The organism is Ruegeria sp. CDSA020, from assembly GCF_059612345.1.
The window spans coordinates 337411-395081 of sequence record NZ_JBXWQK010000005.1 but is presented as its reverse complement, the minus strand read 5'-3'; the positions used below and the strand labels follow the sequence as shown (position 1 = coordinate 395081).

General features: G+C 55.7%; 54 protein-coding genes, 1 tRNA gene and 2 pseudogenes (2 of these 57 only partly in view). 30 read left to right on the top strand and 27 right to left on the bottom strand.

Annotated elements, in window-relative coordinates; genetic code table 11:
- Window positions 1-1138 carry the 5' portion of an ABC transporter transmembrane domain-containing protein gene (locus AC2FJW_RS11435; RefSeq protein WP_496750116.1) on the bottom strand. 542 nt of this gene lie to the left of the window's left edge, so the window shows 1138 of its 1680 coding nt (coding positions 1-1138); it begins with the start codon at window positions 1136-1138; its stop codon lies off the left edge, out of view.
- 207 nt (window positions 1139-1345) lie between these two features.
- Here AC2FJW_RS11435 and AC2FJW_RS11430 point away from each other — a divergent pair, with 207 nt between their 5' ends.
- Both AC2FJW_RS11430 and AC2FJW_RS11425 read left to right on the top strand, forming a co-directional pair.
- On the top strand, window positions 1346-4348 hold the full coding sequence (locus AC2FJW_RS11430) for a PA14 domain-containing protein (RefSeq protein WP_496750115.1): 3003 nt from the start codon (window positions 1346-1348) through the stop codon (window positions 4346-4348).
- A 224-nt stretch (window positions 4349-4572) separates the two neighbouring features.
- The gene (locus AC2FJW_RS11425) at window positions 4573-4908 is read left to right on the top strand and encodes a hypothetical protein (RefSeq protein WP_142635900.1); all 336 of its coding nucleotides are present in this window, start codon (window positions 4573-4575) and stop codon (window positions 4906-4908) included.
- A gap of 175 nt (window positions 4909-5083) precedes the next feature.
- Here the strand turns inward: AC2FJW_RS11425 and AC2FJW_RS11420 are convergent, their stop codons facing one another.
- Window positions 5084-6823, bottom strand: a complete 1740-nt coding sequence (locus AC2FJW_RS11420; protein ID WP_496696146.1) for an arylsulfatase — start codon at window positions 6821-6823, stop codon at window positions 5084-5086.
- A 110-nt stretch (window positions 6824-6933) separates the two neighbouring features.
- Between AC2FJW_RS11420 and AC2FJW_RS11415 the strand changes: the two are divergent.
- A pseudogene (locus AC2FJW_RS11415) lies at window positions 6934-7806 on the top strand (LysR family transcriptional regulator); the annotation flags it as partial.
- 76 nt (window positions 7807-7882) lie between these two features.
- Here AC2FJW_RS11415 and AC2FJW_RS11410 read toward each other — a convergent pair.
- The 3 genes from AC2FJW_RS11410 to AC2FJW_RS11400 all read right to left on the bottom strand — a co-directional run bounded on the left by AC2FJW_RS11410 (window position 7883) and on the right by AC2FJW_RS11400 (window position 10928).
- Window positions 7883-8881, bottom strand: coding sequence for a formylglycine-generating enzyme family protein (locus AC2FJW_RS11410; protein ID WP_496750114.1), 999 nt, complete (start codon window positions 8879-8881; stop codon window positions 7883-7885).
- Window positions 8882-9061: 180 nt separating this feature from the next.
- Window positions 9062-9568, bottom strand: coding sequence for a hypothetical protein (locus AC2FJW_RS11405; protein WP_496750113.1), 507 nt, complete (start codon window positions 9566-9568; stop codon window positions 9062-9064).
- A gap of 409 nt (window positions 9569-9977) precedes the next feature.
- Window positions 9978-10928 (bottom strand): GlxA family transcriptional regulator, encoded by a 951-nt coding sequence (locus tag AC2FJW_RS11400; RefSeq protein ID WP_271948134.1) that lies wholly within the window; start codon window positions 10926-10928, stop codon window positions 9978-9980.
- 154 nt (window positions 10929-11082) lie between these two features.
- On the opposite strand from AC2FJW_RS11400, the gene AC2FJW_RS11395 reads away from it, so the two are divergent.
- Genes AC2FJW_RS11395 through AC2FJW_RS11380 form a run of 4 tightly spaced genes read left to right on the top strand, consistent with a single transcriptional unit; the run spans window position 11083 to window position 15555 of the window.
- The gene (locus AC2FJW_RS11395) at window positions 11083-11793 is read left to right on the top strand and encodes a GntR family transcriptional regulator (protein ID WP_271948135.1); all 711 of its coding nucleotides are present in this window, start codon (window positions 11083-11085) and stop codon (window positions 11791-11793) included.
- Window positions 11794-11800: 7 nt separating this feature from the next.
- Window positions 11801-12718, top strand: coding sequence for a dihydrodipicolinate synthase family protein (locus AC2FJW_RS11390; RefSeq protein WP_496750112.1), 918 nt, complete (start codon window positions 11801-11803; stop codon window positions 12716-12718).
- Window positions 12719-12721: 3 nt separating this feature from the next.
- Entirely contained in the window at window positions 12722-14218 is a 1497-nt protein-coding gene (locus AC2FJW_RS11385; protein WP_496750111.1) for an aldehyde dehydrogenase, read from the top strand.
- On the top strand, window positions 14215-15555 hold the full coding sequence (locus AC2FJW_RS11380) for an NAD(P)/FAD-dependent oxidoreductase (RefSeq protein WP_496750110.1): 1341 nt from the start codon (window positions 14215-14217) through the stop codon (window positions 15553-15555). Before AC2FJW_RS11385 ends, AC2FJW_RS11380 begins: the two co-directional genes overlap by 4 nt.
- Here AC2FJW_RS11380 and AC2FJW_RS11375 read toward each other — a convergent pair whose 3' ends face one another.
- The 4 genes and pseudogenes from AC2FJW_RS11375 to AC2FJW_RS11360 form a co-directional block, all read right to left on the bottom strand.
- A complete protein-coding gene (locus AC2FJW_RS11375) occupies window positions 15556-16290 on the bottom strand; it encodes an SDR family NAD(P)-dependent oxidoreductase (protein ID WP_496750109.1) in 735 nt (244 codons plus the stop codon).
- On the bottom strand, window positions 16287-17018 hold the full coding sequence (locus AC2FJW_RS11370; RefSeq protein WP_496750108.1) for an SDR family NAD(P)-dependent oxidoreductase: 732 nt from the start codon (window positions 17016-17018) through the stop codon (window positions 16287-16289). Before AC2FJW_RS11370 ends, AC2FJW_RS11375 begins: the two co-directional genes overlap by 4 nt.
- Before the next feature lie 67 nt (window positions 17019-17085).
- Window positions 17086-18627, bottom strand: a complete 1542-nt coding sequence (locus tag AC2FJW_RS11365) for a trimethylamine methyltransferase family protein (protein ID WP_142635980.1) — start codon at window positions 18625-18627, stop codon at window positions 17086-17088.
- 122 nt (window positions 18628-18749) lie between these two features.
- Window positions 18750-18899: pseudogene (locus tag AC2FJW_RS11360) on the bottom strand (BCCT family transporter); the annotation flags it as partial.
- Window positions 18900-19042: 143 nt separating this feature from the next.
- Between AC2FJW_RS11360 and AC2FJW_RS11355 the strand changes: the two are divergent.
- From AC2FJW_RS11355 to AC2FJW_RS11320, 8 genes are all read left to right on the top strand, one after another.
- Window positions 19043-19948 carry a LysR substrate-binding domain-containing protein gene (locus AC2FJW_RS11355; RefSeq protein WP_282021563.1) on the top strand — a complete coding sequence of 302 codons (906 nt, stop codon included), beginning with the start codon at window positions 19043-19045 and terminating at the stop codon, window positions 19946-19948.
- Between the two features lie 91 nt (window positions 19949-20039).
- Entirely contained in the window at window positions 20040-21194 is a 1155-nt protein-coding gene (locus AC2FJW_RS11350) for an aromatic ring-hydroxylating oxygenase subunit alpha (RefSeq protein ID WP_496691671.1), read from the top strand.
- Between the two features lie 47 nt (window positions 21195-21241).
- A complete protein-coding gene (locus tag AC2FJW_RS11345) occupies window positions 21242-21466 on the top strand; it encodes a hypothetical protein (protein ID WP_142635874.1) in 225 nt (74 codons plus the stop codon).
- Window positions 21467-21591: 125 nt separating this feature from the next.
- Window positions 21592-24012, top strand: coding sequence for a GcvT family protein (locus tag AC2FJW_RS11340; RefSeq protein WP_496750107.1), 2421 nt, complete (start codon window positions 21592-21594; stop codon window positions 24010-24012).
- Between the two features lie 102 nt (window positions 24013-24114).
- Complete coding sequence (locus tag AC2FJW_RS11335; protein WP_496750106.1) at window positions 24115-25089, top strand: alpha/beta fold hydrolase; 975 nt, start codon at window positions 24115-24117, stop codon at window positions 25087-25089.
- An 82-nt stretch (window positions 25090-25171) separates the two neighbouring features.
- Window positions 25172-25248, top strand: a tRNA-Met gene (locus AC2FJW_RS11330).
- A 398-nt stretch (window positions 25249-25646) separates the two neighbouring features.
- A complete protein-coding gene (locus tag AC2FJW_RS11325) occupies window positions 25647-26516 on the top strand; it encodes an MBL fold metallo-hydrolase (protein WP_496750105.1) in 870 nt (289 codons plus the stop codon).
- A complete protein-coding gene (locus AC2FJW_RS11320; RefSeq protein ID WP_496750104.1) occupies window positions 26513-27457 on the top strand; it encodes an MBL fold metallo-hydrolase in 945 nt (314 codons plus the stop codon). The genes AC2FJW_RS11325 and AC2FJW_RS11320 overlap by 4 nt, the downstream gene beginning before the upstream one ends.
- A 1-nt stretch (window position 27458) precedes the next feature.
- Here AC2FJW_RS11320 and AC2FJW_RS11315 read toward each other — a convergent pair whose 3' ends face one another.
- The 14 genes from AC2FJW_RS11315 to AC2FJW_RS11250 form a co-directional block, all read right to left on the bottom strand.
- Entirely contained in the window at window positions 27459-28517 is a 1059-nt protein-coding gene (locus AC2FJW_RS11315) for a YeeE/YedE family protein (RefSeq protein ID WP_496750103.1), read from the bottom strand.
- A gap of 52 nt (window positions 28518-28569) precedes the next feature.
- Window positions 28570-29793: a 5-aminolevulinate synthase gene (hemA, locus tag AC2FJW_RS11310; RefSeq protein WP_496750102.1), complete on the bottom strand. Its 1224-nt coding sequence runs from the start codon at window positions 29791-29793 to the stop codon at window positions 28570-28572.
- Window position 29794: 1 nt separating this feature from the next.
- On the bottom strand, window positions 29795-30229 hold the full coding sequence (locus AC2FJW_RS11305) for a DUF302 domain-containing protein (protein WP_496696169.1): 435 nt from the start codon (window positions 30227-30229) through the stop codon (window positions 29795-29797).
- 80 nt (window positions 30230-30309) lie between these two features.
- Window positions 30310-31572: an FCSD flavin-binding domain-containing protein gene (locus AC2FJW_RS11300; protein ID WP_496696171.1), complete on the bottom strand. Its 1263-nt coding sequence runs from the start codon at window positions 31570-31572 to the stop codon at window positions 30310-30312.
- A gap of 27 nt (window positions 31573-31599) precedes the next feature.
- Entirely contained in the window at window positions 31600-32304 is a 705-nt protein-coding gene (locus AC2FJW_RS11295; protein ID WP_142635858.1) for a c-type cytochrome, read from the bottom strand.
- A gap of 2 nt (window positions 32305-32306) precedes the next feature.
- A complete protein-coding gene (locus tag AC2FJW_RS11290; protein WP_496750101.1) occupies window positions 32307-33632 on the bottom strand; it encodes a c-type cytochrome in 1326 nt (441 codons plus the stop codon).
- On the bottom strand, window positions 33616-34878 hold the full coding sequence (soxC, locus tag AC2FJW_RS11285) for a sulfite dehydrogenase (protein WP_496676312.1): 1263 nt from the start codon (window positions 34876-34878) through the stop codon (window positions 33616-33618). Before soxC ends, AC2FJW_RS11290 begins: the two co-directional genes overlap by 17 nt.
- A 24-nt stretch (window positions 34879-34902) precedes the next feature.
- Window positions 34903-36600, bottom strand: coding sequence for a thiosulfohydrolase SoxB (gene soxB / locus AC2FJW_RS11280; RefSeq protein WP_496750100.1), 1698 nt, complete (start codon window positions 36598-36600; stop codon window positions 34903-34905).
- A gap of 87 nt (window positions 36601-36687) precedes the next feature.
- The gene (gene soxA / locus AC2FJW_RS11275) at window positions 36688-37533 is read right to left on the bottom strand and encodes a sulfur oxidation c-type cytochrome SoxA (RefSeq protein ID WP_142635850.1); all 846 of its coding nucleotides are present in this window, start codon (window positions 37531-37533) and stop codon (window positions 36688-36690) included.
- Window positions 37534-37603: 70 nt separating this feature from the next.
- Window positions 37604-37933 (bottom strand): thiosulfate oxidation carrier complex protein SoxZ, encoded by a 330-nt coding sequence (soxZ, locus tag AC2FJW_RS11270; protein ID WP_142635848.1) that lies wholly within the window; start codon window positions 37931-37933, stop codon window positions 37604-37606.
- Window positions 37934-37967: 34 nt separating this feature from the next.
- Entirely contained in the window at window positions 37968-38384 is a 417-nt protein-coding gene (gene soxY, locus AC2FJW_RS11265; RefSeq protein ID WP_496696181.1) for a thiosulfate oxidation carrier protein SoxY, read from the bottom strand.
- 46 nt (window positions 38385-38430) lie between these two features.
- On the bottom strand, window positions 38431-38907 hold the full coding sequence (gene soxX / locus AC2FJW_RS11260; protein ID WP_142635844.1) for a sulfur oxidation c-type cytochrome SoxX: 477 nt from the start codon (window positions 38905-38907) through the stop codon (window positions 38431-38433).
- A 131-nt stretch (window positions 38908-39038) separates the two neighbouring features.
- Window positions 39039-39617, bottom strand: a complete 579-nt coding sequence (locus AC2FJW_RS11255) for a thioredoxin family protein (RefSeq protein WP_496750099.1) — start codon at window positions 39615-39617, stop codon at window positions 39039-39041.
- Window positions 39618-39631: 14 nt separating this feature from the next.
- Complete coding sequence (locus tag AC2FJW_RS11250) at window positions 39632-40372, bottom strand: cytochrome c biogenesis CcdA family protein (protein ID WP_496709885.1); 741 nt, start codon at window positions 40370-40372, stop codon at window positions 39632-39634.
- An 80-nt stretch (window positions 40373-40452) separates the two neighbouring features.
- Here AC2FJW_RS11250 and AC2FJW_RS11245 point away from each other — a divergent pair, with 80 nt between their 5' ends.
- The 4 genes from AC2FJW_RS11245 to AC2FJW_RS11230 all read left to right on the top strand — a co-directional run bounded on the left by AC2FJW_RS11245 (window position 40453) and on the right by AC2FJW_RS11230 (window position 43161).
- Window positions 40453-40827, top strand: coding sequence for a hypothetical protein (locus AC2FJW_RS11245; RefSeq protein ID WP_496696187.1), 375 nt, complete (start codon window positions 40453-40455; stop codon window positions 40825-40827).
- A gap of 100 nt (window positions 40828-40927) precedes the next feature.
- The gene (locus AC2FJW_RS11240) at window positions 40928-41236 is read left to right on the top strand and encodes an ArsR/SmtB family transcription factor (RefSeq protein WP_142635976.1); all 309 of its coding nucleotides are present in this window, start codon (window positions 40928-40930) and stop codon (window positions 41234-41236) included.
- A gap of 41 nt (window positions 41237-41277) precedes the next feature.
- On the top strand, window positions 41278-42339 hold the full coding sequence (locus tag AC2FJW_RS11235; protein ID WP_496750098.1) for a YeeE/YedE family protein: 1062 nt from the start codon (window positions 41278-41280) through the stop codon (window positions 42337-42339).
- A gap of 285 nt (window positions 42340-42624) precedes the next feature.
- A complete protein-coding gene (locus tag AC2FJW_RS11230) occupies window positions 42625-43161 on the top strand; it encodes a bacteriocin fulvocin C-related protein (protein ID WP_496750097.1) in 537 nt (178 codons plus the stop codon).
- A gap of 57 nt (window positions 43162-43218) precedes the next feature.
- Here AC2FJW_RS11230 and AC2FJW_RS11225 read toward each other — a convergent pair whose 3' ends face one another.
- Window positions 43219-43752: a ZrgA family zinc uptake protein gene (locus tag AC2FJW_RS11225; RefSeq protein WP_496750096.1), complete on the bottom strand. Its 534-nt coding sequence runs from the start codon at window positions 43750-43752 to the stop codon at window positions 43219-43221.
- Window positions 43753-43989: 237 nt separating this feature from the next.
- On the opposite strand from AC2FJW_RS11225, the gene AC2FJW_RS11220 reads away from it, so the two are divergent.
- The 10 genes from AC2FJW_RS11220 to speB all read left to right on the top strand — a co-directional run bounded on the left by AC2FJW_RS11220 (window position 43990) and on the right by speB (window position 55041).
- Complete coding sequence (locus tag AC2FJW_RS11220; protein WP_496750095.1) at window positions 43990-45261, top strand: imelysin family protein; 1272 nt, start codon at window positions 43990-43992, stop codon at window positions 45259-45261.
- A gap of 128 nt (window positions 45262-45389) precedes the next feature.
- Window positions 45390-45683 carry a (2Fe-2S)-binding protein gene (locus tag AC2FJW_RS11215; RefSeq protein ID WP_142635828.1) on the top strand — a complete coding sequence of 98 codons (294 nt, stop codon included), beginning with the start codon at window positions 45390-45392 and terminating at the stop codon, window positions 45681-45683.
- Window positions 45631-46116, top strand: a complete 486-nt coding sequence (bfr, locus tag AC2FJW_RS11210) for a bacterioferritin (RefSeq protein ID WP_142635826.1) — start codon at window positions 45631-45633, stop codon at window positions 46114-46116. The genes AC2FJW_RS11215 and bfr overlap by 53 nt, the downstream gene beginning before the upstream one ends.
- Window positions 46076-47617: a di-heme oxidoreductase family protein gene (locus AC2FJW_RS11205; protein WP_496750094.1), complete on the top strand. Its 1542-nt coding sequence runs from the start codon at window positions 46076-46078 to the stop codon at window positions 47615-47617. Before bfr ends, AC2FJW_RS11205 begins: the two co-directional genes overlap by 41 nt.
- Window positions 47617-48627, top strand: a complete 1011-nt coding sequence (locus tag AC2FJW_RS11200; RefSeq protein ID WP_496750093.1) for an imelysin family protein — start codon at window positions 47617-47619, stop codon at window positions 48625-48627. The genes AC2FJW_RS11205 and AC2FJW_RS11200 overlap by 1 nt, the downstream gene beginning before the upstream one ends.
- Before the next feature lie 3 nt (window positions 48628-48630).
- Window positions 48631-49713: a DUF1513 domain-containing protein gene (locus AC2FJW_RS11195; RefSeq protein ID WP_496750092.1), complete on the top strand. Its 1083-nt coding sequence runs from the start codon at window positions 48631-48633 to the stop codon at window positions 49711-49713.
- Window positions 49714-49812: 99 nt separating this feature from the next.
- Window positions 49813-51702, top strand: coding sequence for a biosynthetic arginine decarboxylase (gene speA, locus AC2FJW_RS11190; RefSeq protein ID WP_496750091.1), 1890 nt, complete (start codon window positions 49813-49815; stop codon window positions 51700-51702).
- A 21-nt stretch (window positions 51703-51723) separates the two neighbouring features.
- Window positions 51724-52947: a saccharopine dehydrogenase family protein gene (locus tag AC2FJW_RS11185; RefSeq protein WP_496696201.1), complete on the top strand. Its 1224-nt coding sequence runs from the start codon at window positions 51724-51726 to the stop codon at window positions 52945-52947.
- An 85-nt stretch (window positions 52948-53032) separates the two neighbouring features.
- A complete protein-coding gene (nspC, locus tag AC2FJW_RS11180; RefSeq protein WP_496750090.1) occupies window positions 53033-54202 on the top strand; it encodes a carboxynorspermidine decarboxylase in 1170 nt (389 codons plus the stop codon).
- A complete protein-coding gene (speB, locus tag AC2FJW_RS11175; RefSeq protein WP_496691693.1) occupies window positions 54199-55041 on the top strand; it encodes an agmatinase in 843 nt (280 codons plus the stop codon). Before nspC ends, speB begins: the two co-directional genes overlap by 4 nt.
- Here speB and AC2FJW_RS11170 read toward each other — a convergent pair.
- The 3 genes from AC2FJW_RS11170 to AC2FJW_RS11160 all read right to left on the bottom strand — a co-directional run bounded on the left by AC2FJW_RS11170 (window position 55038) and on the right by AC2FJW_RS11160 (window position 57521).
- On the bottom strand, window positions 55038-55628 hold the full coding sequence (locus AC2FJW_RS11170; protein WP_496750129.1) for an HD domain-containing protein: 591 nt from the start codon (window positions 55626-55628) through the stop codon (window positions 55038-55040). The genes speB and AC2FJW_RS11170 overlap by 4 nt on opposite strands.
- A gap of 108 nt (window positions 55629-55736) precedes the next feature.
- The gene (lptF, locus tag AC2FJW_RS11165; RefSeq protein WP_496750089.1) at window positions 55737-56876 is read right to left on the bottom strand and encodes an LPS export ABC transporter permease LptF; all 1140 of its coding nucleotides are present in this window, start codon (window positions 56874-56876) and stop codon (window positions 55737-55739) included.
- 162 nt (window positions 56877-57038) lie between these two features.
- On the bottom strand, window positions 57039-57521 hold the full coding sequence (locus AC2FJW_RS11160; protein WP_496750088.1) for a MarR family winged helix-turn-helix transcriptional regulator: 483 nt from the start codon (window positions 57519-57521) through the stop codon (window positions 57039-57041).
- Between the two features lie 77 nt (window positions 57522-57598).
- On the opposite strand from AC2FJW_RS11160, the gene AC2FJW_RS11155 reads away from it, so the two are divergent.
- A protein-coding gene (locus tag AC2FJW_RS11155; protein ID WP_281972447.1) for an EamA family transporter crosses the window boundary here: on the top strand, window positions 57599-57671 show its start. 809 nt of this gene lie beyond the right edge of the window; the window shows 73 of its 882 coding nt (coding positions 1-73); it begins with the start codon at window positions 57599-57601; its stop codon lies beyond the right edge, outside the window.

Below are 57671 nucleotides of genomic sequence, written 5' to 3'. Positions count from 1 at the left end.
TCCAAACTTCTCCTTGATCGGGCATTCGTTGCCCGGACAGGGCGTCGAAAAGCTCGTCCACCATCCAGCTTTTCTCGGCTTCGATCAAAATCCCAGCAGAAGGCGCGCCGTGAAAGCTGATGGGGCCGAAACTGTGGCCACAGCCATTCAACCGTTTCATCAAGACTTCATTGACCTCGATTCTGCCGGTCAAGGCTGGCTGATCAGAGACCGCATTGGGAACCGTCTGCAGACTGTCCATTTCGCCAAGCCTGCTGCGCGAGATCGCCACATTCTCGGATTGCACCCAAAGCGCCATCAGTTTGGTCAACGGCTGCACAATTCGGCCGTTCAGCAACATGCAGGCGGCCATTTCGGCGATGCCAATCAGGTTGTTAATCACCAGATAGGCCCCAAGCAGACCCATCGCCGCCACGGTCATTTGCGAAAAGATAGCGCCGAAGTTCTGTGCGAACCCGGAAAACTGGATCAACTTCCGGCTCATATCCACCGTCTGGCTTTCGAGCATCTCGAACCGACGGGTCATTTGCGGCTCCATCCGGTTGACCTTGACCGTCTGCATGTTGGTCAAAATCTCGGACAAAAACGCATAGCGGCGCGTATCGACCGTTTTGCGGCGGCGGAACAAATGCCATTGCGCGCGCTTCATGATTGCCGCGAAAATGGTAACCGTGCAAAATGCCCCAATCGGGACCAGCACCAGCCACCCTCCGATCAACCCGATCAGCACCGCAAACAAAAGGGTGAATGGCAAATCAATCAACAGAGTTTGCCCCTGCCCGGCCTGATGATCCCTGAGATGGCCGATCGCCCCGTAACGCTCGGCATAGGTGCTTGGCGGAACCTTGGAAAAGCTCAGCGTATTCGCGGTGACGACCGTGGCCATAAACTTTTGAAAATTCGAGACTGCGGAATCTTCGGCAGCGGCGGACAGCAAAATCGCGCGGCATTGACGCAAAATCAGCTCAACAACCGCGCTGACCAAAAGCACAACTGTCAGAACACGCAGCGTGTCAATCGACTGAAACGGAATGATCCGATCAAAGATCAGCAGGATCGAAATCGGCATCAGCAGTGAGAGCACATTCAGCGAAATGGATGCGGCCCAAACTGGGATATTGCTTTGTCCTGCCGTCATTCGCCCGGCAAACCTACGCGGTTTCATCGTTCTCTTCACCCAGTTGGTTGGCCTTCAGATTTGGGGGCCTAAAATTGAAGAACGGTAAATCCGTGCACCTTGAGAATGAAAATTTTCGCTTAAAATTTAACGGTTTAATTGACCTTCGCTGAACACCTGCATGGTAAAAGATGACGTGAATCAACACGTTTCCTGAGGTGTCATGCGATGGGCGATATGAAAGACAATCCGGAGTTTCGGGCGAAAACACTGCAGGCCGAACACGATGAAACGCATGAAATCGCCGCTCATCTATCGCGCAACACCGTCAACACCTCTGACGACCCCAGCCGCAGCACATTGCATACTGGCGAACAACAATCCGGCACTCTGGAAGACCGCGCGCATTTTGAAGAGTCGATTGAAACGCTGAACGTCACCGCGCCAACCGCGGTTGAAAGTTTCGAGGCACCAACCGACCAGAGCCTATCCAATTTCAGCACAACTGGATTCTCAGGTGCCGCGCAGCCTTTGCAGTCTGAGGACACAGCGGACACACCCGCGGTGCATACCCCGCCTCTCGAAGGGAACATGCCCGCCCAAACTCCTTTCAAGCTGCAACAGGCCATTGAAATTGACCCACTGGCTCTGCAAACGGCGGAAGGAAGTAAGCCGATTTCATTCCAGAAAACTGCCGGACAGTCTCCAGATTTTTCGGAGCCGGACGTGAACGACGCCCCCGAAGAAATCTTGTTGGACGGCACGACTATAGCCGAAAATGCAGTGGGCGGCGTGGTCGGTACCCTTTCGGTTGTGGGCCCGGATGACGGGGACACACATACATTCGAAGTCTCGGATGCCCGCTTCGAAGTTGTCGACTGTCAGCTACAGCTAAAACCCGGCCTCTCGCTGGATCATGAGGAGGCGGCGCAGGTCGAGGTGGATGTCACAGTCACCGATGCCGGCGGGTTGAGCCTGACGGAAAGATTCACGGTTGATGTTCTCGACGTGAATGAAGGACCAGTAGGTATCGCGCTGGACGATACCACAATATCGGAAAACGTCGCCGGTGCGATTGTTGGCCGAATCGAGGCGATCGACCCGGACGCGGAAGATGCCCACGTATTCGAAGTGTCAGATGACCGGTTCGAGCTCTTCAATGGAGAGCTTCGCGTGAAACCCGGGATGCAGTTTGATCACGAAGAGACCGCTCAGATCGACCTGCAGGTCACCGCCACCGATTCTGAAGGGCTGAGCGTGACCGAGTCTTTTGTCATCAACATCAAAGACATCAACGAAGGACCCACAGATCTTAGCCTTGGCCATGACACTGAAAACCTGATCCGCAACGGTAGTTTCGAAGAGTTTGACCTTGATGAAGGTCGCTGGCGGGGATTTGACGGCGACGATAGCGGCGCCTGGACCGACGCAAATGGAATCGAAATCTGGGACCGTCTTGGCGGCACTCAGGCCTCTGAAGGGGACCAACTGATGGAAATGGACCATGCGCGCGGCGTAGACAGCATCTCTCAGGTCGTCGAAACCGAGGCAGGCCAGCTTTATGATCTTGGCATCGACCTGCGCGAACGCCTTGCAGGTGGAACGGACACGGTTGAGGTCTACTGGAATGGCAATTTGGTCGCGGAGCTTGATCCTCAATCCGCCGAATGGCAAACATTCGACCTTCAGGTGGTTGGAACCGGTCAGGACAACCTGGAGCTGAGGGAAGCTGAAAACCAAAATGACAGCTATGGCGCGCTTGTCGACAACATTACTCTGACTGCGGCCGAGCTAACGGTGGCCGAGAATGTTGAAGGTGCCGTTGTTGGAAAAATCTCTATTGACGACCCTGACCTTGGCGACTCGCATCGGTTTGAAGTCTCTGATGACCGGTTCGAGGTTGTCGACAACCAGTTGCGGCTAAAACCTGATGTGGCGCTTGATCACGAAGAGGCCTCATCTGTAACGGTGGATGTAACTGTCATTGACGAGGGCGGTCTTACTCTGACCGAAAGCTTTATCGTCAATGTCGCGGACATGGTCGATCCCCGCATTTCCGCCGGCACAGATGGGGACCAGCCCCAAGTCACCGAGAGCGAGCCTGACGAGCCTGAACCAGATGCAAAACTCTCTGATGGGAGTGATGCCCAAGACCCCATTTCGGAAAAGGCAGAGTTTCAGCCAGATGGTCTCGGTCCGGTTCGGCCTGAATCGCCTGCTGATCCAAACCAACCTTCGGCACCATATGAGAGCGGAGAACAGCCCCCTGCCCCAAGCGCCGAGATGCAAACTGGTTTTCATGCAAGTTACTACGATGTGGACCACAGACTGACCCGAATGGATCAAATCGACTGGAACTCAGCCCCGGCCCATCAGGAAGTTGTTTCCGAAATCGACTACGAACTTGGAAAAGACTCATTCTGGGAAGGCGGATCCTCGGACACATTCGGTGCCAGGCTGGAAGGGTCCTTCACTGTCGAGGAAGGGGGCAGCTATACTTTCTTTGCCGGAGCAGATGATGGGATTGCTGTTTTCATCGATGGAACAAAGATCATCGAGTACGATAAGCCAAATGGGTTTCGCACGTATTCAGAAGAGGTCAATCTTGAGCCTGGGACTTATGGCATCGAAGTCCGATATGTCGAGAACCACGGCCATGCGGGGCTGAAGCTGGAATGGGACGGTCCGGATACCGATGGCCGTGAGGTGATGCAGGCCGATCCCGGTTTGTCGGTTCCCAAGGACGACGCGATCCAAGTTGGCATCCAAGTGTCGCATGCGTCTGATCAGGCGAATGTTACACTGGAGGGGTTACCGGCAAATACCCTGATAATCAGTGGTGAGCATTCGGTGATCACCAATGGTGATCCGGTGGATTTGTCGGGTTGTAATCTCAACCACCTGGAGCTTTCCCCGCCAGTAGGTTTCGAGGGCGTAATTCATGGTCAGATCGTTGTGTCAGACATAGACAGCGCCGGCACTCTCATCACTTCGGAAAACCCATTTGCCCTGACCGTCGGTGACGACCCTGACAGCACAGGGAATTCTTTGGACGAAGAACTGGCTTGCGAAGCGCTGTACACGAGTACTCCTGGAACCCTGCCTTGGGATGCTATCCATTCGACCGACAATGCCCCAGAGGTGGATGTTCTGGACGAGCCGATCTCAACCTTCGGAGATGCAAATATTACTTGTATTGAAACAGATACTTATGAGAGATTTGATTGGTAGTGAATGCAATGCTCAGTGGAGCCGACCTGCATTCTGTTCTGGGATGCGATCTTTGCCACAGGCTTCTTGCCGAGACACTAGAATTTTGATTTTGCAGACGGTCCAACACCTATATTTTCTTTGGTTGTGCCCAAGGCACAGTCTGGCCAAAATTTCAGCAAATTTATGACAGAAATCACACCTAGCTGCGGCGTTCGAAACGAATCTGCTCTAGGTGAGATCAAATGAAAAAGTTGGCCATTCTTCTTATATTTATGCCCTTCACGGCGCTCGCAGAAGAGCGGGTGTTTGAATGTCAGTCGCCAGACGAACAGCATCCCGAAATGGCTGCGAAACTGATCAAATATGAAGATCAAAACAAAGGTCGTATCAAGATCGGTGACATCGACAAAGAGGTCGATGTTTTCCCGGGGCTCGATACCTTGACCTACCTGTATATCGGCGAGGATCACACGCTGAGTTATAACGTCCACCCCCAGAAAGGCACGTTCGATTTCTCTGCCTCTGGTAGTAGAACCGGTTGGGGCAAAGGAACTTGCACGGAAATCACAGGGCAATAACCCGCATCTCCTCCTAACAATGCACCGGCCTGTTCCATGGGCGTGTGCTTGCGGCAAACAGTTGCTGCACCCGCAGTAGCGCCACATATCTATCGGCGGACCAACCAGCACTGTGCCTTTTTCAAGTATACGCATCGCGCCGCTTCCGTCCCGAAACGGCGCGATGACATTTCAGTTAATGCGCGCCACTGCGCTTGGCGTTGACGACCGTCTGCTCCAGGGGGTTATAGCCTTCGGGAACAGGCACAAGATTTACCCTTTTTGCATAGTCCTCAAAATAGGCCTGCATCGCCGCGACACGCTCGGGCATCTGGTCCGCCAGATTGTGTAATTCCGACGGATCAGCTTCGATATCAAACAGCTCCCATTCGCCTGTGCCTTTAGGGGCCAGATTCTGCATCAGTTTAAATTTTCCCTGGAATACTGCCGAAGACCCTGCAAGCTCATATCCGACCGGGTTGTTATCGTCGCGCACGGTTTCCGTCTCACCCTTCAGGACCGGCATCATACTGATACCGTCTGGCGTATAAATTTCGCGACCGTCATAGACCGGTCCGGGAACGTCTACGCCGGCAACGTCAAGAAGTGTTGGAACGATATCGCGAACAAAGGCAAATTTATCGACTTGCGATCCGGGCTCAACAACGCCCGGGAATTTCACGATCAAAGGGACACGCAAACCACCCTCGGTCGAGAATGTCTTAAAGTAGCTGCCCGGAACCGCTGCGGCTGCCGCCCAGCCAGGGCCGTAATCAGCATAGACACCCTGCTGCCCCATATCCGAATAATCGCCGTCAAAATCCTCGATATAGACCTTGTCGTAATGGGCTTTGTACCAATCACGATAGGCTTCAGACAGCGGCAACTGGTTCGGATCCGGGCCGTTATCCGCAAGGAAAATGACGATGGTGTTGTCCGCAATACCTTTTTCATCCAGATAGCTCAGAATCCTGCCGATATTGACATCCATATTGTCCAGCATTCCGGCATAGGTCTGCATCCGTCGCGCGTTGAATGCTTTTTCTTCGTCGTTAAGCTTTTCCCAATCCGGCATCTGCCACGGTTCATAAGAGGTTTTCGCAAACTCCGGGTCCAATTCCACATCCGGAGAGATCAGCCCAAGTTCCTTCTGCTTTTCCAGACGCGAAACCCGCAGGGCCTCGAACCCTTCGTCATAAACGCCGTCATATTTGTCGATGAATTCTTTTGGCGCCTGATGAGGGTAATGGACGGCCTGATACCCGACCCAGGCCAAAAATGGTTTACCGTCATCCAGGTTGCTGTCGATGTAATCGATCATCGTTTGGGTATAAAAATCGGATGAGAAGTAGTCGTCCGTTGGCAGGCTGACAAGCTTGTCGTCCTCGTAATAGTGCACCCGCGTATAGAACGGGGCATAGGGCTGCTCGACCCAGTTATCCGCACCGCTTTCGCCCAGCATAAAGGATTTCTCAAATCCGCGGTCATAAGCGATCGTGCCAGGCTCATGACCCAGGTGCCATTTGCCGGTCATATAGGTGTGGTATCCTGCGTCGCGCAACAAACGCGGCAACGCAACAACCTTGTCGTTCAAATGACCTTCATAGCCAGGCTTGCCGAATTGGTTATCGGCCTGAATCTCTAACATATTGCCGAGGCCTGCGAGATGGTTGTCGACACCGCTGATCAGCATAGTCCGAGTGGGCGAGCAAGACGCTCCGACGTGGAAATTGGTGAACAGCATACCGTCATCTGCCAGCTGGTCGATCGAGGGCGTTTCGATTTCACTGCCAAATGCACCAACATCGGAAAACCCCATGTCATCTGCGATTAGAATAAGAACGTTTGGGCGTGTATCCTCAGAATCGGCAAGTGCTGCAGTCGTTGATAACGCCGAAGCGCCAAGCACAGCTAATATATTCCTTAAAGGAACCATTGAATCCTCCGTTATGTGGGAAGTCCGGGGCGTCGTGCCACGGTCGACAATAATGTCGCAGGAAACGACAATTCCGGCTACAGAAAGAGACGACCATTCCATCATTTGGTATGAGCGTTCTGAATATTGGAACGAGGGTGCAAATGATTGATTCCAAAGCCATAGATGCGGTGCGCTCATTGGCCAGACACGGCAACTTTCGCGTGGCAGCGGATGCAATCGGAACCTCTCCGGCAAGTTTCTCACGCTATATCGGCCAGGCAGAAACTTATGCCGGTCAGGCGCTATTCGAACGGACAGGCCGCGGCGCAACCATCAGACCGGCGGGGAAACGCTTTCTGCAACTTCTGGACGCGCTGCACAATGCGACCAGCCAATTTGAAGCAGGAGTCAAACGGCTGCGTTCGGTCGGTCCCGAGGTGCTGAATATCGGCTGCGGACCCCTGACGACCCGGACGATCATCACGCCGCTTCTGGCAGAGCTGCTTGATAACTGGCCAGATCTTCGCGTCCGCGTTGATGTGCGGGCCACCATGGAACCCCTCGAAGCATTGCGGATAGGGCGTCTGGACGTGGCGGTTTGCGATCTGACACACACGCCCAACCTAAGCGATCTGGACATTCAGGTCGTTCGAAAGGAACCCGTTTTCTTCTGCGCTCGCCCCGACCATCCCATTCATCAGGCTACTCCGGTCTTAATCGCTGAGGTGTTTCGGCATCCGTTTATAACCGCGCATATGCATCGCCACTGGCGCTCTGCCATTGCCGCCACTTTGGGGAATGACGAGAAAGCCTGGCATATTGTTGACCGATTGCCCCAGATCGAAAGTGACGATTTCTCTTTAGTTGCCGATATGGCCTGCAGAGCAGACCTGATTGCCGGAGGAATGAAGGAAGATTTTGATCAGCACCTGAAATTGGGGATGTTGAAAGAGATACGAACCACGCAACCTCTGACCTGGAACATATGCGTTGCCCGTCGCAAGGGCGTCAAATTTGCCGCGCTTGATATGTTCTGGAATCGATTGTGCCACCGGTACGGGGCGGAATACCCGGCGATTAGTCTACATCGCGGACAACGCGAAATCCGACATGATTGCTGCCCAACGACATCTCAACCGGCTGCCGCGCAGCAGGTCGGTAACGCAGACAGAAATTCGGCGCGCAAAGCCATGAGCCCCCTTTGACCAACCGCATTGCACCCATCGATGCGCTACCGAACTGGGCGGCAAAGGCCTTTTCCGGGCCGGTAGGATCAATTTGGTCGCCAGGAATGTGCCCCGGCACCCACCAGTCGGCCACGTGCTCCCAGACATTGCCCGCCATGTCATACAGGCCGTAGCCATTGGCCACATATGAAGCTACGGGTGCGGTTCCGACATGGCCATCGTCAGCGAGGTTTTTGCTTGGGAACTGTCCTTGCCAGGTGTTTGCCTTCCACCCATTGCGGGGATCATAGCTGTCACCCCAGGTGTAGTCGGCGCCTTCGATCCCGCCGCGAGCTGCAAATTCCCATTCGGCCTCGGTCGGCAGACGACCTCCGATCCACTCTGCAAATTCTGCGGCATCCTCGGGTGACACATGCACCACCGGATGGTCGCCCAGTTCCGCAATCGAACTGCCCGGTCCTGCCGGGTGTCGCCAGCTTGCACCTTTGACATAGCGCCACCATGCGTTGGGATTATTCAGCGACACCGCTTCCTTAGGCTGGGCGAAGACCATCGACCCAGGCTCAAGCAAATCTGCAGGCAGACCCGGGAAATCCTCCGCCGACAAGCCACGCTCTGCCGTTGTCTGATACCCGGTTTCTTCGACAAATTTCGCAAATTGGTCGTTGGTAATTTCTGTCCGCGTAATGTCGAAGGACCCGACATTCACTGGATGGACCGGAGTCTCTTCCGCTTGAAAGTTTTGCGAACCCATCAGGAATTCTCCACCATCCAGCCGGACAAACTCAGGACCTGGTTTGGAACTGATACTGGTATACCAAACGGCAAAGCATACAATCGCAACCACGGGAACCGAGCCATAGGCTAGCAATCTTCTTGAAAGGGGCATGTAGCATTAACCTGTTGGATCTATCAGGGGTGAATGTAGTGATTTGGTACGGTTTTCAATCCCCTACTGTGAATGAGCAGCATTTCCCCCTTCGACCTGAGCTTCAACGAAAGGCGCACCTGCCTGCTGCGAGGCAAATTCACCGACACTTGTAAATTCATGTCGAATTGGGACCGCTGTTCAATTCAAACGATCCACAGCCGCCAAAGCACCTGACAGAGCGACCTTGATCTCTGAGGGCATGCTTCTGCCCTGTTTATATTGATTGGCCGCGATCCAACCTGCCTTGTGCCCCCGTGCGCCGATCGCCTTCATCCGTGCATCAGCCGCAGAATCCGGCATTTTTTCAACCAGGTTTCTCGAATACTCGATCTCATCGCGGGACAAAATCATACCAACCGCACTGTAAACATCCATGCCTACTTGCATCGTCAAATGATCCAGCCGATGCGTTGCCCCAGACAACATGCGCGTGCAAAAGGCCGCCAGAAAATACCAGCGAAAGATCGCAAGTATGCGCTTCTGAGTATCAGGGACTGTATCCACCTCAAATAATGCCGTGGCGGATATCTTTTCAAATGCTGCACTGGCCGCCTGTGAGGCCTGAATAATCTGATCCTCGCGCACGTCTACGGGTATGACTGGCGGGACAGGTGTCACGACCGGCTGGTAAGTTTCGAAATTCATGCATGGCCTCCGGCTTTGGTTGCTGAAGGGAACATGGGGGTTCGAAAATGCATCCCGATGTGAATCTCTGCCATAGTTTGTAAGTATACCCGGTATTTTGGCTAAACTTAAAAGCCATTTTTCATATGTAACGCAAACTCAAGGACAAACTTGGCTATTTGAGCTATTAATTGTGTGGGATTTGGGCCGCATTTTTTGCAGAAATCTGGGCCTTTATATCGCCCTAAACCCCCTTACATCTGACACGATCTTGCAGAATTTGTGCCCTTTTTACCAAATACAAACAGTCAATCCTGCTGATCAGTTTACGAGTTTGAATTTAACGAGGGGGTACAAGCGGGACTAGGGGGTGAGCGCCTGCCGGGCCGGGCTCGCCCTAGGGCAGAGCAGCTCCCCCCGCCGCCTTCCGTCAGTCGATTTTGCTTTTTTGCGAATGCGGTGTGACACCAAAACTGGATCGATAAACCCGCGAGAAATGGCCGGGATTTTCAAAGCCACAAGCCAACGCGACCTCGGTGACGGATGCTTCGGTCTGAAGCAAAAGCTTTTGCGCGCGTTCCAGGCGCAATTCCATAAAGTATTTTTTGGGCGAAGTGTTGAGATACTTACCAAATAACCGCTCTAACTGGCGCGTGGATATGCCAAGATCATCCGCGATCTTTGACGGAGAAACCGGTGCTTCAAGGCATTCGCGCATGGTATGGATAGCCCGAGCCAGATGTGCGTTACGCATCCCGTTGCGCGATTGCAATGATACCCTTTGTTTGGCCGTTGCGTTGCGGGCAGCATTATACACCATCTGATCTGCAACCGCGATCGCCAGCTCCTCACCGTGGTCGCGTCCGATCAGATGCAGCATAAGATCGGCAGTTGCCGTCCCACCCGATGCCGTGATGTGTTTCGCGTCTGCCACGAAGACACTGCGCACAAGGTTCACCTCTGGGAACGCTTCCATAAACGCATCGTGATATTCCCAGTGGATCGCAGCCTGAGAGCCATCCAGAAATCCGGCCTCTGCTAGAAGCCAAGCACCAGAACACAATGCCCCGATTGGCGTGCCCCGCGCACGTTCGCGTCGCAACGTCGCCAGAAGGTCACGTGAGACATGGTTGCGCATGTGGATGCCCGACAAGACAAACAACTGATCAGTCTTTGGAATATCGCCCAACCCGCCATGCACAAGTGTCACCACCTTATTGGAACATACTGCACGCTCTGCGTCCTCCGATATCAGCGTCCAATCATATAGCGTTTCCTCACTGACCAGATTGGCGATCCGCAGTGGTTCGACGGCGCAGGAAAAGGCGAGATGCGAGAACTCCTCGATCAGAACAATGGTGATGTGCCGCATCTGAGGCATAGGGCTTTCCACTTTGTTCGGCCGGATTGGCTGAGTCTTTGTCGTTGGATTATGCTGCACGAAATTTCTATGTATACAATATGTATTTTATTCGGATACAAAAAGGAGGCAATCGAACCCAATCGATTCTTGCTGGCTGGGCTGGAGGATCCGGATGAAGGACGTCGCAAAAACCCGCAAAACGCAGCTGGCCGAGCACTTGAAGGTCTCGATCCTGACTTTGCGCCTGCAACCCGGCACCGATCTGGACGAGGTGCATCTGTCCGATGCGTTTGGCCTGTCGAGAACGCCTTTACGCGAAGTGTTCCGACAACTCGCCGGAGAAGGGTATCTGGACCTGCGCACAAACCGCAGCGCGCGCGTGTCCGAAATGTCGTATACCACCTTGCGCGATTTCTTTCTGGCCGCGCCGATGATCTATGGTGCAATCCTGCGACTGGCAGCGGCGAATGCAAAGCCTGTGCAGATTGAAGCCCTGAAAACCGCACAGCAGGCATTCAAGGCCGCGCTGCGGGATGGGGCAGCCGAAGAGCGCGCCCTGGCCAATAACCGCTTTCACGAAGTGACCGGCGAAATGTCGGGCAATGTCTATCTATTGCCCTCTTTCAACCGTTTGCTGATTGACCATGCCCGTATCGGCATGACCTTCTACCGGCCACAGTCGGGCAGGATGGTCGAAAACCTGTCCGAGGCAAGCCAGCAACACGACGCCATCATCGACGCCATCGAGGCACGCGATGAAACGGCTGCTGCGCAGCTGGCCGAAGATCACTGGAACCTGTCACGCGATCAGATCGAACTGTTCGTGATGCCCGATGCGCTGGATGTCCCAATGGGCCTCCCACCGCTTTCGAAACCAGCATGAGGACGGAATGAACCCAATTTTCCGATTTGAGGGGGTCTTTACCCCGGTGGTTACGCCCTATCAGGCCGATGACAGCGTGAACTGGGACGCGCTGGCGCAGGTGATCGAGCTTCTGATCAAGAATGGCGTGCATGGTCTGATCTCGGGCGGGTCGACCGGTGAGAATTATGCGCAGACCGTGGAGGAACGGCTGGAATTGGCGCGGTTCACCCATGTGCGTCTGAAAGGCCGTTTGCCTCTGGTTGTTGGCACGGGCGCGATGTTGACGTCGGACTCGGTTGCGCTGGCGTCGGGTGCAAAGGAAATCGGGGCGGATGCGATCCTTTTGGCCAGCCCGCCCTATTCGGTGCCCACCGACCGCGAAAATGCGCTGAATGCGCTGACCATCGACAAGGCCGCCGACCTGCCGGTAATGCTGTACAACTATCCTCACCGCACAGGCACGATGATGGGCGAGGAATTCCTGGACCGCGTCGGGCGCAGCAGGAATTTCTGCGGCATCAAGGAAAGCTCGGGCGATATCAACCGGGTGCATCTTCTGGCGCGGGACTATCCGCATATCCAACTGGGATGCGGTATGGACGATCAGGCGCTGGAATTCTTTGCCTGGGGCGCGCCGTTCTGGGTCTGTGGCGGCTCGAACTTTCTGCCTGCCGAGCATGTGGCGCTATACCAGGCCTGTGTAATCGAGGGCGATTTTGCCAAGGGCCGCCGGATCATGTCGGCGCTGATGCCCTTGATGCGGGTATTAGAACAGGGTGGCAAATTCATCCAGACCATCAAGCATGGTGTCACAATGAATGGGATTGACGCGGGCACCGTTCGACCGCCGCTGAAATCTTTGAACAAAGATGACAAACGCGCGCTAGAGCAAGTGACGCGCGTGCTGAAACAGAAAATCGCTGACATCATGGCAGAGGGGTAAGGTATGACATTGCTGACGCAGGACGAATACGACTCCATCGCCGCGGGTCTGACCTTGCCAACCGGCGCCTTTATTGATGGCGCGTACCGCCCGGCGATTTCCGGGCAGTCCTTCACAACGGTTAACCCGGCGACCAACAAGAAATTGGCCAACATTGCCGCCTGCGGTGTAGCGGACGTGGATTTTGCCGTCGAGAAGGCGCGCGAAGCGTTCGAAGATGGCCGCTGGTCGAGGCTGCACCCATCCGAGCGCAAAAATGTGCTGATCCGGTTGACCAAACTGATCACACGCAATGCACGTGAACTGGCGGTGATGGAAAGTCTCGACAGTGGCAAGACCATCTTTGACTGCGAGACCGTCGACCTGCCCGAGACCATTCATTGCCTGAAATGGCACGCCGAGGCGATCGACAAGATCTATGATCAGGTCTCGCCCGCCAGTGACGACCACATTGCTTTGGTCGTGCGCGAGCCGATTGGCGTTGTCGGGCTAGTCCTGCCCTGGAATTTCCCATTGCTGATGCTGGCATGGAAAATCGGGCCCGCTCTGGCTGCGGGCTGCTCGGTGGTGGTGAAGCCGGCCGAGGAGACTTCACTGACGGCATTGCGGCTGGCCGAACTGGCGATGGAGGCCGGTCTGCCACGCGGCGTCCTAAACATCGTCCCCGGCGCAGGTGCCGAGGTGGGCGAACCTATCGGACGGCACATGGATATCGATATGGTGTCCTTCACCGGTTCAACCGCGACTGGCAAACGGTTTCTGAGCTATTCGGCGGAAAGCAACGCCAAAGAGGTGGTGCTTGAAATGGGCGGCAAGAATCCGGCCATTGTGATGGAAGATGCAGAAAATCTGGACCGCGTGGCGGCACATATCGTCAACGGTGCGTTCTGGAATATGGGTGAGAACTGCTCGGCCACGTCCCGCCTGATTGTCCACAAGGACATAAAGGCCGAGTTGCTCGACCGCATCGCCCATCATGTAAAGCAATGGAATGTCGGCGAGCCTCTGAACCCGGAAACACGATTGGGCGCAATGGTCAGCGAAGCTCATTTCGATAAGGTCTGCGGATACCTGGATCAGGCCGAAAACGTGGTGATCGGAGGCAAAGCGGACAATGGCTTTGTCGAGGCCACCGTAGTCGAACTCCCTGGCAATGACGCCATCCTGGCACGTGACGAAATCTTTGGTCCCATTCTTTCGGTGATCACGGTTTCCAGCTTTGATGAGGCCATCAAGATCGCCAACGATACCGAGTATGGTTTGTGTGCGTCGATCTTCACAGCCAATGCGAAACGCGCCATTCGCGGGGCGCGGATGATCCGGGCGGGAACGGTGACTGTGAACAGTTTTGGTGAGGGCGATATCACCACGCCCTTTGGCGGCTATAAACAGTCTGGCTTTGGTGGGCGCGACAACTCGATCCATGCGCATGACCAGTATACCCAGCTAAAAACCATCTGGTTCGACCTGTCCGACGATGCGGATGAGGCCGTGGATTGAGCAGCTATGCCGCCCGAACCCTGCCAGTCCATCGCGGACCTGCGGCCTGGAGCGTCATATTAGGCGATCCACTCCCGGCCCAAGAACTGGATGGTGATCTGACGGCGGATGTCGTGATTGTTGGTGCCGGTTTCGCAGGGTTGTCAGCGGCACAGCGTTTGAGGCAGCTGCAAAGCGACGCAAAGATTGTCGTGCTTGAGGCTGGCCGCGTGGCCGAAGGGGCTGCGGGGCGCAATACGGGTTTTATGATCGATCTGCCACATGACCTGGCCTCGGACAATTATTCCGGGCCGGGGGATGATCGCACCATGATCACATTAAACCGACTTGCAATTGATTTTGCCCGATCGGCGGTCGAGCAATATCAGATCGACCCGAATTTCTTTGATCCGGCTGGCAAGGTTAACGGAGCGGTGAGCGCGGCGGGACATGCACATAATATCAGCTATGCGCATCATCTCAGCACTTTGGGTGAGACCAGTGAAATGCTCGACCAACAGCAGATGCACGCCCTGACAGGGTCGCGCCACTATCGGTCGGGGCTATACACACCCGGCACGGTTATGTTGCAACCAGCAGGCTATATTCGCGGTCTGGCTGCGGGACTGATCAAGGATGGCATTGCATTGTACGAGAGCTCTGGCGTGTCCGGATTTGAGAAGCAAGGCGGTGCGTGGCTGGTAAAAACCGCGCGCGGTACCGTCAGCTCTGGTGCAGTCATCCTGACGGTGAACGGGCATCTGGAAAGCTTTGGGATCGAGCGCGACCGACTGATGCAACTGTTCCTTTTTGCGGCAATGACCCCGGAGCTGGACGCCGAAGTGCTGTCGCGGCTTGGGGGGCAACCCCGCTGGAGTGTCACACCATCTGATCCGTTGGGTACAACGATGCGGCGCATTGATACGGCGCAGGGCGGCAATCGGATCATAACCCGTACCTGCGCGGCCCTGCGCCCGGGCATGACCTCAACTGCTGGTGATCTGGCGCGCGCCTCGCGGGTGATGCAGCGCAAATTCGACCAGCGATTTCCGCAGTTGGCGGGGCTGGACATGCAATATCACTGGGCCGGTCATCTCTGCCTCAGCCTGAACGGCGTTTCCGTCGCGCGAGAGGTCGAACAGGGCGTGATTTCCGGCTGCGTCCAGAATGGGCTAGGCACGGCGCGCGGCACCCTGACCGGTATCGCGGCAGCAGAACGCACCTGCGGCCACAGCTCGAATATCACCCGGTATTTCGACGCCCAGGATCAACCCAAACGCCTGCCCCCAAAGCCATTCCGAGAGATCGGTGCCAATGCAGTGCTGCGCTGGAAAGAATGGCGCGCGCGGGACGAGTGATCAGGGCAGGCTCAGCTTGGCCATGCGGCCTCCGTCGACTGTGTAGACCTGCCCGGTGATAAAGCTGGCATCATCCGACGCCAGGAAGGCGACCAGCGCCGCAACCTCTTGCGGGCTTCCGGTTCGGGCAACGGGGTGTATGCGCTTGATATCCTCGTGAAATGTCTCCGGGTCCGGCATTGAGGCGATGAAATCCAAGTTCAACTCGGTGTCGATCCAGCCAGGGGCCACGGCGTTGCAACGAATGCCCTCTGCCCCATGATCCACGGCCACCGCTCGTGTCAGGCCATGCAACCCGGCTTTGGATGCGCAATAGGCAGCATGGCCGGGATTGCTGCCCAGCCCCTCAATCGAGCCGATATTGACAATCGCCCCGCCCGCCCGCCGTAGATGGGGCAGCGCCGCCTTGATCAGCAGGAACGGGGCCGTGAGGTTGACTGTCAGCGTGCGCTGCCAGTCTGCAAGGCTCATCTGCTCGACGCCGGCTTCCTGCATCATGCCTGCATTATTGACCAGAATGTCCAATCGCCCGGACAGATCAACGACCTGATTGACCACCGTTTGCGGGCTGTGGGGATCTCTGAAATCGGCCTCGAACCCTTCGAATTCCGGATCGCTCCCACGTTGCACGGTAAAGACCCGTGCACCTTCGTGTTGCAAACGTTCCGCGATGGCGCATCCGATACCGCTGCGCCCGCCCGTAACCAGTGCGGTTTTGCCGGTAAATCGCGTCATGAAACCGGTTTTCCTCCGTTCACTTCCAGCAATGCCCCGCACACATAGCGCGCGGCGTCCGAGGCAAGAAACATCACCACATCAGCAATATCTTCGGGCTCGGCGATACGCCCCAAGGGCACCGTCCGGCCCAGCTCTGCCACGGCAGTATCCGGATCGAAGCCGCGTTTTTCAAACCCCGACCGCAGCATCGGCGTGTTTACTTCATTCGGGCAGACGGCGTTAATGCGGATGCCCTGATGCGCGTGGTCCATACCCATGCATTGTGTCAACGACGCAATAGCTGCCTTGGTCATGCAATAGACCGCGTGGTTCGGCCCAGGGCGCAGCCCCCAGCATGACGCGGTGTTCACGATCGCGCCACCACCACGCGCCGCCATGATCGGGATTGCGGCGCGACAGATGCGAAAGGGCGCCTCGACATTTACGCCCAGCGACAATGCCCAGTCGGTATCCAAAGTCTCGGTCACCGCTCCGCGGGTGATGACCCCCGCATTGTTGACGACGATATCCAGCCCGCCCAGCGCATCCGCCGCATGTTGCGGCAATGCATCTGCATAAGCGCTCTCGCGCAAATCGCCGGGCAAATGGGCGTCGGCCTCGATACCCTCAACCGAAATGTCCGCAACCGCAACCCGTGCCCCTGCCTGCCGCATCCGCTGTGCAATAGCAGATCCGATGCCGCCCGCAGCCCCTGTGATGAGCGCTGTTTTGCCCGTCAGCTCCATTTTCCCTCCGAGTGCTAAATGGAAACCCACCCGACAATGCAGTCGGGATAGGTCCAAGGCGAAATCTTTAATAGGTTTGGTTCAGCTCGTCAGCGGCGGGAATTTCCCGTTCTCGCCGGGCAATATAGTCCAGCAGGGCCTCGTTTTTGGCCACGTCCAGTGTCGGTTCCTGGTATTCGGCCAGCAGCTTGCGCGCGTGCTTCAACGCGCGCTCAGTGATCTCAACCCCGCCTTCTGCCACCCACTGCTCAATCGAGTTATTGTCGAACATCTCGGGCATGAAAAACGCCGTTTGAAAATTGTCCTGCGTGTGCGGATGACCCAGATAGTGCCCGCCTGGACCGACCTCTGGAATGGCGGCAAGAGCTTGGTCAAAATCATCCCATTGCGGGCCTTCTGCCATGCGATAAGCCATCGCACATTGCTCAGCATCGACAATGAACTTGGCGGTGGAACAATGCATCCCAGCCTCATTCCAGCCAGCCGAATGCCAAATATAGTTCGCACCGGAATGAAGAACCGCCTGCAGCGTCGTGGCGGATTCGTACCCGGCCTGCGCATCAAATGTCTTGGCCCCACCCAGCGTGTTCGAGGTGCGCCATGGAACGTCGTAGAACCGGGCCATCTGCCCGATCATAAAGTTCATCAGGCTGATCTCGGGCGTGCCGGCCATCGGGGCACCTGATTTCATCGACACCGTCGACAGGTAGTGCCCGTAAATCGCCGGAGCACCTTTGCGAATGACTTGGGTATAGGCCAGCGCGCTCAGTGCTTCGGCGTTCAATTGCGCCACGGTGGCGGGAACCGATGCGGGCGTATTGGCCCCGCCCAAAACAAAGGGCGAGCACAACACAGGCTGATTGCGGCGAGAAAAGGCCCGCATCGCGCCCAGCATCGTTTCGTCCCAGACCAGCGGAGAGTTTCCGTTGCAGTTGCCCGTGGTGACCGGATGATCTTCAATGAAATCTTCCCCGAACAGGATCGCACACATCTCAATGACGTCTTCGGCGTTTCTGGGCGAGGTGGTCATACCCATGAACGTCTTGTCCGAATGTTTCATCGACGAATAGGTAATCCGCAGATGTCGCTGACTGATCGGGTGGTCGTAAGGTTCGACAATGTGATGCGCCGAGGAATGCATCGCCGGCAGCATGTGGCTTAGTTTGTGGAACATTGCTAGATCATCGAGCGTCGGATTGCGCCTCACGTCATCGAGATCGCGCAGAAAGGGCGCGCCGGTCATCGGCACAAAGATCGAGTGCCGTCCGCCCAGTCGCACGTTCTTGTTCGGATCGCGAGCATGATAAGTGAAGGTGCTGGGAATGGTGGCGATCAGCTCTCGGACCAGGCCCCGGTCCAGATAGACCAGTTCGCCCTCGACCTTTGCACCAGCTTTTTTCCAATCCTCCAGTGCGATTGCATCGCGAAACTGAACACCGACATTCTCGAGAATATCCATTGAGGCGCTGTCGATCCGGTCGATCTGGCTGCCATCCATCACCTCGCATAGGGGGATGCCTCGGGTCAGGCCGGGCAACATCTCGAAATTCGGAGCAGAGCGCAGCGCGCGCCGGGCCGCGCGGCCACCGGTTCGGGTCATGGTACGCATATTCACAGGGCGATCCTCCAATCCTCCCCAAAAGATTGCGGTATTTGGTCAAAGCAAGCCTCACTAATTGCGATACATGTTTGCAGGAAGCGACCCACACCCGAAACCGCCGAAATGATCTACAGACCCATGATGACGACCAGACCTGGTATCAGTTCTACCATGCTTGGCGCGGGATCATCTCCGCCCATATCCATGATCCACTCCATGTCCGTGATGGCATAAGAACCGTCAATGAACTGGCTGACACCAAACCCGGTCGTCACAGAAACATTACCTGATTTTGACGGCACGCATCGGAAACCCGGCACTCGACATCATCGTTTTTGAAAATTTCTTCTGGTGCACAATCTTAAAAAGTCCAATATTTGAGTGAGAATAATTAACCTGAAGACCACCAACGGCTACACCTGTCATGTCCAGACGCCACTATAATCTGCCGCCGCTCACCACGCTGTCGGCCTTCGAAGCCGCTGCGCGCCATCTAAGCTTCAAGAATGCGGCTGAAGAACTGTCAGTGACGCCGGGCGCGGTCAGTCATCAGATCAAAGCGTTGGAAGGTGATCTTGGCACCGCCTTGTTCCAGCGCAAACACCGGGGGGTCGAACTGACGGAAGACGGCAAAGCGCTGTATGACGCGCTGGCTTCTTCGTTTACCCGCATCTCAAAAACACTGGCAACAATCCGCGACCGTGCCACCGTCGAAAAGGTAACCGTAGGATCAACCACTGCAGTGGCTGCTCTTTGGTTGTCGCCATCGGTAATCCGGTTCTGGCGCGAAATGCCTGAAGTAAATGTTGACCAGCTTTCACAGGATCGACCATTTCGGGATCGGCCGGATATCGATTTCTTTATTCGCTACGGCCGGGACGGCAACGGTGACCTTTCGCACACTCCTCTGTTTCGGGATTGTCTGGTCCCCGTCGCCTGCCCAGAGGTGGCGGATCGGTTGGCCGGTGCAAGCCTTGAAGATCTCGCCGCTGAACGACTGATACATCTAGACTCTGAAGACCGCAGCTGGACCACTTGGCCCGAATGGTTTCAACAACTCGGGTACACGGGAACCATTCCGATCGATTCTCGTGTGAACAGCTATTCGGTAGCCCTCCAGCGGGCGCGTAAGGGGGCCGGGTTGGTTCTTGGATGGCAACGATTGATCCAACCCATGCTGCAATCGGGAAAGCTGGTGGCAATCGGGCCCCACCTCCAGATCGCTCCAAACCAGTTTTATCTGGTTGGCCGCTCGGATGAAGACTTGTCCGAAAGTGCCCGGGCGCTGAAAGATTGGATCATTCAAGAGGTTCAGGACGGTTCGGTTTAGGTGAAATCACTCTGTGATGAGGTTTTCTGATATTGAGTGGATGCCAGCGTATCCGCCAATAGAGACCAAACAACACCTGCAGGAGAGCCCGATGAACAAGCATACTGCGCTGTCTTCCGTTCTGGTCGATGTGAATGTCGCAAACGGCCTGCCAAACGAACACTATATCGACCCGGCACTTTTCGCCGAAGAGCGTAGATCGGTTTTGTACGCCAACTGGTCCGGGATCGGCTTTGGCAAAGACGTGCCCGAGGAAGGCGATGCCATGCCGGTCGATTTCCTAGGCATGCCTTTACTAATCGTGCGGGATCGGGATGGTGAGGTTGGCGTATTTCAAAATACCTGCCGTCACCGCGGGATGATCCTTGTCGATACCCCTCGCAAGATAAGTGGCGCGATCCGTTGCCCCTATCACAGCTGGTGCTACAGCCTGAAGGGAGAGCTGCGTGCGACGCCACATGTTGGCGGCGCCGGTCACAACACCCATGAGGACGTGGATCGCAAATCTCTGGGCCTTATCCGTATTCGCTCTTATGTCTGGCGGGACGTGGTCTTTGTTAATGTGGACGGCAATGCACCCGAATTCGAAGAGGCGCACGCCGCCTTATTGGAACGCTGGAAAGAGTTTGATCAACCAGTACATCACGGCGGTGAGGCCTCTTCGTTCAAGTTGGAGGTCAAGACCAACTGGAAGCTGGCGGTTGAGAACTATTGCGAAAGCTATCACCTGCCCTGGGTGCATCCCGGCCTGAACAGTTATTCGCGACTTGAAGATCACTATAACATCGAAATGCGCGGGCATTATTCCGGTCAAGGCACGCTGGTCTATCGACAACTCACTGACCATGACGGCACCACATTCGCCGATTTCGACGGGCTAAGCGATCAATGGAATGAGGGCGCAGAGTATGTGGCCGTGTATCCAAATGTTCTTTTGGGTGTGCAGCGTGACCATGCCTTTGCCATTGTCCTGGAACCGGTTGATCACGAAAATACCGTTGAGCATATCGAGCTTTATTATGCCAAAAGCATCGAAGACACACCTGAACATGATGGCCTGAGGGCGGCAAACGCCCAGCAATGGAAAACTGTGTTTGAAGAGGATGTGTTCGTTGTTGAAGGGATGCAAAAGGGTCGGCACGGAATGTTGTTCGACGGCGGTCGGTTCTCTCCGGTGATGGATGGTCCGACCCATAATTTCCATCACTGGGTTGCGACGCAGATTGAAAGCGGTCGCGCCGACTGAACCAGCTGTCTGGCCACGCACGACTGGCCAGACGCGACGGAGACCCGATGGACAGAACAGAACTGGATCGCTTGCTACTTGAGGCGCATGATCATGATGATCCTGCCGCGTTGGTCCGCTATTACACTATTGCAGCAGATGAATGCGAAGCGGTGCAAGATATCGACGCGGCCTGTTTTTACCTGACCCACGCCTTTATATTCGCCCTGGAAGCCGGGGCCTCTGAAACAGATGAATTGAACCACAGACTGGTCGAGTATGGACGTGCATAGTGGTGGGCATCGGAGACTAACCTTGGTTTATATCTGTTCAATCCCACGTGAAATTTAAACCCGTTGTCTTGGGTTCAGTACTGGTAACACATGACGACAAGACCAAAATTTTGGATGACAGACTCATGAAGACAAATGCACAGGCAGTGGTAATCGGCGGTGGTGTGATTGGGTGCTCGATCCTGTATCACCTGACCAAATCGGGGTGGTCAGACGTGGTGCTGTTGGAACGGGATGAACTGACATCCGGCTCGACCTGGCACGCGGCGGCGAACATACACGGACTGCATGACAGCACCAATATCAGCCGCATCCAACACTATACGATGACGCTGTACAAAGAACTTGAGGCTGAAACCGGCCAAAGCTGCGGCGTGTTCCAGCCCGGCTCGTTATATCTGGCCCAAACCGAAGAGCGCGAACACCAGCTGAGGCTACAGGCCGCCAAGGCCAAGCTGTACGGGATGAATTTCTATGAGATCAGCATCGAAGAGGCCCAGCGTCTGAACCCGCTGGTCAATTACGATGGCATCCGATGTGTCATGTACGAACCTGATGGCGGTAATGTTGATCCCTCGGGGGTCACCAACGCCTACGCTGTCGGCGCGCGCCAGCGTGGGGCCGAAATCCACCGCTTTACGCCGGTCACTGCGACAGATCAGCAAGAAGACGGCACCTGGATCGTACGCACCCCTAAGGGGGACATCCAAACGCCGTGGGTTGTGAATGCCGCCGGTCTGTGGGGCCGCGAAGTTGCCATGTTGGCCGGGATCGAGCTACCCCTGCAACCGACCGAGCATCAGTATTTTGTCACCGAAACCATGGCTGACGTCGCGGCGCATGATACCCGCCTGCCCTCGGTCAGTGACCGCGATGGCGAGTACTATTTGCGACAGGAAGGTCAGGGCCTTTTGGTGGGGGCTTATGAAAAGGATATGAAATTCTGGGCCGAGGACGGCACCCCCCTGGACTTTGCACATGATCTGTTCCCCGACGATCTGGAGCGGATCGAAGAGAATATGATGAACGCCATCGAACGCGTACCTGCCGTGGGCGACGCCGGGATCAAACGGGTCATCAACGGACCGATGATATGGTCACCGGATGCCAACGTTCTGATGGGGCCAGTGCCCGAGGTCGACGGCTATTTCTGCTGCAACGGCATTATCCCGGGATTCTCGCAATCGGGTGGCATGGGCCTGATGGCGGCGCAGTGGATCATCGAAGGCGAAACCCAATACGACATGTTCGCCTGGGACATGGCGCGGTTCGACACATGGGCTACGAAAGATTTCACCAAGGCCCGCGTGCAGGATCAGTACGCACACCGCTTTGCCATCCACTTCCCAAATGAAGAACGCAGCGCAGGACGCCCTGCCCGGATCCGCCCGATTTATGACAGGCAAAAGGACATGGGTGCCGTCTTTGGCCTGAATGTCGGATGGGAACACCCGCTGTGGTTCGCAGAGGCGCCCGGCGCCACGGACACCAACGGATTCACCCGCCAGAACTGGTGGGAACCGGTGGGCGCGGAATGCCGGATGCTGCGCGATCGGGCCGGGATCATCGACATCTCAAACTTTGCCAAATATGTTTGCAAAGGTCCGGGAGCCGAGGGTTGGCTTAATGCCGTATTCGCAAATTCCATGCCGAGATTGGTTGGTCGATCCTGCCTGACCCCGCTGATCTCAAAACGGGGAGGTATTGCCGGCGATTTCACCGTGACCCGCGTGGCCGACGACGAATTCTGGATCATCGGCTCGGGCATGGCCGAGCGCTATCACAAACGGTTCTTCAAACAGGTTCCTCTGCCCGATGGCACCCGTTTCGAAAGCCGCACCGAAGAGACTTGCGGCTTTAACGTGGCCGGCCCGAAATCGCGCAAAATCCTGCAACGGCTTACGAATACCTCGCTCAGCCCCGAGGATTTCCCCTTTATGCGCTCGCAACAGATCGAAATCGCCGGAATTGCGGTCCTGGCGCTGCGTGTCTCCTTCACCGGCGATCTGGGCTGGGAGGTGCATTGCGCCACGAAAGATCAGCTCCGCCTGTATGAGGCGCTGATCGAGACCGGAAAAGAGTTCGGCGCAGGCCCAGTTGGCAGCCGCGCACTGATGTCGCTGAGGATCGAAAAGGGCTATGGGTCTTGGGGGCGCGAATACAGCCCCGAATACTGGCCACACGAGGTCGGGTTGGACCGGTTGTGCAAATTCGACAAATCGTTCCTGAACAAAGATGCCGCCAATACTGCCACGACCTCTCCAGCCAGAGAGCAGCTTGTCCTGCTGCATCTGGACGAAGCCGACACCGCAGCTTCGAACGCTGACGCGACCGGAGGCGAACCCATTTTCATGGACGGGCGCGGAATTGGTCGGGTGACATCGGGTGCTTATGGCTATTCCGTGGGTATGTCGCTGGCCTTGGGCTATGTTTCGGGTGCCGAGGCAGGCGATAGGGTCGAGGTCATGGTATTAGGGCGCCCGCATAGGGCAACGATCCTGAAAGAACCGCCCTTTGATCCAACTGGGACGATCTTGCGCGGCTAACCCAGTCCGCATTAGATCCTTAAAGCGAGCTGTGGACATTGCCTTCGGGTTGTGGCGCTATCCGGCCAGTAATCTGATCTGCTCCATCCAGAGGATAGGCTGATGACAATCTTACTGACTATTGCGCTGTTCATTGCACTGTTTCTTGTTGCGATGAACCTTTGGACACGCAAGCTGACCCGTGACGGCCGGATGCGTGTTCCGCAACCGGGGGAGATCATTCCCGTGCGTGGCGGCGATATTCACTATGTGGAAAAGGGCGACTCTTCCAATCAGACGGTTGTGCTCATTCATGGGCTGGCCGGGCAATTGCAACATTTCACCTACGCCTTGATGGATAAACTGGCCGAGGATTTTCACGTCATTGCCGTGGATCGCCCCGGTTGCGGATACTCAACTCGTGAGACGGCAGAGCTTGGGCGGTTGCCCGAACAGGGCCGCATGATACATGAATTTCTAGAGGCAAAGGGGGTCAGCAACCCAATTCTGGTCGGCCATTCGCTGGGTGGCGCGGTTTCTCTGGCGATGGCGCTGGATTACCCGGACAAGATCAAGGCCCTGGCCCTGCTGGCTCCGCTCACACAGGCGATGCCCGGGCCGCCCGCCGTGTTCAAACCGCTTGAAATCCGGACAGAATGGCTGCGCAGTCTGATCGGCAACACGATTGCCGTCCCGCTGGCTGCAAAAACCGCACCACACACCCTTAGCGCGGTTTTTGCGCCAGAACCCGCGCCCCAAGACTTTCTGGACCGCGCCGGCGGCGCTTTGGGGATGCGTCCATCCGCGTTTATCAGCGCCTCGCAGGATGTGATCGGGATTGAACAGAGCATGCCGACGCAGGTCGCCCGTTATGGCGACCTGAAAGTGCCTGGCGCCATATTGTTTGGAGCACAGGATGCGCTCCTGTCAGCCAAGCAACACGGTGAATCAATGCAGGCGTTTGGTCTGAGTTTTGAACAGATCGACGGGCAGGGCCATATGATCCCCCTGACAGTCCCGGACATCTGCAACAACTTCATTCGCGGCGTGGTACAAAATACAGAACTCAGGGCGACGGTTGTGCCAAATTCGGATTAGTCCCAGCTAAAATATTCCCAACAAAGGCGCCATTTCCCTCTTGACCCTCCCCAACCCCTCCCTTAAATCGCCATTCACTCATGGCGGAGTAGCTCAGTTGGTTAGAGCAGCGGAATCATAATCCGCGTGTCGGGGGTTCAAGTCCCTCCTCCGCTACCAAATTCCCATAACATATCAGTTAGAAACGTGAACTCAGCGTTGCTCTCTCGTACCGCAAACATGGTTTGGGTGGCATTTTGGGTAACAGCAGACGAATTTTGTGTTCAAAAAGAACTGGGAATCGTCACGAAAAAGCGGGAAACGCCACACGCCGAAACCAGTCCCATTTCGCTCCAAGAGTTGAGATGCAGGCTCTCAGGGGCACCGGTGTAATCGCTGACTTACCCGCCGGTACCGAAGAAGTTGAGTAGACTTCTTAGTGATCAAGACGAAAGCAACTTTGCACACACAGCCTTTCTTTCTCCATTTACAAATAATAACATTCATTTTATTGATTGTGTATGGATGGAAATGCATTTTCTCGCCGCACTTTCTTGTACAGCGCCGCTTGCCTTGGGATGCTTGGTACTCAATCCAGGATCGTGAGGGCCGAGTTGCAACTCGGCTCTTCAGCTCGGATTTCAACCGTATCAGACGGGTACCTGTCGTTGCCACCGGAAATGGTCTTTGGGTCCATGCCGAAAGAAGAACTCGAGCAGCTTCTGAATCGCAATCGAGTGGACGCGACCAAGTACGAGCCAGAGTGCAACGTGGCGCTCTATCGTGATGGTAAAAACACTGTGCTATTCGATGTCGGTGCTGGGCCGGATTTCATGCCCACGTCTGGCAAACTTATGGAAACTGTTGAAACAATCGGCCTGTCGCCCGAAGACGTTTCGCACGTGATTTTCACCCATGCGCACCCGGATCACATCTGGGGCATTTTGGATGACTTCGACGACCTGCTTTTCCCCAACGCGACGCATCACTTTGGCCGTAAAGAGTGGGATTATTGGTGGAACCCTTCAACGGTAGATTCAATAGGAGAAGATCGCGCTGCGTTCGCTGTAGGCGCGAAGCGCCGGATGGCAGAAATTGAGGATCAGGTGGCGTTCTTTGACGACGGACAAGAGATCCTTCCAGGCATTGCCGCCCGTGCAAGCTTTGGGCACACACCCGGCCACATGGCGTTTGAAATCCGCAGCGGCAGTGAATCCGTGATGATTGTCGGCGACGCGTTGGGAAATCCACACGTGGCTTTTGAACGGCCTGATTGGCACAGTGGCACGGATCAGGATCCACAGACAGCTGCAGCAACTCGTAGTTTGCTGCTAGATCAGATTTCTCGCGAGCAAATGAAGATAATTGGCTTCCACCTGCCGAATGGTGGAATCGGCCGGGTCGAAAAAACTGGCTCTGCGTATAAGTTCATCGGAGAACCAACATGATACGAACGCTTGCGATTGCCTTGGCCCTAGCCGCACCAGCTTGGGCAAGCGAGGAAATTGCAGACCAATATCCGCAAAGCGTGCTGTATTCCAAACCGGTCGAGTATTTCCCTGGCGTCTATTCCGCCATTGGCGCAACCGCCCCACCGACCTATGAAAACTCTGGTCACAACAACAATCTCAGTTTCATTGTAACCGGTGAAGGTGTGGTCGTCATAAACGGCGGTGCAGCCTATGTCCTTGCCGAAGCGCTTCACAAGGAAATTCAGGCCATCACGGATCAGCCGGTCAGACTTGTCTTCAACGAGAATGGCCAGGGGCACGCGATGCTCGGCAACGCTTACTGGTCAGAACTCGGCATTCCGATCATCGCACATTCAGAAGCAGCGGCTGAATTCGAGGAATATGGCCCGCAAATTCTGCAGGGAATGCAGCGATACAATCAGGACAAGGCAGACGGAACATTCCTGGCTGGCCCAACCGAGACTTTCGATGATGAGTACGTGGTTGAGATGGGTGAATTCCGGATTGAGGCAAAGTATCTCGGCCCTGCCCATAGTCCCGGCGATATCTCGATCTGGTTGCCGAACCAAAGCCTTGTCATTGCGGGCGACATGGCGTTTCACGAACGCATGCTGCCAATCTTTCAAGACACCTATACAGCGGATTGGCTTGAAACTTGGGACACCGAATTCGAGGCTTTAGATGCCACTTATGTTATACCGGGACACGGCCATCCTACGAACATGGGTCAGGTGCGCCGCTATACACGCGACTATCTGGTATATCTGCGTGGCAAAATTCAAGAGCATATGGATGCAGGAGGTGATCTGGCTGAGGCTTACTACGTCGATCAGTCACCTTATGCCAACCTGGACACGTTTGAAGAACTGGCCACGAAAAATGCAGGGCGCGTTTTCGAACAGATGGAATTCGAGTAGCTCAGGAATGTTGCGGAACAGGGATTAGCATCAATAGTCTATGCGTGCTGACCGCCCCGACCCACATGAAAAATACGGCAACCCATGCGGTCAATGACAGAGCGGACCCTCCTGAAAGCCCGGCACCCACCGCGCAACCTCCCGCCAGCATGGCCCCAAACCCCATGAGAACAGCCCCTACGAGGTAGCGTTCCATCGGAGTATCCGAGCCAAATCGTTCGATCCTCCACTCCCCTGCAGTCAAGGCTGAGCCTGCCGCGCCAATTACTACGCCTGGGACAAGGCCGATACCGAAGGACAACACAACGTTTCGACTTGCAACCAACGCCATTAGTGTGTCCGTGGCCGGTCCGGTAAACGTGACTGAAGACACAGGCACGACTTCAAAAGATGTTTGTGCGATGGCAAATGTTATCAACCAGCCGAGCGCCACAGCCAGACCAACTCCTGCGGCCGCTATGATCCTTATAGGCGCGACTTTCCGGTGGGACGCAAAGACAATGGCCGACACCAATCCCAATGCTGCAACGGCTGTATAAACCGTTGGCGAGAACCCAAGTATTTCTGAAAGATCACGCGGCGCGCCTCCTGGGACAGCCCAGATACCAGACAGCAACTCGCGGGCGGGACTAAGAACACCGGTATAGGCGGCTTGAGCCACTAAGGTCAAAACCAATCCCGTAACCAGGGCGCGCAGATTACCGCAGGAGGCTAATACCAAAAGGCGAGATGCACATCCACGCGCCAGAACCATGCCTGCGCCGAACATCGCTCCACCGATTACCGCGCCGCTCAGGCTACCTGTCGACGCGATTGCACGGGTCTCGGAAAGGTCTAGCCACTCAAACGCGATAAGCGCCTGTACCAGGGCTAGCGCAGCGGTGAAGGCGATCAGCCAAACCGCCAAGCGGGGACCTAGCTCGCCTTCGGCGACTTCGACTGCCGACGCTCTTAAACAAAAGTGAGACTTCTGAGCCGTCACGCCGAACAAGATACCGACGAGCACTCCGGCAAATGCCAAGGCACCAGAGTCTCCCAACAGATCGATGAGTCTCTCCATCAGCAGAAACTCTCACTTCGTAGCGTGTGCATCCTTGTCTTCGGTCAAGTTGTCATTGTGCGACCATTGGCCTGCGCGCCAACTGGCATTGCGTCCACAACTCACCCAATGCAGATACCAGTCGATCCACGTCTTCAGTAGAATGCACCGGCGACGGTGTAATCCGTAGACGCTCCGTTCCCTTGGGAACGGTTGGATAGTTGATCGGCTGGATGTAAATTCCATAGTCACGCATCAGTACATCAGAGATGAAGCGACACTTAACCGGATCGCCGACCATGACCGGAATGATGTGACTTGGGTTCGGAGTATGGGGAATACTCAGTTCGTCCAGCCTGTCTCGAACTTCGCGCACTCGCTGCTGGTGCAGATATCGTTCCGCATTGCTTTGCTTCAGGTGCCGAACCGAGGCTGCCGCACCTGCGGCTACGGCCGGAGGCAATGCAGTGGTAAAGATAAACCCGCTGGCAAAGGACCGGACGAAATCCACAAGCTCTTTCGACGCCGCGATGTATCCACCGACGACACCGAAGGCTTTGCCTAATGTCCCCTCGATAACGGTTAGGCGATCCATCAGGCCTTCACGTTCGGCGATGCCACCGCCGCGCGGTCCATAAAGCCCTACGGCGTGAACCTCATCCAAATAGGTCATCGCGCCATAGCGATCCGCCAGATCACAGATCTCGGCAACTGGCGCTATATCACCATCCATGGAATAGACGCTTTCGAACGCGATGAGCTTTGGTGCGTTGGCTGGTATGTCAGCAAGCTGCCTTTCAAGGTCTGCAATATCATTGTGCTTCCAGATCCGCTTTTGACAACGGCTGTGGCGAATTCCCTCAATCATCGAGGCATGGTTCAACTCGTCTGACAGTACGGTGATACCAGGAATGCGGGAGGCCAAAGTTCCCAAAGCCGCCCAGTTTGAAACGTAGCCGGACGTAAATAGCAATGCCGCCTCTTTGCAGTGCAAGTCGGCTAGTTCCTGTTCCAGCGAAACGTGCTCGTGAGTGGTTCCAGAGATATTCCGCGTACCACCCGCCCCGGCACCACACTCATCAATCGCTTGGTGCATTGCTGCAAGAATGCAGGGGTGTTGACCCATGCCAAGATAATCATTTGAGCACCAGACAGTGATTTTTTCGGGACCGTCTTCTGCGTAATTGCGCGCGGTCGGGAATGCACCGCACTGCCTTCCGAGATCCGCAAAGACCCTATAGTTCCCTTCCTCTCGAAGCTGGTCCAGTTGATCACGAAAAAACTGCTGATAGTTCATTTCAATTCCCTACGGCCTCTTCGACGATCTCGGATAACAGGGTCTGAACCTTTTGCATTGGCCCGTCAGGGTAGCCTCGATATCCCACCATCACGCCACTGTCGTCCTCGGCTACAAAAATCCCGTAGGGGCAGAATCCGATATTCATAGGGTCGGCTTCCATCACCTCGCGCGATATTTTTGCCGAGCAGAAAATGAAGATGTCTGCGGCCGCAAATATCTGCTTGTCACTGCCGACATCAGCTCCCGTGCGATTCAACATGTCGCCTACGTGGCTTACATGGTCGATGACCAGTCCCTGTCCGACAATCGCGGACTCGACGGCGAAGGTTGCATCATCAAAACTGCCGTCAAATGGCGCAGTGATGATCTCTTCCGCAAACGCATGGCTCGCCAGAACAGTGGAAAACGCGGCTACAGCGATAAAGTGTTTCATGATTTTAATCCTCCTCTTGAGCCGCATCTTCTCAGATTGCTCATCAAGGTCTTTGACACCAGTCAAAGCCCCTGAATGCCTTAACCGAACATGTCTGAAGTGATACCAGCGTACCAACCCAGCGACTCTTCATAAGTTGCTCTTCTCAAGTCCGCATCTTCGCCGGTCTGGCTGATAAAGCCGTCCACTTTGGCAATCTTTTCGGGAGTCGCTTCGTAAGTTGCGCCAACCTTGACACCATCATCGGTGTCGATGAGCGACCAGCACGTGTTGGAGAACTTGGCCGGAAAAACTTTGGACCCGGTCAACGCACCTCGCACGGCATTCGCACAGACTTTCGCCTGACTGTTGGCCGAGAAGCCGGATTTGGGCATGTCACCCTGTTGGCTGGCGTCACCAAGAACGTAGATATCCAGGTCGGCTTTGGAGGACATATCCGCGGCGTTCACGGGTGCCCAGTTGCCATCGGTCACCCCTGCCATTTCCGCAATGCGTCCGGCTTTCATCGCTGGGATCACGTTGCAGACATCGACCTTGGTTTCTTCGCCGTCGATAGTAACGGTCATTGCATCCGGGTTTACGGCGACATTGCCACCACCGAAATCTTCGCCGATCCAGTCAACCATTCCTTCGTAGTGGTTGGCCCAACCCTCTTGGAACAATGACATCTTGGAAAACTTCGGTTTCGGGTCGGCAACGATGATCTTTGCAGTCGGGTTGTTCGCCTTCAGAACATGCGCAACCATTGAAACCCGCTCATACGGTCCGGGTGGGCAACGGTACGGATTCGGTGGCGCGACCATTGCAAATGTACCGCCTTCGGGCATTGCCATGATCTGCGCCTTGAGAAGCTCAGTCTGAGATCCAGCCTTGTACGCATGCGGCATTTTATTTTGCGCCGAGACGTCCCAGCCCTCGACCGCACCATCAACAAAGTCGATACCCGGGCTCAGGATCAGCTTGTCATATGGAACAGACCCGCCACCTGCCAAGGACACCGTCTTGGCATCGCGATCCACCCCTGTGGCCCAATCATGCACCACGTTGATGCCGTAGTTCGCGGCAAGCGTGCCATAGCTGTGGGCAATGTCCGAAAGCTCCTGAAACCCTCCCAGATACAGGTTTGAGAAGAAACAGGTGTAATAGGTCCGCGACGGCTCGATCAACGTTACGTCGATATCACCCCTGCTGTCTTTTGCGATGTAGCGCGCAGCAGTTGCACCGCCCGCACCGCCGCCGACAATTACCACACGTGGTTTGCCTTGCGCCAACACCATCGGTGCCGATAAACCGGCTGCTACCACCCCGGCGGCTCCAAGAAATACTCGTCTATTTAGCGTCATCGCGTTTCCTCCTCTTGGACACAGTCACTATGGATTATTGAAGTAGGCAGCCAATGCCGCGATCTCGTCATTGCTCAGCCGTCCGGCAATCATTCGCATGACCGGGTGTGGCCGCTGTTTGTCTTTATATGCGTGCATGGCGACCACGAAGTCTTCGTCAGGCCAGTACACGATCGAGGGAATGCCCTCATCGCCTCCGTCGATCTGATGGCACGTTGTACATTCGCTGCTGAGATATGCGCCGTACTCCGGATCTCCTTGAATCGCCAAGATCGCGGGGTCGATAGAATGATCCGTGCCCTTCGCCGTCGGGTCCGCTTCTGGGATGTCCTGAGGATTGTCGGAAAAATCCCGCAAATAGGCGATCACGTTGGCGCGGTCTTCCGGGTCTTTCAGGCCACCAAAACTCATCCTGGTGCCTGACGCGAATGCACGTGGGTTTTCGATGTACGCAGACAGTGTGTCAGCGTGCCACTCCAGACCCGAGCTACCCGCGCGCGCAAGGCTTTTGGAATAGCTAAAGCCATCCAGACCAGCTGCCCTGCGCCCAAAAATCCCATTCAGATGCGGACCGATTTTGTTTTCGGCCCCCTTTCCAACCTGATGACAGCCTTTGCATTTGGCGAACACGGCTTTCCCTGCCTCAGCATCGCCAAGGTCTTCTGCAGCGTAGGTCGATGAAGCAGTAGCCCCAAAGAACGCGGCACAGACAAGCGCGTTCGACCAACGCATCGTCAACTTCCAAACGTCTTAAGATAGATGATCAAAGCTTCGATATCGTCCTGTTTTCTAAGACCTGCAAAAGACATCCTTGTGCCTTTCATGTATTCCTTGGGCTTCGTAAGAAAGGCAGTCATTTCTTCATCGGTCCAGACTAGTCCTGCCTCCGCAGACGCCTGCATCGCTTTGGAGTATTTGAAGCCCTCGACCGATCCAGCATTAGCTCCGATTACCCCGTTCAGAGCAGGCCCAGTGCTGTGCTTTGCACCTTCACCAATTTGATGGCAGGATTTACACTTCTTAAAGACTTTCTCTCCGGCAGCAGCCAGTTCTGTAACCTCGTCTGTCACTTCGGTTTCTTGAGTGGCCGGTATGGCTGCGGCCTCTTCATCAGGCTTTGGCGCTGCAGTTGGAATGAACGAGGGGCCTTCTGCCGAAAACGTCGGCAACTCATCCGGGCTGGCATTATTCATGACCGAGTTCGAACCACCCTCCGCGGGAGTCTCAACCAGAAAAACAGAACGCATCGTGACGGCGGTCTCTGCCTTGCAGTTCTCCATGCAAGGCTCTTTGCGCCATTCAGTGTATTCGGTCTCGGGTCGTACATCGACTACGAAACCGTCCATATTGTACATTTTGAACTCGGAGAAGTTTTCGTTGTTTAGCTCGAAATCGTCATCCACCAAATCATTGGAGTAGAGGATGTATGCGACAATTGCGTAGGTCTCATCCGCTGCCAGCGTGCCCGCTTCACCAAAGGGCATTGAGCGGGAAATGTAATCCCAGGCAGTCGACAAATGTGGCCAATATGACCCAACGGTTTTTACAGGATCTTCGTCTGCAAGCGTGTCAAACCCACCGGCCAGAACAGGCCAGTTATCGGCACCTTCGGCAAATTCACCGTGGCACGACGCACAGCGAGCCACAAACACCTCTTCTCCGGTCCAGACGTCGCCTGAACCTACGGGTAGGCCACGCCCATCAGGCAAGACGTCAACGTCCCAGGCCGCGATCTCTTCCTTCAGTGCCGACCGCCCAAGCCCAAGGCTACTCTCGCGGATGGGCGCGGATGCGGTCAAGTTCGCACCATTGGCGACCCGTTCTGCCGCCGCTGCCTGGATTTCTTCGACTTTGATCTCCAGTTCGGCTGCTCGTTTGGATTCTGCTTCCGCATTCTCCTGGGCAACTGCTGCATGCGCCTCAACCTGCCCTATCCGGGTCTCCAATGTCTCAATCTTCGAGTGGCCGTAGTTCCGGTTCGCGAAAGACACAGCTACCGCAAGCACCAACGCCGTACCGCCAAATACGGGCAGGAAAACATGACTAAGAGACTTCAACATTCTCGGCGATCCCTTCTGCGCTCACGTACCAAGTCTGGATACAGTTGTTGTGGTAGACCGAGTTTTCTCCGCGCTTTTCACGCAACTGGTCTTTGGTTGGTTGCACATAACCGGTCTCGTCTATTGCCCGGGCCTGCAAGAGCATTGGCGCCCCGTCCCAGTTCGTATCGAGATAGAAACGTGTAAGAGCCTTGGTGTCGCCCTGCTTACCAAGACGCGCTGTCTCCCATGTGATCCCACCGTCCTTTGACACATCGACCCGTGTAATTTGTCCGTGGCCTGACCAGGCAAGCCCGGAAATGACCAGCGGACCCGGTCCGTGTTTGATCGGCATTTGCGGGCTGGGTGAGGTGATGACAGACTTAGCATCCATCACCCAAGTCCATTTCTGGGCCGTGCCATCGACGTAAACATCGGTGTATTTTGATGTTTCTTCGCGGCTTTCGACCGCCATATCGACAACCTCGATCCGGCGCAGCCACTTGACCCACATGTTGCCTTCCCAACCCGGCACCACGAGACGCACAGGGTACCCATGCTCCATCCGCAGCGCTTCGCCATTCGCCTTGAATGCAACCAACACGTCATCCAGCGCTTTTTCCATCGGGATAGAGCGGCCATTGGACGACGCATCTGCGCCCTCAACATAGACCCATTTGTCAGGTGAGATGTCGGCACCTGCTTCCTGCAACAGCGTGCGCAGCGGAACACCGGTGTATTCCATGTTGTGAATCATGCCATGAGTAAATTGGACGCCGTTGAGTTGCGCACCAGCCCACTCCATACCCGTGTTCGCCGCACATTCGCAGAAATACACGTGGTTTTCGCGCGGGAACCGCTCAATGTCTTCGTATGTAAAGACAAGCGGGCGATCAACCAGCCCGTTGATCATCAGGCGGTAGTCCTCCTTGCGCAGCTCGATCGCGCCTGAATGGTGACGCTCAAAGGCGCATCCCTGCGGAGTGATCGTACCATCGAGCGCGTGGATCGGCGTGAAGTTGATCGACGAAATCGGAGAGGCGGTCAACCATTCCACATTGCGGCGCACGACATGGGATTCAAAGCTGATCGGCATGCCATAAGGCGTCTCATCAACACCTGCCCCCGTATAAGATGCCCAATCCTGAAGCTCTGTTATCAGTGGGTCGGGTGTTTCTGCCGCTGCCGCACCTGCAACGGATCCTGCGGCGACCGCGGCACTGCCTTTCAGGAAGGCCCGGCGGGACGGTTTGAACGCGTCATCCATATCTCTTAGGTCTCCATCGGTTTCTTAAGCGCCGATTACTTCGACACTGGTGTTCTCTTGCACCGTTACGGTGCCAAGGTTGCGAACATGGTTTTCGACGACATCCCAAATCGGCGGGCCCTCGGTGCCTTCGTTGACGCTGGCCCAACCGGCCACGACATAGGACTTGGCCGGGTCGATCGCCTCACCGGTTTTCAACAGCGTCATGTCGCTGATCCTCTGCCCCTGCGGCTTGGTTACGTCGATCCGATAACCCAGCCCGCCAACGCGGACCATGTCGCCACCCTGCTGGTAATAGGGGTCGGGATTGAACAGGTTGTCGCCGACATCTTCCAGGATGACATGGATGAACTCCCCGGTCATTTCTGTGCGATAGGCGTTCGGATAGGACATCGAGGTGACGTTCCAAATATCCTCGCGCGTTATTTCCTGCCCCGGCAGGATTGACGGCCCCCAACGGACGCCGGGCGACATTGCGATATCTGCCTCACGCTCATTGATCAGAGCATCGCAGATCAGGTCATCCCAAGTGCCGTTGAAGTTGCCGCGGCGGTACAGCAACGAGTCCGTTTTGCCGATCACCGCACTCAGCGCCGCCTCATAAGGCGCGCGCTGATCATTTATCAGAGCAGTGATCGCAGGATCTGGTGCAATAACATCAGAGAAAATCGGGATAAGCTTGTGCTTTAGCCCCATCATCTGCCCATCCCGCACGTCGAGGTCCACACGGCTGACGAATTTGCCGTTCGATCCAGAGGCGATGATATGCGTTTTACCCACCAGAACCGGCTCGGGCAGCGCGTCATGGGTGTGGCCACTGAGGATAACGTCTATCCCCTGAACGCGACCCGCCATCTTCTTGTCCACATCAAAGCCGTTATGGCTTAGGACGACAACGACATCGGCGCCGGCATCGCGAACTTCGTCCACCATTGCCTGCATGTTCTCATCCCGGATCCCAAACGAGTATTCGGGGAACATCCATCCCGGATTTGCAATAGGCATGTAAGGGAAGGCCTGTCCGATCACCGCAATCTTGGAACCGCCCCGGTCAAAGAACTTGTAGGGTTTGAACATCTCTGCGGGTTCATCCCATTCCGCATCAAAGATGTTCTGCCCCAAGGCTGCAAAAGGCAAACCTTCGACAATCTCATTGACCCGATCACTGCCCAACGTAAACTCCCAATGGAAAGTCATCGCATCGGGTTTCAGCGCATTCATGACGTTAACCATGTCCTGACCGGCCGTCTGATAGCAGGTGTAAGAACCGTGCCAAGTATCACCCCCGTCAAGAAGCAACGCATCAGGACGGTCCGCTCGAATGGCGTTGATGACAGTTGAGACCCGATCCAAGCCACCCACCCGACCGTAGGTCTTGGCCAGTGACGCAAAATCAGTATAGGTCAGCGCATAGGCCGACGGGCTTCCATCTTCTATCCCGTATGCCTTGCGGAACGCGGCGCCAGTAACATGCGGCATCTGTCCTCTTGCATTGCCAATACCAAGATTGACTTCGGGTTCACGGAAATAAATTGGTTTGAGTTGCGCGTGAATGTCGGTGACATGAATCAGGCTGATATTGCCAAAGGTCTCGAACTCTAGCAGTTGATCCTGCGTTAGACTTTGCTGCGCAGCAAGCCTGGCCCAGTTGCCAAACCCGGACGCCCCGAACAGAGCCGAGGCCGCCATTGAAACCTGCAAGAAGTCGCGTCGAGAAATCATCTATCAGCTTTCCTATTACACATATAAATGTGTGAATGTTATATAGGTGAAAAACCCGCTCCGGGCATTGCCCAGGCGGGTCATTCGTTATTGACGTACTGCAGGGGTTTCGACTGAAAGCCCGTTGCCACGCGAAGCGACATAGAGCTCCAGTGCCCGGAACTCGTCCGACCCTTCGGCAAAGGTTTCCGCACGCGTATCGCGAATACAACCGCGGAACCGATTGTGGCGCGAGATCAGTTTGGCCTGCTTCAAACGATAGGTAGGGAATCCATTTATCATACCCTGGCTCAGGTGATCCGCTCGGATCATATTGCCCCAGTTTTCTTCATGACAGTTGGCGCAGCTCAGTTCCAACTGACCGTAGCGGGTATAATAGATTTCCTTGCCCTGTTCCCAGAATGGCGCGGCATCACCATCAATAGCAACGTTCATGGGCATTCCGCGTGACTGCAGACCGATCAATGCGACCATACCCTGCATGTCACCACCTGACCATTTCCAGGCATCGGCCTCCATGCGATCGGTACGGCATTTGTTGATCAGATCTTCCATAACCACCAGCTCGCCGCTTTCAGCATCGACCTTGGGCATGGACGCCTGCAGTCCTTTGAAGCTTTCCACTCCATCATGGCACGAGGCACAACTTTCACCTGCAGCACCATCAACTGCCTCATAGAGGTCGGCTGCCTGATCGACGAAGATCATTGCCGGATTGTCAAAATCATCAATCTGCAGTGCCTGAGTTTCATCTGTGCGGAAATGCCAACCCGAATAGATCGTGTCCAAATTCTCCAGATGCGCCGAGGCCTCGGTGACCGAGGTCATATTCAGCTCGTCATTTATCACAAGATTATCTTCGTCCGGTCCAGCCATTGCTGCCACTGGGAAAGCCAGAACAGCCGCGATCGCCGTAAGTGCCTTGGTATTCATTACGTTCCTCCCTTGGTGGGCCAGCGCCAGAAATCACAACCAGCGCTAACCTTCCTTAGTGGTCGAGCCGTCAGGCGATCTCGATCGTTTTCTTCTCGTCGTAAACTGAGCCATCATCATCGTACCAGGTGAAGACAAACTCACCGGCCTCGGGCACGGTTGCTTCGAACTGGAAGTACGGATTTGTCGAAATCGCAGGCTCCATAGTCACATCAATCACCATTTCTCCGTTAAACTCGCAGGTGAAACGGTTGATGATCGAGCGCGGGATGACGTTGCCTTCTTTATCCTTGCGCTGGCCGCTTTCCATCTTGTGGCTGATCAGTGTCTTGATCGTAACAGCTTCGCCAGCAGCGGCTGTCTTTGGAACCTTGACGCGGGGCTTTACACCGGATGCCATTGGTTAATCTCCTGTTCTTCAGGGCGCGTGGCGATTAACCGCCGCAACCGCCGATTGTCACTTTTACGGTCGCGGACGCTTTGGCAAAACTGCCATCTGCCATCTTCGCCACGGCAATGACATCCTGCGTTCCGGCAAGACGGATGCGGGTTGAAGCGGCTTGTTCAGCAGCCAGTGGGCCGAAATTGAACGTTGCCACGCCCGGTTCGGGGTTGCCTGCGGCCACGATCAGAATTGCAGCTGCGCCCGGAGCACTGACTTCGATTGGTACGGTGTTTCCGTTTTCCGCGATTTCTGGTGCCGTCAGTGTAACACCGCCATTAGCCACATCTGCCCCGCCTGAAAATGCGGTGATCGCATCTTCAGCAGCTGCATTCGCTCGTAGCGGCATAATTGTCAGGAACGCGGCGCCCAGCCCAAGGGCCAGAGTCTCGCGGCGAGAGAGTTCCATTTTCAATCTCCTTTGAATCTTCGAAAAGTCACGCCAGAAGGCGAGATTATTCCTCTTTCAGTGTCGCTAGAAACGCGACCACGTCCTCGATTTCCTGTGCAGTCAGGATCGTCGTTAAAGGCGCCGTTGGCGCTTTGCCCGTATAGGCATCGCCTGGCCGGATATAACCGTCATCCTTGTAGAACGCCGGCATTACCGTGCCTTCGAACGTCATTTTTGCGTTTGCGACTAAACCGCGAAGCTCTGCTTCGGTCCAACGATCACCGGCGCCATCCAGCATCGGGCCAACCTCACCATGAAACGGAATGTCCGCCAAAGCTGAGACCGCGTGGCATGCCACGCAATTACCTTTGGACTTGTCGCCAACGATGAGTGCACCGTTTGCCGCGTCCCCATTTACATCGGTCAGAGAGACCTCGATTGCACCATAGTCGTCATAGGGTACGTCTTTCGGACTTGTCTCTTCGGCAAATGCGGCAACGCCCATCATAGCGGATGCCAGTGTTAAGAGTCTCAGCTTCATGATCCCTCCCATTTGCTACCGCGCCTGTGGCGCTTTGCGACCCAAAGACTTTGTGCACCGTAGTCGACGAACATGGTTTATCGCAACATCAAATTCATCATAATGAATTTTTTTATCTGTAACGCCCAATCTCACTCCTGCGAAATATTGTTTCGCTCCTGAATGCGCCGCGCGTGATACCTTTGGAAATCTTCGCCATTATCAAGTTCATATCGCTTCTGATCGACCCAGATGAAAAGGTCTAAGGTTGTTCCCTTGGAGAATGCTCCCGGCATTACAGCAACGGCAGCATCGATGGCTGAGGCATCCTCGGGCACCTCTTCCGGCAGAAAAAGAAGCGTTGGGGTAAACAGAATCCCCCATTTGCGCATCAGCGCTCTTTGCTCACTCTCTTCTCCGTCAAAATCAGTGGCAGTGGTGCTTCCATGCAAATCTAGCTGGACGACAAAAAAGTTCTCTTCGATAAACGCCGCCATGTCGGGCTGTGGGAAAACCTCTTCGTGCATCTTTTTACAGTAAATGCAGCCCCGTTGTTCAATGAACAAAACCAACCGCTTACCTTCACCTGACGCTTCTTCAAGATCCTCGCGAAGATCTTTGAACGTGTCACGCATCCACGGTGTTTTATGCAATCCATCGTCGCCCAAATCAGCAGCAGAGACTGCAGCCCCTATCATGCATGCGATCAAAACTGACAAAGTGCGTTTCATGTCTTCCTCCTGGATTAACCAATGGCCGCAAGCCAGGGCATATAGTCCAGCATCCATTGTGCGATGTGATTGATCGAGTTGGTTGCGATCAGGACCCCGAACAGGATCAATAGCCCCCCCATTGCCATTTCGATCTGCGGCAAGTGCTTCCTGAACCGCACCATCCATTGCATGAAGGGGCGAACCAAAAAGGCTGCCAGAACAAACGGTGCTGTCATTCCAACCCCGTAAACGAACAGAAGCCCCGCGCCCCGCCAAGCCGTTTCAGTTCCGGCCGCTGTAAACAGAATTGCAGCGAGCACTGGCCCAACACAGGGCGTCCAGCCGAAAGCAAATGCCAATCCAAGTACATATGCCCCAGTGAGGCTCACGTTTGATGTCTCGCCAATATCTGCACGAAACTGCCGATACAGGAACCCGATGCGAATTAACCCCAGGAAATGCAGGCCCATCGCTATGATGATGGCTGCAGCAATCCAACGCAGAATATCGAAGTATTCTCGTACCAGCTGACCAAATATCGAAGCCGTGGCCCCGAGAGCCATAAAGATGGTTATGATTCCAGCCGCAAATGCGATTGCAGCAAGCGTTGCCCGGCGGCGAACCTCGCCGGAAATGGCGGATGTCGCAGAAATCTGCTCCATCCCGACACCCGCCAGATAACTGAGGTAGAACGGCACAATTGGCAGGATGCAAGGCGACAGAAAGGACAAAAGTCCGGCGACCAAAGCTCCTGCAAATGTAATGTCGAGCATGGTCAAACCTGTCCTGGCGCGCTATCATTCACACATTCAAAATTATAAAGATATGTCACTGCGGTCAATCGGAGCTTTGGATGCGCCACCTAATCCTACGTTTGTTTGCGATCACGTTGCTTGTTTTTCCCGTGGCTTTACGGGCCGAAATGACGCTTCTGATGGCAGAAGAAGATGGGTGCATGTGGTGCGCCCGCTGGGACTCCGAAATTTCAGAAATCTACCCTAAGACACCTGAAGGAAATGCCGCACCGCTTCGGCGTGTCGATATCCGCGCAGCCATGCCTGACGACATCACATTGGAACGGCCTCTCTACTACACACCAACCTTTGTTCTGTTGGACAACGGCCGAGAGGTCGGACGAATCGAAGGCTATCCAGGAGAAGATTTTTTCTGGGGCGTGTTGGGCGTTTTACTGCGCGACGCTGGGATACTAATTGAGACCTCTGGATAAACTGCGGTATATTACATAAACTGTTTTGAATGCGTGAAGCCATGAAAGCGAGGCGATCTTGTTGGACAAATCTTCGAACCTGCCTGTGTTCTCCAAGGACATGTGCGCCGAAGACATGGACAGAATGATGGAGAATGCTCAGACCGCGTCAAATTTCCTCAAGGCAATCAGCCATGAGGGGCGCCTGATGATTTTGTGTTATCTGTCGTCAGGGGAAAAATCGGTCACGCAGATGGAGGAAATGCTCTCAGCGCGTCAAGCCGCGGTATCTCAACAACTCTCCCGCTTACGCTTCGAGGGCTTGGTGAAGACACGACGCGAGGGGAAAACGATCTACTACAGATTGGCTGATGATCGTTCGACCCAAATCCTGGAAGTCGTTTACGACCTTTTCTGCAGGGAGAAGTAGAAGCCGGTCAGAAAGCCGCCAGCTTTGGGAGGAGACTGGCAATGCTCGAAGCATTGGGAGACACAAATACCGTTGCTCTGATCGGTTTGATTGGTGGCATCGTATTGGGATTGGCCGCACGCATCGGCCGTTTTTGCACGTTGGGTGCAATCGAAGACTACCTTTACGCGGATGATGACCGGCGGCTTCGCATGTGGGCAATGGCAATCGGTGTTGCGATTGTCGGCAGCCACACAGCTATGGCATTGGGGGGACTTGACCCTGTCGGAACAAGGTATCTTGCGCAGACCTGGAACCCACTCGGTTCGATCGTGGGGGGCCTCATGTTCGGGTACGGAATGGCCATCTGCGGTAACTGCGGCTATGGCGCGCTGGCAAGGCTGGGAGGTGGTGACCTTCGATCATTCGTTATTGTTTTGATCATGGGTCTTTCCGCTTACGTCGTAATGTCCGGACCCCTCGCCTATCTGCGGGTATGGATATTTCCAGAGGAAATGGATCTCAATGGCCCCCAGAGCATTAGCTTTCTTGCCGAACGGTTGACCTCTATTCCAGCTTGGCTCATTGGCTCTGTTATCGGTGTTACTTTGGTGTTTTTTGCTTTGGCAAGCCATCGCTTCCGCCGCACTCCGGCACAGGTGTTTTGGGGGTCTGTAGTTGGACTGGCAATCGTTTCGGGCTGGCTTGGCACGAATTGGGTTGCGACACATGGTTTCGATGGTGAGCCGGTGCAAACCCATACCTTCGCGGCACCCCTGGGTGACACTATTTTCTACCTTATGACTGCGTCCGGAAACACTTTGTCCTTTGCGGTCGGATCAGTCTCCGGCGTTCTCATTGGCGCGTTTCTGGGGTCGTGGTCTAAGGGCCATTTCCGATGGGAAGCATGCGAAGATCCACGGGAACTCAAGCGACAAATGCTGGGCGCTGCGATTATGGGTCCAGGTGCGATCATCGCGGTTGGTTGCAGCGTCGGGCAAGGTATATCTGCATTCTCACTTCTGGCCTACAGCGCGCCCGTAACATTCGCTGCAATCTTTGCAGGTGCCGCACTTGGATTGAGACAGCTCGTGTCTGGACTGTCCTTCATAACTGAGCGTTGAGTTCACAGTTCAAATCAGTAGGAATCCGGGCTTGCACCGGTGCAGCTGATGCGCTGCACCAAGACCTAAAGAAACCCGGTTAATTTGTGATGGTGCTGGCGACTCTGCTATCACAAAAGCAAGCCAAAACGCTCTCTTTCCGACTTCGTCCTCGATCTAGCTTCTAAGGACATACCAAGGCTTATCGAGCCCTTGCTTCAGCCTGTTCTCTGCGCCCTCAGAAGGTCGGGACAAACGCGCAAACGAAAAATGTGTTATGATGGCCCCTTAGAAAAGGGGGCTACTATGTACAATCCCGTATCATCTATCTCAAAATTTCGGATCGGCTTGTCGGCATTGAACATCGCCGAACAGAAGTCAATTTTTGACTGCCTTCCCGCCGCTGTTCAGGCGGCAGTGTGGCAAGACCGGCTTAGTGAAGGCATTGCGGCACTGTCTGACAAGTCTCAGTGCCGGTTACTTTCCGAGCTACAGGATTTACTCAATCCTGACTGCTACTCCGAAGACAAAGCGAACCATACGGCCACTTCTCGTCTTGATGAGTTGTCGCCTGTGATCGAGAAGGTTTTTCCAGATCACTCGGTGTTTCATAAATATACGCAGCAACTCGGCGACAATGCTTGCGATAGCCCGATTATCGAAATTGCTAAAGGCGCGCCGCCTACCTGCACATGTTCGTCTTCGAGATCCTGTATGTGGTGGCACAATGATTGTGGGGCAATGCAGGAATGTCTTGCCGGTGGGTGCAAGAAGACTAACGTTGGATGCGGGGTCCTCTGGCTTCAGACATGCGATGGCCTTTGCACTGGGAACTGGTGCTGAAGAACACAGGAAAGCCCAACCTATTCTGGCAGCAAAGCCTTTGCTTTCTTTGCCGAATTACAGGCCAGTATTGAGGTCTAAATCAGGCGCGTCGCGCGTCACGGTGTGACGATCAACCTTCCCGGATTTGTCGATCTGAACAATCAGAGATTCAGCACGTTGAAAGCGGTCAAAATAAGGAAAGGTGACGTGGTCCAGATGCGTCATGTCCTGGCACTGCATCTGATAGTCTGCCCTGAATTCGGTATGCACATTTGATCCGTTGTCTACGACCGGTCCCAACCCTTCACCAGACAGGGTGACATTGGCCGAGACAGTGAAACACCCCGCCTCTTCAGGCAAACTGAACAGATCAAGCGGGTTGGACAATTCGGAAATGGCTCCGGCGACCGAGGCTTGATCGCCTTCGGTTTCCGCTGGGCCTTCGAACCCCAGGACGTCAAGACCAGGAACCACAAGGGAAATTGAAATCCCGGCTTCCGAAAAGGAAACCGCCAATCGTCCCTGCCCATGCTCGTGCTGATTTGCAACCTGAGACTGAGGCAACGCGTTTACCGGGAAAAGCGTTAAAACAAATACTAAGAACTTCATGACCATGGAACCATCTGAAAAGAATCAACTAAGCGACTCTAAACTGAAAAAACATTCGCGCAATCGCGTCACAATACACCAAAGCCCACTAGATTTGGGTAGGAATGAGCTATTTTCGCTCACAATTTACCTGACTATAAAACTCAGGTTGACTTAGTTGACTATTTCTATCAGTTAATTGGCCGAACGTAGCATCGCGCGAACCCATTGTTATCTGACAAGAAAGACTACCCCCCAATGAATACCCCCCTGATCCTGACAAGCGCCGTGGCTCTGATGACCGCCACCTCTGCTTTTGCAAACGAGACCCCCTCGAAAGCAGATGTTCTGAATACCTACGCCAATATCGCCGAGGCGAAGTACGATGACAGCCTGATTGCAGCCAAATCGCTGCAGCGCGCCGTGACCGCGCTGATTTCCGAACCAAACGACGCAACACTGAATGCCGCCCGTTCCGCTTGGATTGCGGCCCGCGTCCCTTATCAGCAGACCGAGGTTTATCGGTTCGGAAATGCGATCGTTGATGATTGGGAAGGTAAAGTGAACGCATGGCCCCTGGATGAGGGCTTGATCGACTATGTAGACACCACCTACGGCGGCCCGAGCGACGAGAATGAGTTCGCCGCATTGAACGTCATCGCCAACCCAAGCTTTGAACTTTCAGGCGAACCAATCGATGCCAACGACATCACCCCGGAACTATTGTCGGGCACTTTGCACGAGGCAGACGGGATCGAGGCCAACGTCGCCACTGGTTACCACGCGATTGAGTTCCTGTTGTGGGGCCAGGACCTTAACGGCCACGGTGAAGGCGCGGGTAGCCGTCCATGGACGGACTATGCCCAAGGTGATGCCTGCACCGGCGGCAACTGTGACCGCCGCGCCCAGTACCTTGAGGCCGTGACTGAACTGCTGGTCACCGATTTGGAATGGATGGCGACCCAATGGCAGGACGGAGGCGCGGCACGAACCGCCCTGACCGAAAATGAGAGCGCAGGAATAAGCGCGATCCTCACCGGAATGGGCTCGCTGTCCTATGGTGAGCAGGCCGGTGAGCGGATGCGTCTTGGCTTGATGTTGAACGATCCCGAGGAAGAGCATGACTGCTTCTCGGACAACACGCATAACAGCCACTACTATGATGGTCTTGGCATTCAGAACGTCTATTTGGGCAACTATACCCGCATCGACGGAACTCCTGTCAGCGGTGCATCGCTTTCGGACTTGGTGATTGCCTCCGACCCACCTCTGGACGCCGAGATGAAGCTGAAGCTGGCCAACACAATGCAGGCGCTGGGTCGGATCAAATCCACAGCCGAGGCCGGGTTCGCCTATGACCAGATGCTGGAACGCGGCAACGAAGGTGGCGAAGTTTTGATCATGGGCGGTGTGAACGGGCTGGTGGACCAGACCAAGACAATCGAGCGGATCGTCACCATTCTGGACGTCGATCAGATTGAGTTCGAAGGTTCTGAAAGCCTGGACAACCCGACGGCTGTTTTCCAGTAAACCTAGCGGTTCGGGGGCGGAGGACTATCCCGCCCCCAACTCATTTTCGGCTAACTGACAGTATGTCGCAGGACACGCACTTAATAACTGACTAATATAGTCAGAATACAAACCAGAGCGCCACCTCCATGATCGTCTGCCATTGCACCAAGATCACAGACACCGAGATTCATGCCGCCATCGACTGGATGCGCGTTTCCGACCCTAGGGCAGTCATAACCCCTGGCAAGATCTATCATGCCCTTGGAAAATCAGCGGATTGTGGCGGATGCATGCCGCTTTTCCTAGACACCATGCGCGCCAGCGATAATCTGGAAGTCCCCATGCAGCTTTGTGCATTACGCACCAAGGCATCACAGGAGAGTGTAGATGAAGGGCGATCCCAAAGTCATAGAATACCTCAACAAATCTCTGCGGCATGAATTGACGGCAGTCAGCCAGTATTGGCTGCATTACCGTCTGCAAGAGGATTGGGGCCTGACCCACATGGCAAAGAAAAGCCGTGAGGAAAGCATCGAAGAGATGGGTCATGCCGACAAGCTGATCGAGCGCATAATCTTTCTGGAAGGTCACCCCAACCTGCAGAAACTGGACCCGCTTCGGATTGGACAGACCCCGAAGGAAACTCTGGAATGTGATTTGGCTGCCGAGAATGATGCGCGTGCCCTGTACGTTGAGGCCCGTGAATATTGTCGAGAGGCGGGCGACTACGTCACTATGTCTCTGTTCGAGAACCTGATCAGTGACGAAGAAGGCCATATCGACTTCCTCGAAACACAGCTTGATTTGTACGAAAGGATTGGCGAAGCCAATTATGCGCAACTTAACGCATCGAAAATGGACGAAGGCGAGTAAGCTCTCGCTTGTAGCGGTGGCTGCGGTTGCAGCCACCCCGATCCTGTCCGCTGAACTGCAGGATCTGCATCTCAACTTCCAACCCAAAACCGAAGATGAAAAGGCCCGGATCGCGGATGTGATCGCCGCGCCCACGGATTTCGACGCCGCGCAACGGTTCGAGGACCTGCCCGCCGGTGCCGCAACCGTAAGGGCACGTCAGGACGCAGATGCATTTTCGCAACCTTCGGGCAATCTGAAATTCGAACAGGAACTGGATTTCAAGGTCGGCAACGGGCTGTTCAAGAAAATCTGGGTGTCCTCGCCATCCTCGACCCTGGCCTCGGACGGGTTGGGGCCGCTGTACAATGCGCGGTCATGCCAACGATGTCACATCAAGGACGGGCGCGGCCACACACCAAATGGGCCCGATGACGGGGCTGTTTCGATGTTCCTTCGGGTCTCAATCCCCGGTGGCGGCACAATCGATGAAATCGCGGACTACATCGCCACTCAGCCCGAACCCAATTACGGCGGGCAGCTGCAGGATCTGGCCCTTGCGGGCCACCCTGCCGAGTACCGGCTGGACATCACCTATGAAGACCTTCCTGTCGCGCTATCAGACGGCGAAACGGTCATTCTCCGCAGCCCGACCTATACCGCGGCGGATCTTGGATATGGCCCGCTGCACCCCGAGGCGATGCTGAGCCCGCGCGTGGCTCCGCAGATGATCGGTCTGGGATTGCTTGAGGCAATTCCCGTGCAGGACCTGCTGGCCCAAGCCGACCCGGATGACGCGGATGGCGATGGTATTTCCGGCCGCCCCAACATCGTTTGGTCAACCGAATACGGTGAACCGATGATGGGCCGGTTCGGCCACAAAGCCGGGATGCCTACGATAATGGAGCAGTCTGCTGCAGCTTTTGCAGGGGATATCGGCATCTCAAGCCCGCTTTACCCTGCTGGCCATGGGGAGTGTACGGAATTGCAGGTGGATTGCGTTGGCGCGCCCCATGGGGACAACGATGACCGCGTGTTTGAAATCGACCAACTGGGCATGGACCTCGTTGCGTTTTACAGCCGCAATCTGGGCGTACCCGCGCGGCGCGATATCGGTGACCCGCAGGTCCTGCACGGCAAGCAGGTGTTCTTCGATACCGGCTGCGCCTCGTGCCACACGCCATCCTATGTCACCCACCGGATGGACGACCGGCCCGAGCACAGTTTTCAGCTGATCTGGCCCTATACGGATCTTCTGTTGCATGACATGGGCGATGGTTTGGCCGACAACCGACCCGAAGCACGCGCAACAGGCCGGGAATGGCGCACGCCCCCGCTTTGGGGGATCGGCCTGACCGGGCAGGTCTCTGGCCACACACAATTTCTGCATGACGGGCGGGCGCAGTCGCTGTTGGAAGCTATTTTGTGGCACGGCGGAGAGGCACAATCGGCGCGCGACACCGTTGTGTCTATGCCAAAACCCGACCGCGACGCTTTGATCCGCTTTCTGGAGAGCCTCTGATGCGTGCCCTCGGCCTGGCCATTGCCTTTATTCTGCCCCTGTCAGCCTTGGCGCAAAATCCCAGCCAGATCCTGACAGATGTAGTTGAAGGGCACATTCTTCCCGGATACGCACAGCTATCTGACGCAACAGCTGCGCTGGATGCGGCAGCGCAGGCGGATTGCACAGCCGTTTCACCGAACCTTCGTGCAGCCTATCACCTGGCATTCGACCGCTGGGTCACGGTAAGCCACTTGCGCTTTGGCCCCTCCGAGGTCGATGACCGCGCATTTGCGATGGCATTCTGGCCAGACACAAAAGGGTTTACACCCAAAACCCTATCCGGCCTGATTGCCACCCAAGACGCGGTGGTTGACACCCCCGAGGCTTATGCCGAGGCTTCGATCGCGGGACGCGGGTTTCTTGCACTTGAATTGATGCTATTCGACCCAGCCCTCGCGGATCAGGGCGACAGGGCCTATCGATGCGCTTTGATCCGGGCGATTGCTGCAGATATAAACCGCAATGCGAAGGCGATGGACCACGACTGGCAACCTTTCTCTGCCAACCTGACCATGCCCGGCGGAGACAGTCCTTACCGGTCTGCTGATGAGGCCATGCAGGAACTTTACAAAGCTCTGATCACCGGATTGGAATTCACTGCCGAAACACGCCTTGGGCGCCCCATGGGCACCCTAGAGCGCCCCCGTCCCAATCGGGCCGAAGCGCGCAGGTCTGAACGGTCACTACGCCAGGTCGAACTGTCATTGATCACGCTGCGCGATCTGGCCACCGGGCTGTCCGCAGATCATCCGCAGATTGCCGCTGATTTGGATAATGCGTTCGACAAGGCTATCATCCGCACGCGTGAGTTAGACGACCCTACACTGGCCGGTGTCTCGACACCTTCGGGTCGGATACGGGTCGAAGCCTTGCAGCAGATGATCAACGACATCCGCACGATTGCAGCAACCGAGCTGGGCCCGACCTTGGGTATCAGTGCCGGATTCAATTCGCTGGACGGGGACTAAGCCATGACAAGCCGCCGTCAATTCCTTGCGGGCCTGGCTGCAGCTAGCCTTGCCCCAACACAAGGTTGGTCGACTGTCGGCGCGCCAGATTTCCTGGCGGCGGCGCTGTTTCCGGACGGTACCTATCGGCTGGCGGGCCTGAGTTCTGAAGGCGGTATCTTATTCTCTCTCCCCCTGCCGGCGCGCGGCCATGCCGCCGCGGCGCATCCCTCACGCGCGCAAGCCGTGGCTTTCGCCCGCCGCCCTGGCACCTTTGGCGTGGTGATCGATTGCAAGAGCGGAACCCAAACCGCACGGATGGATGCTCCCAAAGGCCGCCATTTCTATGGCCATGGCGTGTTTTCCCGGGATGGAACCCATCTGTTCACCACCGAAAACGACTATGAGGCCGGTGAGGGTGTGATTGGCGTCTGGGACTCGGAGGACTACACGCGGTTGGGCGAGTTTTCTTCGGGCGGGGTCGGGCCGCATGATATGCAGCTCATGCCGGATGGGGAAACTCTGATCATCGCAAATGGCGGCATTGAAACACATCCTGAAATGGGCCGAACCAAGCTGAATCTGCCCATCATGCAACCGCGCCTAGCCTATCTGAGTCTGTCAGGCTCGGTCCTGGAACAGATAGAGCTGCCCCGCACACTGCATAAAAATTCGATCCGGCACCTTGCCGTTCGATCCGACGGTCTGGTTGGGTTTGCAATGCAATGGCAGGGCAACAAGTTAACCCACCCGCCTTTGCTGGGACTGCACAAAAGAGGCGAGGCTCCGTGCCTGCTTGCAGCCCCGGAATCGGTGCAAAGTGCCTTGCAGGGTTACGCTGGCAGCATTGCTTTTGCCGGGGACGGCAAAACCATCGCCATCACTTGCCCTCGCGGCAACAGTTTGCTCCGGTTCGACAGCTTGACCGGTCAACTTAACGACACGACCCCACTTGAGGATGTTTGCGGCCTGGGTGCCGGGCCTTCCGGTTTTGTCTTCACCACAGGCACCGGACTGGTCGGAGCGCTTACTGCCAAGGCCCGCATTTCCGCCCGGCCGGATTGTCAGTGGGATAACCATCTGGTTCCCGTTGGTCTGCCTGTATAAATTCGGAAAAACCCGACACATAGATTACACTTGGACGAATCGAATTGCTGCCGTATTGGCGGGCGCGAAGCAGGCACCCTAGGTTAAGGACAGACTTGATTGAAACAGACGCCCGACGCACCGCATTCCATCTACGGGGTTGAGAAATGGGGCAAAGACCTCATCGAGGTGACGGAAGACGGCGAAATCGGTCTGCGCAATCCCCTTGCACCAGAGACTGCTGCAATCAGCCTGCCCGGTATTCTGCGTGATCTGGACGATCGCGGCATCAAGGCTCCGATGATCCTGCGCGTCAGCTCCTATCTGGAGCACGAGATTGTCCATATTAACGAATGCTTTGCAGAGGCGATTGCCCGGGTTGGGTACAAAAGCAGCTATCGCGGTGTCTTTCCGATCAAGGTCAACCAACAGGCTCAGGTGGTCGACCGGATCGTCGAGTTTGGGAAGAAGTACAATTATGGCCTTGAGGCTGGCTCAAAACCGGAACTTGTGGTCGCGCTTGCCCATCGTCTGGCCAATGAGGCGCTGATCGTCTGCAACGGCGTCAAGGATGCCGAGTTTATCCAGCTGGCCATCCTCAGCCGTAAAATCGGGTTCAATACGGTGATCGTGCTGGAAAGCCCGAAAGAGGCCGACACGGTGATCGAAGTCTATAACCAACTGGGCATCGAACCGCTGATCGGCGTACGGGTTAAACTGACCAACCAGATCAGCGGGAAATGGGAAGAAAGCTCGGGCGACCGTTCCGCCTTTGGTATGAACACCGATCAACTGGTCGCCACGGTGGACAAGCTGAAGGCCGCCGGATTGCTGCACTGCCTGAAGCTGCAGCACTCGCATCTTGGATCGCAGGTGCAGGACGTCAACGACGTGCGCCGCGCCGTGGGTGAGGCCTGCCGATACTATACCGAACTGACCCGCGAAGGCGTACCGCTGACCCATCTGGACTTGGGTGGCGGCATGGGCGTGGATTACACGGGCGAAAAGAAAGCCGCCGAAAACTCGATCAACTACACGGTAGAAGAATACTGCGCCAACGTGGTCGAAACCGTGGCCTATGCCATGGATGAAGCCGAGGTTGAGCACCCCACATTGGTCACCGAAAGCGGGCGCGCTATCGTTGCGACCTCATCCATGCTAGTTTTCAACGTGCTGGAAAGCACGCTTTATGACGCGCCAGACGGCCCTGAGGTCGAGGCGGATGATCATCACTTAGTCTCGGACCTTGCCGCCGTGCACGGATACCTCTCAAGCGACCGTCTTCAGGAATGCTGGAACGACGCCACTTTTTATCGCAACGAGCTGCGCGCCCTGTTCCGCCGCGGATATATCGACCTGCGCCAGATGGCGCGCGCCGAACGCATTTATCTGTCATTGATGGCCCGCCTCAAGGCGTTGGCTGCCAGTGATGAACTCGACACGGATGTCGACGAACAGTTGGAAAAAGTGGCTGATATCTATCACTGCAACTTCTCACTGTTCCAATCGCTGCCCGACGTCTGGGCCATTGACCAGCTACACCCGATCGTGCCGCTGCAGGGTCTGAACGAAACGCCCGACCGCCGCGCGGTGCTGTCCGATATCACTTGCGACAGCGACGGCAAGATTGACCGGTTTATTCTGGCCGACGGTGTCTCGCCCAGCCTGCCGGTACATTCCCTGCCCGAGAATGACGAATACTTCATGGGCGTCTTCTTTGTTGGTGCTTATCAGGAAACGCTAGGCGATCTGCACAACCTGTTCGGCGACACCAACGTGGTTACCATCGACCTGCGCTCCGATGGCGGTTTCGATCTGCTGCACGAGCAAGAGGGCGACACCATTGGTCAGGTCCTGTCCTATGTCGAGTTTGATCCGGCCGACTGTGTCGCCGCCTTCCGCAAAATGGTGGACGAGGCGATCTCGACCGGTACTCTGCTGGCCAAAGACCGCAAAACCCTGATGAGCGCATATCGCGACTCGATCAATGGCTACACCTATTACGAATAACCCCCGAGAGGAGATGACCCCATGGGAACTTTGAGTGGCAAAACGCTGGTTGTCGGCGCGGGCGGCGTCTCTCACGCTGCGGTGCACAAGATGGCGATGAATTCGGACATCTTCACTGAAATCACGCTGGCCAGCCGCACCAAGTCGAAATGCGACGCCATTGCCAAGGCCGTGAAAGAGCGTGTGGGCGTTGATATCGCTACTGCGGAGCTGGACGCTTATAAGGTCGCGGACACGGTCAAACTGATCAAGGACACCGGTGCCGAGGTCCTCGTGAACCTGGCCCTGCCCTATCAGGACCTCGTGCTGATGGACGCGTGCCTTGAGGCGGGCATCCACTACATCGACACCGCGAATTACGAGCCCGAGGACGAAGCCAAGTTCGAGTATCACTGGCAATGGGCCTATCACGATCGGTTCAAACAGGCAGGACTGACCGCCATCCTCGGTTCGGGCTTTGATCCGGGCGTGACGTCTGTCTTTGCGACGTGGTTGAGAAAACACAAGCTGGATACGATCCGCCAGATCGACGTTCTGGACGCCAATGGCGGCAGCAACGATCAGGAATTCGCCACCAACTTCAACCCCGAGATCAACCTGCGTGAGGTTCTCGCCGAGGTGCGCCACTGGGAAGGCGGCGAATGGAAACACTCCCCCGCCATGACCCATAAGGTCGAGTTTGACTTCCCCGCCATCGGCCCCAAAAACATGTACCTGATGTATCACGAGGAGCTGGAGAGCCTCTCCACCCACTTCCCCGAGATTGAGCGTGCCCGCTTCTGGATGACCTTCGGCGACGCCTACATCACCCACGCCAAGGTGTTGGAGAATGTCGGCATGACCCGCATCGACCCGGTGATGCACGACGGTAAAGAGATCATCCCGATCCAGTTCCTGAAAACCCTACTGCCCGATCCCGGCGATCTGGGTGCGGAAACGAAGGGCAAGGCCTGTATCGGCGATATCGCCACGGGTCAGGCCAAGGATGGCTCGGGCGAGAAAACCTATTACATCTATAACATCTGCGACCACGAGGAATGCTACGCCGAGGTCGGCAGCCAAGCGGTCAGCTATACCACTGGTGTTCCGGCCATGATCGGTGCCGCGCAGGTTCTCAAAGGCAACTGGGTGCAACCCGGCGTTTGGAACATGGAACAGCTCGACCCCGATGATTTCATGGACATGCTGAACGAACATGGCCTGCCGTGGCAGGTCCACGAACTGGACGGCCCGGTCGAGTTCTGATCCGCCAAGTTTCATCTGGCCCTAAATACCTCGGGGGGTCCGGGGGGCAGCGCCCCCGCCCTCTCCAAATTCGGAGACGCCTGATATGTCCGACATGATGACCACCCAAGCAGGCGATGCCGGTGCTTTCCGCAATTTCGACCTTAGCCGCGTGCCAACGCCTTGCTTTGTGGTCGACGAAAAAGCAGTTGAGCAAAATCTGGCTATCTTGTCCGACGTCGGCAGTCAGTCAGGTGCGCAAGTGCTGAGTGCGCTCAAAGCGTTTTCGATGTTCTCGCTTGCGCCGCTGGTCCGCCAACATCTTGACGGCACCTGCGCCAGCGGTATCTATGAGGCGCGTTTAGGCCGCGAAGAATATGGCGGCGAAGTCGCCACCTTCTGCGCGGGCTACAAGGAAGCGGACATGGATGAAATTCTGTCGCTGTCCAACCATGTGATCTTCAACTCGCCCGCGCAAAAGGACCGGTTCCTAGCCAAGGCACAGGCCTCCAAAGTACAGGTCGGCCTGCGCATCAATCCCGAACATTCCGAAGGCGAGATACCCAAATATGACCCCTGCGCGCCCTGTTCGCGTCTGGGCACACCGGTCAGCCAACTAAGCCATGAAATCATGGTTGGTGTGGACGGCCTTCATATGCATACACTTTGCGAACAAGGGTTCGAGCCCTTGATGCGCACATGGGAAGCCGTTGCACCAAAACTCGCCCCGTTCCTGGGTCATCTCAAATGGCTGAACTTCGGCGGTGGCCACCATATCACCCGTGACGACTATGATCGTGATGGGTTGATCGCGTTCATCAAGGAGATCCGCGAGACCCATGACGTCGACGTCTATCTTGAACCCGGCGAGGCTGTGGCACTGGATGCGGGGATTCTGGTCGGTGAAATCCTTGACCTGCCGACCAATGGCATGACCCTTGCGATCACCGACATTTCGGCCACCTGCCACATGCCGGACGTGATCGAAGCCCCCTATCGCCCGGCCCTGATGGACGAGGCCGAGGCAGGCCATACCTACCGTCTGGGCGGCCCGTCCTGTCTGGCGGGGGATGTGATCGGCGACTATACGTGGGATAAACCGCTTGAGATCGGCCAACGCTTTGCCTTCCTAGATCAGGCGCATTATTCGATGGTCAAGACCAACACCTTCAACGGTGTCCCCCTGCCCACAATCGCCCTGTGGAACAGCGAAACCGGCGCGTTGAAAATTATCAAACAGTTCGGCTATGACGACTTTAAAGAGAGGCTCTCATGAGCGTTTTCCTCGACAGTGAACTGACCACATCGGAACGGACCGAAAACGCCCGGTTTCGTGTAATCCCAGTACCGCTGGAGCGCACGGTATCCTACGGCTCGGGTACTGCCGGTGGCCCGGCGGCGATCATCGAGGCCAGCAACGAGCTGGAGCGCATCACCGGCCTTGCCGAGCCTTGCACAGCGGGTATTTTCACTGAGGAACCTTTGAACTGTGACGGCCCTATGCCTGCAGTGATGGAACGCCTTGCCCTGCGCACCGAAGCCGCCATTCGCGCTGGTAAAGTACCGGTCACTCTGGGCGGTGAGCATTCGCTGAGCTACGGTGCGGTGATGGGCGTGGCCCGCGCGTTGAACCAACCGATCGGGATCGTCCAGATTGATGCGCATGCGGACCTGCGCGACACGTATCAGGGTGAAAAACACAGCCATGCCTCGGTCATGCACCTGCTGGCCGAAGAAGGCGTCCGACTGGCCCAATTCGGCGTCCGGGCCTTTTCGACCGAAGAGGCGCAGAGCCGGGTGAAGAACAACGTGTTCCACATTGATGCCGAGGAGCTGGTCACCGGTAACATCAACGCGGTCGATCTACCCAAGGATTTCCCCGAACTGGTCTATGTCAGCTTTGATGTCGACGGGCTGGACCCTTCGCAAATGCCGGCCACAGGAACACCCGTGCCCGGCGGCTTGGGCTATTATCAGGCGCTGCAACTGGTCGAGCATGCCCTTCGTGGGCGCAAATGCGTGGGGTTCGACGTGGTCGAGCTGGCCCCGGACGGCAATGCCGCCTGGGATTTTACCGCCGCACAGATCGTCTACCGTCTGATGGCCGCCTGCTAACCTTCGGCGGTTTCGTTCAACTCCATATGCCCCTCGCCGCGGCTTAGGACACGGCGCAGCATCGGCTCGAAGAACTCCAACGGTTTGGTCGGGTAATCCGGATCGAACGCCTTTTGGTCGTATTCATGGCAGAAATAGCGGCATTCCTCCCAATAAGGACTGTCGCGGTACTTGTCGCGGGCGTTGCGGTCTCCGCCCAGGTGGTGATTGTAGTAATAGCCCTGGAACACGCAGTGATATTTGAGGATCCAATGGGTTTTATCGCTGACATAGGGCTTCATCATCGCCGCTGACAGCTCTCCATGGTTATAGGGAGACAGGATATCGCCGGTGTCGTGGATCAGCGCTGCGACGACCAGCTCTTCTTCCGCCCCATCCTCATAGGCGCGCGTCGCGGCCTGCAGGCTGTGCTGATAGCGGTTCATTGGATAGGGCGTCCAATCCTCGTCCAGCGAACGGATCGCATCCAGTATCCTGTCCGGCAACGCGGCGTTATAGGCCTCTTCGTATTCCATGACGGCGTCCCAATCGGCCTTGGTCGCCTCTTCAAAGCTGGTCCAGGTGGGTTTGTGGGTTTTGTCCAGCATGGTCCGGTCCTTTTGACTGATCATCCAACCGCAGCCTAACGCAGAAAACCTGAGCGAAAAAACGAATTAGCTTGGCCGAAGAACATTGCGCCGAAATGCGCCGTAGCTTCAGGCTTGGGACAATGCCCGCGAGTGTTTTCTTGCGCGCACGCGCAGAAGCGGACGACCTGCAATCAAAAGAAACAGGCACGAGATCAATATGCCCATGACGGCAGGCAAATAGAGCAATAGCCATAATTCCGGGTCTTCGATCACCAACGGGGACACAAAGCCGCGCATACCTTCCAAAAGGACCAGAATTATGAATGCTCCAAAAATCTGTGGCCACAGGCCAAATCTGGAAAAGCTGCCCAACATAAGGGTTGCATAGCCCGCCATCGCGACCGCGATACAAATGGTAATCCACGAAAATCGCTGATGCAGCTCGTCGATCAACGCGCCCTCAGTGAACCCCTCTGCCGCCGCAATCGCAGCCCGGTCGCGCAACAGTTCTGCGGTGGGAATGGCCTCGAGGCTGCGCTTGGCCGCGTTGTCGGTACTCGTCAATTCTGAGATGTCATAGGACGCGTCCTGAAACAGTGTAGACGACAGGGTACGTCCCTGCCGGTCCTGACGCAGCGCAACTCCGTCAACCATCACCAGATGAATGCCCGAGCCGTTATTGACCAGATAAGCTGTTTGGCTGGAATAGCTGACCGGGCTGGTTTTATCTCGCCGGTCCGAAACAAAGACTTCGCGCAAAGTCCCGTCCAGATCAATCCCCCCAATATAGACGGTTACGTCACTTGCAGGATGCAGGAATTCGCCTTCATTCAATAACTGCGCTGTGACGTCACCCGCCACTTCGGCCTGCCGTTTTTCCAGTAGATCGACCGAGGCTGGGCGCAGGAAAACACTGATCGAGGCCATCATCAGACCAGCAACAAGACCGAACAGAACCACAGCGCGAGCCAGCCGCCACGGGCTGGAACCTGTGGCCAGCATCACCGTAAGCTCGCTTTCACGGCTCAGGCGGTTGGTGGCATAGACGGCCGCTGCGAATACGGCCATGGGCATCACCGTACGGATCAGCGTCGGCAAAGTAAGAGCGGTAAATTCAAGAAACACCATGGCCGATTGACCACCGCTGATGACACGGTCAAACAGGCTGACCGAGCGGGTGATCCAGAAAACCCCCACCAGAATCAGAGTGAAAAAGCCGAACAGAATCAGCAGTTGCCGCAGGAAGTATCCATCGAAGCGCGACATGTATCCTCATCCGGCTACCTGAAATTCGTTTGAACAATATGCCAATCCCCTGACCGAGGAAACCGCATAGCCCAAGAATTATAGAAATTGAGCCGTGCGCACTAAAACGGCTTATGCCACATCGGAATTGGCACCCCGGTCCAGCATGCTTACCTGCCCGGATCAGTCCAGCGTTTCAGACAACGATCTGAGCAGGTGATTGAGCTGATCGCGCTGTTGCAGGGACAAACCCTGAACCAGGCGCTGCTGAGTCTCTACATGATCCGAAACGGCGGCCTCAATCGCTTTGAATCCGTTTTGGGTAAGACGGATCAGGAAGCCCCGGCCATCCTCAGGGTTTTGCGCTCTTTCGACCATCCCCGCCTTAACCAGTTGATCGACGCGATTCGTCATTGTGCCGGACGTCACCATTGTAAGCTCCAAAAGCTCGCCAGGTGAAAGACCCTCTGGCTTGCCAGACCTTCGCAACGTGGCAAGGACATCAAAGCTGGCAGCGTTCATGTCATGAAGAGCCCAAGTATGCTCCATCGCCCTTCGCAACTGAACCGCCAACCGCGTCAGTCGACCAACGGTTTCCATCGGCCCCACATCCAGGTCGGGCCGGGCACTGTTCCACTGCGCGATAATTCGCTCCACATGATCCATGAGTTCTGGCTAGCCCAACTTTATCTTGACGTCAAGATTTTGCAATATATCTTGACGTCAAGATAAAGGGATTCGCCATGAGACACCAAACCGACATCGCCCTAACTGCTGTTGCCCCTTTGATCTGGGGTAGCACCTATTATGTTACGA

Coding starts and splice junctions, on each gene's coding strand:
- AC2FJW_RS11430 (WP_496750115.1), top strand. CDS start 1,346: ATGGGCGATATGAAAGACAATCCGGAGTTTCGGGCGAAAACACTGCAG.
- AC2FJW_RS11425 (WP_142635900.1), top strand. CDS start 4,573: ATGAAAAAGTTGGCCATTCTTCTTATATTTATGCCCTTCACGGCGCTC.
- AC2FJW_RS11420 (WP_496696146.1), bottom strand. CDS start 6,823: ATGGTTCCTTTAAGGAATATATTAGCTGTGCTTGGCGCTTCGGCGTTA.
- AC2FJW_RS11410 (WP_496750114.1), bottom strand. CDS start 8,881: ATGCCCCTTTCAAGAAGATTGCTAGCCTATGGCTCGGTTCCCGTGGTT.
- AC2FJW_RS11405 (WP_496750113.1), bottom strand. CDS start 9,568: ATGAATTTCGAAACTTACCAGCCGGTCGTGACACCTGTCCCGCCAGTC.
- AC2FJW_RS11400 (WP_271948134.1), bottom strand. CDS start 10,928: ATGCCTCAGATGCGGCACATCACCATTGTTCTGATCGAGGAGTTCTCG.
- AC2FJW_RS11395 (WP_271948135.1), top strand. CDS start 11,083: ATGAAGGACGTCGCAAAAACCCGCAAAACGCAGCTGGCCGAGCACTTG.
- AC2FJW_RS11390 (WP_496750112.1), top strand. CDS start 11,801: ATGAACCCAATTTTCCGATTTGAGGGGGTCTTTACCCCGGTGGTTACG.
- AC2FJW_RS11385 (WP_496750111.1), top strand. CDS start 12,722: ATGACATTGCTGACGCAGGACGAATACGACTCCATCGCCGCGGGTCTG.
- AC2FJW_RS11375 (WP_496750109.1), bottom strand. CDS start 16,290: ATGACGCGATTTACCGGCAAAACCGCACTGGTTACGGGCGGGCGCAGC.
- AC2FJW_RS11370 (WP_496750108.1), bottom strand. CDS start 17,018: ATGGAGCTGACGGGCAAAACAGCGCTCATCACAGGGGCTGCGGGCGGC.
- AC2FJW_RS11365 (WP_142635980.1), bottom strand. CDS start 18,627: ATGCGTACCATGACCCGAACCGGTGGCCGCGCGGCCCGGCGCGCGCTG.
- AC2FJW_RS11355 (WP_282021563.1), top strand. CDS start 19,043: ATGTCCAGACGCCACTATAATCTGCCGCCGCTCACCACGCTGTCGGCC.
- AC2FJW_RS11350 (WP_496691671.1), top strand. CDS start 20,040: ATGAACAAGCATACTGCGCTGTCTTCCGTTCTGGTCGATGTGAATGTC.
- AC2FJW_RS11345 (WP_142635874.1), top strand. CDS start 21,242: ATGGACAGAACAGAACTGGATCGCTTGCTACTTGAGGCGCATGATCAT.
- AC2FJW_RS11340 (WP_496750107.1), top strand. CDS start 21,592: ATGAAGACAAATGCACAGGCAGTGGTAATCGGCGGTGGTGTGATTGGG.
- AC2FJW_RS11335 (WP_496750106.1), top strand. CDS start 24,115: ATGACAATCTTACTGACTATTGCGCTGTTCATTGCACTGTTTCTTGTT.
- AC2FJW_RS11325 (WP_496750105.1), top strand. CDS start 25,647: ATGCTTGGTACTCAATCCAGGATCGTGAGGGCCGAGTTGCAACTCGGC.
- AC2FJW_RS11320 (WP_496750104.1), top strand. CDS start 26,513: ATGATACGAACGCTTGCGATTGCCTTGGCCCTAGCCGCACCAGCTTGG.
- AC2FJW_RS11315 (WP_496750103.1), bottom strand. CDS start 28,517: ATGGAGAGACTCATCGATCTGTTGGGAGACTCTGGTGCCTTGGCATTT.
- hemA (WP_496750102.1), bottom strand. CDS start 29,793: ATGAACTATCAGCAGTTTTTTCGTGATCAACTGGACCAGCTTCGAGAG.
- AC2FJW_RS11305 (WP_496696169.1), bottom strand. CDS start 30,229: ATGAAACACTTTATCGCTGTAGCCGCGTTTTCCACTGTTCTGGCGAGC.
- AC2FJW_RS11300 (WP_496696171.1), bottom strand. CDS start 31,572: ATGACGCTAAATAGACGAGTATTTCTTGGAGCCGCCGGGGTGGTAGCA.
- AC2FJW_RS11295 (WP_142635858.1), bottom strand. CDS start 32,304: ATGCGTTGGTCGAACGCGCTTGTCTGTGCCGCGTTCTTTGGGGCTACT.
- AC2FJW_RS11290 (WP_496750101.1), bottom strand. CDS start 33,632: ATGTTGAAGTCTCTTAGTCATGTTTTCCTGCCCGTATTTGGCGGTACG.
- soxC (WP_496676312.1), bottom strand. CDS start 34,878: ATGGATGACGCGTTCAAACCGTCCCGCCGGGCCTTCCTGAAAGGCAGT.
- soxB (WP_496750100.1), bottom strand. CDS start 36,600: ATGATTTCTCGACGCGACTTCTTGCAGGTTTCAATGGCGGCCTCGGCT.
- soxA (WP_142635850.1), bottom strand. CDS start 37,533: ATGAATACCAAGGCACTTACGGCGATCGCGGCTGTTCTGGCTTTCCCA.
- soxZ (WP_142635848.1), bottom strand. CDS start 37,933: ATGGCATCCGGTGTAAAGCCCCGCGTCAAGGTTCCAAAGACAGCCGCT.
- soxY (WP_496696181.1), bottom strand. CDS start 38,384: ATGGAACTCTCTCGCCGCGAGACTCTGGCCCTTGGGCTGGGCGCCGCG.
- soxX (WP_142635844.1), bottom strand. CDS start 38,907: ATGAAGCTGAGACTCTTAACACTGGCATCCGCTATGATGGGCGTTGCC.
- AC2FJW_RS11255 (WP_496750099.1), bottom strand. CDS start 39,617: ATGAAACGCACTTTGTCAGTTTTGATCGCATGCATGATAGGGGCTGCA.
- AC2FJW_RS11250 (WP_496709885.1), bottom strand. CDS start 40,372: ATGCTCGACATTACATTTGCAGGAGCTTTGGTCGCCGGACTTTTGTCC.
- AC2FJW_RS11245 (WP_496696187.1), top strand. CDS start 40,453: ATGCGCCACCTAATCCTACGTTTGTTTGCGATCACGTTGCTTGTTTTT.
- AC2FJW_RS11240 (WP_142635976.1), top strand. CDS start 40,928: ATGTGCGCCGAAGACATGGACAGAATGATGGAGAATGCTCAGACCGCG.
- AC2FJW_RS11235 (WP_496750098.1), top strand. CDS start 41,278: ATGCTCGAAGCATTGGGAGACACAAATACCGTTGCTCTGATCGGTTTG.
- AC2FJW_RS11230 (WP_496750097.1), top strand. CDS start 42,625: ATGTACAATCCCGTATCATCTATCTCAAAATTTCGGATCGGCTTGTCG.
- AC2FJW_RS11225 (WP_496750096.1), bottom strand. CDS start 43,752: ATGAAGTTCTTAGTATTTGTTTTAACGCTTTTCCCGGTAAACGCGTTG.
- AC2FJW_RS11220 (WP_496750095.1), top strand. CDS start 43,990: ATGAATACCCCCCTGATCCTGACAAGCGCCGTGGCTCTGATGACCGCC.
- AC2FJW_RS11215 (WP_142635828.1), top strand. CDS start 45,390: ATGATCGTCTGCCATTGCACCAAGATCACAGACACCGAGATTCATGCC.
- bfr (WP_142635826.1), top strand. CDS start 45,631: ATGAAGGGCGATCCCAAAGTCATAGAATACCTCAACAAATCTCTGCGG.
- AC2FJW_RS11205 (WP_496750094.1), top strand. CDS start 46,076: ATGCGCAACTTAACGCATCGAAAATGGACGAAGGCGAGTAAGCTCTCG.
- AC2FJW_RS11200 (WP_496750093.1), top strand. CDS start 47,617: ATGCGTGCCCTCGGCCTGGCCATTGCCTTTATTCTGCCCCTGTCAGCC.
- AC2FJW_RS11195 (WP_496750092.1), top strand. CDS start 48,631: ATGACAAGCCGCCGTCAATTCCTTGCGGGCCTGGCTGCAGCTAGCCTT.
- AC2FJW_RS11185 (WP_496696201.1), top strand. CDS start 51,724: ATGGGAACTTTGAGTGGCAAAACGCTGGTTGTCGGCGCGGGCGGCGTC.
- nspC (WP_496750090.1), top strand. CDS start 53,033: ATGTCCGACATGATGACCACCCAAGCAGGCGATGCCGGTGCTTTCCGC.
- speB (WP_496691693.1), top strand. CDS start 54,199: ATGAGCGTTTTCCTCGACAGTGAACTGACCACATCGGAACGGACCGAA.
- AC2FJW_RS11170 (WP_496750129.1), bottom strand. CDS start 55,628: ATGCTGGACAAAACCCACAAACCCACCTGGACCAGCTTTGAAGAGGCG.
- lptF (WP_496750089.1), bottom strand. CDS start 56,876: ATGTCGCGCTTCGATGGATACTTCCTGCGGCAACTGCTGATTCTGTTC.
- AC2FJW_RS11160 (WP_496750088.1), bottom strand. CDS start 57,521: ATGGATCATGTGGAGCGAATTATCGCGCAGTGGAACAGTGCCCGGCCC.